Origin of the sequence: Streptomyces collinus Tu 365 (genome assembly GCF_000444875.1) — a bacterium.
Taxonomy (GTDB): domain Bacteria; phylum Actinomycetota; class Actinomycetes; order Streptomycetales; family Streptomycetaceae; genus Streptomyces; species Streptomyces collinus_A.
In genome coordinates, this window is record NC_021985.1 from 229,389 (window position 1) to 287,059 (window position 57,671).

Consider the following 57,671-nt stretch of genomic DNA (forward strand, 5'->3'; position numbering starts at 1 on the left):
CGAGGGCGCGCAGGAAGTGCCGGGGCCAGCGCACGAGGCGCTGAGGTACGGGGACGACGGCGGCGCCGCTGGCCAGGGCGAGACCGATGTTGAGGAGGGAGAAGTCGAAGTGCAGGGGGGATGTGGAGGCGACGCGGTCGCCGGGGGCGGCGATGCGGTGTGCCAGCATGCCGCGGTAGAAGGCCGTGACGGAGCGGTGGCTCATGACAACGCCCTTGGGGCGGCCGGTGGTTCCCGAGGTGAAGACGATGTAGGCGGGGTCGGTCACGCTCGGGGTGTGGCGCCGGGGACGAGCGGGATGCGGGGCCTGCTCGACGGTGAGCGTGCCGTTGTCGAAGCGTGCGGTCCCCAGGCCGGCCGGCAGCTCGGTGCGGGTGCCGGCGCCGGCTTGGAGGTGCAGGGCGGGGCGGGCGGCGTCGATCAGGCCGCGCAGGCGTTCCTGCGGCGTCTCCGGGCTGACGGGGACGAAGGTCAGGCCGGCGCGGGAGCAGGCCAGAAGCACGGCGACGGATTGTGCCCCGGCTTCGGCCTCCAGCAGGACGCGGGCGCCGGGCTCCAGGGCCAAGGACATGAGCCGGCGGGCGTAGGCGTCCACGGTGTCGCGGAGTTCGGCGTACGTGGTGACCGTGACGGCGCCGGAGCCGGTGGGCTCCACTACCGCGGGGTCGTGCGAGGTGTGCCGTCGAGGGTCGAGCAGGAGGTCGTGGAGGAACTCCCCGGTGGCCTCCGGGTGGGCGGCCTGCTCGTCGTACACGGTCACGAGGTCCTTCCGGCGGGGTGGCGCGGCAGCGAGCACCACCAACACGTGAGTTTCCGCATTACGGAAACATGATTCCACTTTGATGGTTCAGAACACTCTCACAACCGGCCGCCACTGGCCACCTCCATCGTCGCGATGCCGCCGACGCCCCTCGGAAATCGGCCTGGACACACCTCAACTCCCTATGACAGCTTGGGTCCTGCACGACGGAAAGGTTATTCCACATACCGGAAGTCGTAGGGAACGGAGTGCGGATGACCGCGACGGAACCACTCTCGCTGGGCCAGCTCTCCGTCTGGCACGACATCCGGGATCTCCCGTCGGGCCGCCGGCACGAGCCGAACAATGCCGCGGTGTGGGCGCTGCCGCCGGGGCCGACGGCCCCCGAGGTGGCGGCGGCACTCACCGTCCTCGCCTGTCGCCATCCTTCGCTGCGCACCCGTTACGACCTGCGTGACCCGTACCACCCGCGCCAGTGGGTCGAACCACCTGGCGCCGACCCCGCACATCTCCCGGTGACCACCGCCGCGGACCACCGCGGCGCCGCCCTCGAACTGGCCCGCCGCCCCTTCGACCTCGGCCGCGAGCAAGCCTGGCGAGCCCAACTGGCCACAGGACCGGACGGCGTGGCGCACCTGCTCTTCGTCAAGCACCACATCGTGGCCGACGCCTGGGCGCAGGAGCTCCTGCGCCGAGAACTCCTCGCCGAGCTGGCCGGCCCCGGCTCGGCGCATCCGGTGGCCGAGCGGCCGGGTCCCGCGCACCTCGCGCGCGAGCAGTACGCCCCGGACGGGCTGCGACGTCGGCAAGCCGCTCTCGACCACTGGGCCAGGCTCCTGGCACGGGCCTCGCATGCCCAGTTGCCGCAGACCGGTGGGAATGCCGGTGAGGTCGTCCAGGCGACCTTGCGTTCGACCGAAGCCCTCGCCGCCGCCCGAACCGTGGCCGAGCGGGCAAGGGCATCGGTGGCGAGTGCCGTCCTGGCGGCCTGGAGCGCGGTCGTCGCCCGGCGGTGCGGCGTCACCTCGGCACTGGTCCAGCTGATGAGCGCCAACCGGTTCGCCGGGCGCTGGAAGGATCTCGTCTCCTCGATGAACCAGTGGGTGCCGGCTCTCGTCGAGCACACCGACACCGATCTGGTGGACCTCGCCCGACGGGTCCACTGGAGCAGTGTCGCGGCTGTCCGGCACGGCATGCACGACGTCGACGAGGTGGCCGCCCTGCGTGCCGGCATGCCTGAAGCACCCAGTCCGGTCTGCGCGTTCAACCACGTCACCCTGCCCCCGGGCGAGGGCCGGGACGAGGCTGGTAACGACCACGCCAAGGCCACGGTCGACCGTGAGACGCCGTTCACCACCCTCGGACCGCGCTGCTACGCACGCTCGACGGACAGCGGCAGCACCCTGTCGGTGCGCCTGACCGCCGCCGGCATCGGGCACGAAGTGTGCGCCGACCTCCTGTGGGAGCTGCACGACACGCTGCTGGCCGCGGCCCGGCGGCCCGGACGCTGACTCCCGGCCCCGCCGCGTCCAGCGGACCCGCCCGACTCGACCGTCCAGCGAACGTACGCCCGCGCCAAGGAGATCCCGTGTCCGACCACGTCATCGTCATCCACCGCTGGACCGACCGGTACGCCGACTACGCCGCATACCTCGACCACACCGAACACCGCGTCAGCTACGTCACCACCGAACTCGCCACAGACCACCTCCCGACCGAACTGGCGGCCGCCGTAAGGCTGGTGGACAGCACGGAGGACGAGAAGGCGGTACGCGAAGCGGTGGGCTCCCTGATCGAGCACATCGGCGAGCCGACGCGGATCGTGGCGCTCCAGGAGACCGACCTGGACCTTGCCGCCACCCTGCGCGACGAATTCGCCCTGCCCGGCCCGGGAGTCGAGGAGCTGCGGCCGGTCCGCGACAAACTCCTGATGGCGCGGCGGCTGACCCGCGCCGGGGTGGCGGCGCCGCCCACCGCCGAGGCGCCCCACCACGCCGCCGTGCACGCCTTCGCCGCGGTTCACGGCTGGCCGGTCCTGGTCAAACCCCGGCGCGGCACGGCGAGTTCGCACGTCACCAGGATCGACACGCCGGACCAACTCGCCGCCTACGCCTTCCCCGCCGGCATCGACATGATCGTCCAGCCCTGGCTGCCGGACGAGATCCTGCACGTGGACGGCGTCTACACCGGACAGCGGCTGGGTGTCTGGCGGGCCTCGCGCTACCTGAACACCTGCCTCGACTTCACCACCGGCCACGCCCTCGGCTCGGTCGAACTGGACGACGCCGCCCTCCTCCAGCGCGTCGGCGCCCTGACCCAGGAGGCCGTCGCCGCTCTCCTGCCGCACGCCACCGTCTTCCACCTGGAACTGTTCCTCGGCGACACCGGCGAGCTCACCGTCCTGGAACTGGGGGCCCGGCCCGGCGGCGCCGAGGTGCCGTTCGTCTGGCGCGAGGTGCACGGGGTCGATCTGATGGCCGCCGCCTTCGCCCACCAGACCGGCACACCCGACCCCACCCCGGCCGCGCTGCCCACGGGCGGCCGGGTGGCTGGCTGGCTGCTGGTGCCGCCGTCGGTGCCCCAGCCCTGCCGGGTCACCTCGGTCGACGTGCCGGACTCCGGTGCCTACGCCCACCGGGCCCCGGAGGTGGGCCGGTCGATGGACCGGAGCGGCTACGAGCACGCCGGTGTCCGTTTCCGCTTCTCCGGCGCCGACTCCGCGGAGGTCGAGGCCGCCGTGCTGCGCACCGCGCGACAGACGGTCCTTGTGTGCGAGCCGGTGGACGCCGCGGCGCCGCCCCGGCTCGTCCTGGTCGGTTGCGGCAATCCGCCCTACCGCGCGTACGCCCTCCAGGCGCTGGCCGCGACGACGGAGACGGCACTGGTCCAACCACACGAACCCGACTGGCAACGCGCCCACATCGGCGACCGGTTCCTCGCCGCCGACACATCGGACGCCGACGCCACCACCGCCGCCGTCGCCGGTCTCCTGACCGGCCGTCCCGGCCCGGGCGCCGTCCTCACCTGGGACGAGACCTTGCTGGAGACGACCGCCGAGGTGGCCCGGCGCCTGGACCTGCCGCACCTCACCCCCCGCGCGGTACGCGCGTGCCGTGACAAGCTCACCACCCGCCGCATCCTGACCGCCGCCGGTGTGCCCTCCGCTCGCTTCCGCCACACCCACGACCGCGCCACGGCCCGCCTGGCCGCCGAGGAACTCGGCCTGCCCGTCGTCGTCAAGCCCCGGTCCCTGGCCGGATCGGTGGGCGTCACCCTGGCCGACACCCCGGAAGAGGTGGAGCGCGCCTGGGAGCGCGCCTGCACCTCGTCGTTCCCCGGCATCGACCCGCTCGCCGGGGCCATCGTGGAGGAGTACCTCACCGGCCCCGAGATCAGCGTGGACTGTGTCGTCGAACAGGGCGTCGTCCGCGTCGTCAACGTGGCCCGCAAACGCCTCGGTTTCGCCCCGTCGTTCGAGGAGGTGGGGCACCTCGTCGCTCCCTGGCGCCATGAGCCGTGGGCCCTGGACGTGGAGACGGTCGTCACCGCCGCGCACACCGCCCTGGCACTGCGCACCGGGGTCACCCACACCGAGTTGCGTCTGACCCCGGCCGGGCCCCGCGTCGTCGAGGTCAACGGCCGTCTGGGCGGCGACTTCATCCCCCTGCTCGGACAACTGGCCACCGGTGTCGACCAGGTCGCCGCGGCGGCCGCCCTGGCACTGGGCCGGGCCCCGGCCCTCACCCCGAGCCGTGACCGCTGCGCCGAGGTCCGCTTCCTCTACCCCGGGTACGACGCCGTCGTCCGCTCCCTGGACGTGCGCGGCGCCGTCGCCGGGCCCGGCACCGTCCTGCGGTTGCCGCCGCACGGCATAGTGCCCCGCCTCGCCGCCCTGATCGCGGTCGGCGACACCCCCGAGGACTGTGCCGCGGCGCTGGAGCGGGCCCGGCACGAGGTGCGCTACGCCCTCCAGCGGTTCGGCTCCTGACCCTCACCCCGCCTCCGAAGAAAGAGAACGCCGTATGTGGATCCTGGGCGTCAACGCGCCGCCGGCCGGTCACCACGACACCGCCGCCTGTCTCGTCGACGGCGAGGGCCGAGTCGTCGCCTTCTGCGAGGAGGAGCGGCGCAACCGCCGCCGTCACTCCCTGTACCGCAAGCCGCGCGGCGCCGCCCGCTTCTGCCTGGAGCAGGCGGGCATCACCGCCGCCGACATCGACGTGGTCGCCGTCGGCTGGGACGACGAGCAGCTGTATCCCGGCCGGTTCGCCGACGACGCCTCGTTCCTCGCCTACGCCGTCGGCCTGGACTTCGGCGACCGGCTCCCCGAGGTGGTGCGGATCGGCCACCACCAGGCGCACGCCGCCTCCTCGTTCTACGCCTCCCCGTTCAAGAAGGCCGGGGTCCTGGTCGTCGACGGACACGGGGAGAACGAGTCCTCCAGCATCTGGACGTACGAGGACGGCCGCGCACCGCGGCTGGAACGCAGCTGGCAGCGGACCGCCTCCCTGGGGTACGCGTACGACGCCGCCTCCACGTGGCTCGGCTTCTCCTTCCTCAACGCCGGCAAGACCATGGGCCTGGCCGCCTACGGACGCGCCGGCGGCCTCACTCCCGAGCCCCTCGTCTCCTTCGACGGCGACGACTTCCGGCTGGTCCTGGACCCCCTGCCCGAACGGGCGGGACGAGCCGACTCCGAGGAGATCAAGGAACAGTACGAGAAGGTCGTCGCCCGCTGGCGGGGCCTCTACAGCCGGATCGCCGGCGCCGACGGACCCGGCGCGCCCGAGGAGCGCCTCGCCGACGACCCCCGCGCGGTGCTGGTCGCCTACACCGCACAGCGCCTGGTGGAGGAGACGGTCACCCACCTCGCCTCCCAGGCCCGCAAGGCCGCCGGCGTCGAGGACCTGTGCCTGAGCGGCGGTGTCGCCCTCAACTGCTCCACCAACGGCACCCTGCCGGGCCCCCTCTACGTGCCCCCGGTCCCGCACGACGCCGGCGTGGCCCTGGGTGCCGCCTGGAGCGTGCGCCCGCCCGGCCCCCGCACCGAACCGCTCACCCCTTACCTGGGCGTCGACGTCCTCACCGGCGGTCTGCCCCTGGACGACACCGGTGACCTGGTGCGTAGCGCGCTCGACACCGACGAGCTGACCGGCCTGCTCCTGGCGGGGCGGATCGGCGCGGTCGCCCAAGGCCGTGCCGAGGTCGGGCCCCGAGCCCTGTGCCGACGCTCCATCGTCGCCGTGCCCGACACCGCGGACGTCAACACCCGGGTCAACGCGGTGAAGAACCGAGAGCAGTGGCGGCCCTTCGCCGGGGTGACCCGGGCCGAGTACGGGGCCCTGTTGTGGGAGCAGCAGGAACACCTCAGCCGCTACATGCTCGGCGCCGCACGCGTCACCGACCTGGGTCGTCAGGTCGCTCCCGGCGTCGTCCATGTCGACGGCACCACCCGCCCCCAGGTCCTGCTCGGCGACGAGGCCCCGGCCGTCGGCGCGGTTTTGGACTCCCTCGCCGCCCAGGGAGCGCCCCCGGTGCTGCTCAACACCTCCTTCAACGACAAGGGCGAACCGGTCGTCGACACCGCCGCCGACGCGCTGGCCGCGTTCCGCTCCATGGACCTCGACTTCCTGGTCCTCGGCGACGAGCTGTACCGCAAGAAGGCCTCGGCGGGAGGGGGTCGCTGATGGCGGCCGGCCCGACGGCCCCCGAGCGGTTCCGTGCCTACGGGCCGCGCCAGCTCGACGACATCGCCGCCCGTCACCACCTGCCCGGGGAGATCCGCGAGACCGTACGCCGCATCTCCCTCGTCCTGCCGTTCCGGGTCAACGAATACGTCCTGAACGAACTCATCGACTGGGACCGCGTACCCGACGACCCGATGTTCCAGCTCACCTTCCCCCAGCGCGGCATGCTCCCCCTCGCCGACGAGGAACTCCTGGGCAAACTGTCCGCCGACCCCGGTGACAAGCTCCTGCTGCGCGAGGCGATCGCGGACATCCGCGCCGGCCTCAACCCCCACCCGTCGGGCCAGCAGCGGTACAACGTGCCGCACCTGAACGGCGTCGAAGTGCCCGGTCTGCAGCACAAGTACGGCGAGACGGTCCTGTACTTCCCCGCCCAGGGGCAGACCTGCCACGCGTACTGCACCTACTGCTTCCGCTGGGCCCAGTTCATCGGCGACGCCGACCTGCGCTTCGCCGTCCCGGACCCCGGCGGCCTGCTCGCCTACCTCGGCGCACACCCCGAGGTCAGCGACGTCCTGGTCACCGGCGGCGACCCCATGGTGATGACCACCGAGCGGCTGCGCCGCCACCTGACGCCGCTCCTGGCCGTGGAGTCGGTCGACACCATCCGGATCGGCACCAAGTCGGTGGCGTACTGGCCACAGCGCTTCACCACGGACACCGACGCCGACGACGTGCTGCGCCTGTTCGAGGAGGTGGTGGCCGCCGGCAAACAGCTCGCGGTGATGGCCCACTTCAGCCATCCTCGCGAACTGGAGACCTCCCTGGCCCGGCGGGCCCTGGCCCGCATCCGTGCCACCGGTGCCGTCGTCTACTGCCAGGCCCCCTTGACCGCCCACGTCAACGACGACGCGGAGGTGTGGGCCGCGCTGTGGCGGGCCGAGCTGGCGGCCGGCGCGGTGCCGTACTACCTGTTCGTGGAGCGGGACACCGGACCGCACGAGTACTTCAAGGTGCCGCTGGCCCGCGCGGCGGACATCTTCCGGACCGCCTACCGAACCCTTCCCGGGCTGGCCCGCACCGTGCGCGGCCCGGTCATGTCGGCCACGCCCGGCAAGGTCGTCGTCGACGGCGTCGAGGACACCCCCCAGGGCTCCTTCTTCCGGCTGCGGATGCTCCAGGCCCGCGACCCCGCACTGGTCGGTCGCCCCTTCAGGGCCCGCTTCTCGTCCGAGGCCGCCTGGCTGGACGAGCTGGAACTGGATCCTGCGACCCCGGCCGACATCGCCGCCGCCGTCCGCGGCGGCACGCTCGCCGAAAGGAGTCCGGCATGACCACCGCCGCGCCACCGCCCCCCTCCGCGAACCTCGCCCTGAACCAACTCGTCGCCGAGCGGCGGGCCGCCGGCGAGACGCTGGTGCATCTGGCGTTCGGGGAGGCACGCCTGCCCCTGCTGCCGCAGCTCGCCGAACAGCTGGCCAAGGGTGCGGCCCGCGCCGCGTACGGTCCGGTCGCCGGCGGCGCGGGCGTCCGGGCGGCGGTCGCCGGGTACTTCGCCCGGCGCGGCCTGCCCACGGACCCCGGCCAGATCGTCGTCGCTCCCGGCAGCAAGCCCCTGCTGATGGCACTGCAACTCGCCGTGCCCGGCGATGTGCTGCTCCCCCGGCCCGCCTGGAACACTTACGCCCCGCAGGCCACCTACGCGGGCAAGCGGACGATCGGCGTGCCCGTGCCCGACGAGTGCGGCGGCGTGCCCGACCCCGCCGCACTGCGCACCGCGATCACCCGCGCCCGCGCCGCCGGCCGCGACCCGCGGCTGCTCGTCGTCACCTTGCCGGACAACCCCACCGGCACCCTGGCCCCCGCCTCCCTCGTGCGTGCGGTGTGCGACCTCGCACGGGCCGAGGACCTGGTGATCGTCTCCGACGAGATCTACCGGGACGTCGTCCACGACCCCTCCGCGACCGGGTTCCTCAGCCCCGCCGAGGTCGCCCCCGAGCGCACCGTCGTCACCACCGGCCTGTCCAAGAACCTCGGCCTGGGCGGCTGGCGGATCGGCGCGGCCCGCTTCCCCGCCGCGACGACGGGCCGGCGCCTGCGGGACGGGGTCCTCGCCGCCGCCAGTGAGCTGTGGTCGACGCTGGCGGGACCCATGCAGCAGGTCGCCGAATACGCCTTCGCCGAGCCCCCGGAGATCGTGGAGCGACTGCGCGCCGCGGCGCGGCTGCACGGCGCCGTGGCCCGCGCCGTGCACCGCATCGCCGTGGACGCCGGCGCCCGCTGCCGCCCACCGACCGGCGCCTTCTACGTCTACCCCGACTTCGAGCCGCTGCGGGCCGAGTTGACGGCACGGGGCGTCACCGACTCCGCCTCGCTGGCCCACAGACTCCTGGACGAGTCCGGCGTCGTGGTCCTGGGCGGCCATCTCCTGGGCGACGATCCCGGCGCCTTGCGCTTCAAGGCCGCCACCAGCCTCCTGTACGGCGACGAGAAGGAGCAGGAGGAGGCGCTCTGCGCGAACGACCCCGTCCGCCTGCCGCACATCTCCGACCAACTGGCGCGGATAGCCGCCGGTTTCGCCCGTCTCACCGGCCGTCCGGCCTCCGCCCACCCCCACCCGGAGGAGGCACGATGAAGGAGATCGCGCCCGACGCCACGTCGTTCCACGCACTCGCCGCCGCGGCCGACCGGTTGCTGGCCGCTGTCGACGGGCTCACCGACGCCGGCGCCGCCGCCCCCTCGCGCCTGCCCGGCTGGACGCGCGGTCACGTCCTGAGCCATCTCGCCGCCCAGGCCCCGGCCCTGGAACGTCTGCTGACCTGGGCCCGGACCGGCGTCGAGACCCCGCAGTACGCGAGCCGCGCGGCCCGGGACGCCGAGATCGAGAGCGGCAGCCGCCTCCCCGCCGCCGCCCTCGTCTCCCGGGTGAGGGACAGCGCCACCCACTGGCAGGCCACGGTCGAGTCGCTGCCCGAGAGGACCTGGGACGCCACGATCCGCCCGTTCACGGGCGAGCTGTGCACCCCGCGCCGCATCCTCGTGATCCGACTGCGCGAACTCGCCCTCCACCTGGTCGACCTGGACCTCGGCCACGAGATCGACGACATCCCGCCGGGCGTCCGCGACATCGTCCTGGACGACGTGCTCGGCTACTACGCCCAGGCCGACGGCCTACCGGCGTTCACCCTGCGCGACGCCGACGGCACCCCGGTCGCGCGGTTCGGGGACGGCGGACCCGACGTCTCGGGGAAACCGTCCGACCTCCTCGCCTGGTTGAGCGGCCGCTCCGACGGCGCCGCCCTGACCGCCCCCGGCGAACTGCCGGACCTGCCCCCGTGGATCTGACCGACGCCACCGCCCCCGCACCCAGGAGGACCGCGACCCCGATGTCCGCTATCCCCGCCCCCGGTCCGCTGCCGCTCGACGGCGTCCGCACCGACCTGCTCGACTGCGTACAGGTCAACCTCGCCGTGCTCGCCGACCACTTCCACGGCACCGGCACCCATCTGCGCCTGGGCGCCCGCCTCGATCTGCCCCTACGCCTCCTGCCCGACGGGCTGCCCACCGCCGACCCGGCTCTGGACGACCGGCTGAAGAGCGCCGCGCCGCAGGCCGGCCTCGACCCGGTCCGGCGCGCCCACCTCTCCGGAACCGCCCTGCTGGACGAGTCGGCGCGGCACGGCGGTGTCCTGTACGTCGTCGCCGACGCCTTCCACCTGCCCTGGCTGCCCTACCACGGCAACGCCCACATGGAGCACAGCTTCCTGCTCGTCACGGGGCCGGAGGGCGTGCACATCACCGACGGCTACCGCATCGAGACACGGTGGGGCGCCGCCTCCCCCGGCACCCACGTCCTCGACCCCGCCGCTCTCCGCGGCCTCGACTCCGCCGAGGCCATCACCTTCGCCCCCGTCCCGCCCGCCCCGGCCACCCCTACGGTCGCGGCCTATGAAACCGGGCCCTACCTGACGGCGTACGCGACCTGGCCGGACCGCGCCCGTGCCCTGGAACAGCTCTCCGCCGAGACCTGGCTGCTGGCGCGTGCCCGCAAGCTGCACGCCGCCCGCCGCGCTCAGGTCGCCGGCCACACGGTGGAGAGCGACGCCGAGCAGGCACACCTCGCGGCATGGGACAAGCTCGTCGAGCAGACCTACCTGGCCGCACGCCGCGTCGGCCGAAGCCGCGCCGAACCGCCGGGCACGGTCGAGCGCCTGCGTGAACTCCTCGCAGCCGACCACGAGGTGTTCGCCGACGCGCCCGTCGCGACGGACGGCGACGCCGTCGACCCCGAGCTGCGCCGTCGCGTGGCCGCCGTCGCCGCCGGCGTCCTCGACGTCCCCTCCGAGGTTCTCCTGGCCGACGCCGCCTTCGACTCCCTGCCCTCCTTCAGCTCCTTCCGGCTCGTCGAGATAGTCGAACGGGTCGAGAGCGAACTCGGCCGCGAACTGGACGCCGACGAGCTGATCCCCGAAAACCTGCGTCGGGTCGACGACCTGTGCCGCATCGCCCGCCCGGCGTGACTTCCCGAAAGGAACCGATCCCCATGGATCCCCGCTTCGCCGAACTCCTGCGCCCCTTCCTCAAGTTGGCCGGTGCCGGTGAGATCACCATCACACCCGACACCGACCTGCGCCGCCTCGGCGTCGACTCCATGCAGGCGATCGAGCTGCTCTTCTCGCTGGAGGACACCTTCGGCATCGCCCTGCCGGACGAGGAGATGAACGACGCCACCTTCGCCACCGCCGGCAGTCTCTGGCAGGCGGTCTCGCGCCAACTGCCGGACCGGGCGGCGGAGGCGTCCGCGTGACCGCCGTACCCGACCTCACCGCCCGGCTCTCGGAAGTCTCCGAGGTGACCGAGGCACACCTGGCCCGCGTGGACCGGGACGCCGCCTTCCCCGTGGAGGCCCTGGACGCCCTGCGTCGCACGGGCCTGCTCGGTCTGCTCGTCCCCGCCGACGAGGGCGGCCTCGGCGGTTCGCCCCGCGACCTGGTCGCGGCGGCGCAAGTGCTGGGGCGCACCGACATGTCCGTCTCCATGATCTTCGCGATGCACTGCCAGCAGACCGCCGCCCTCACCCGGTACGCCGACGACCGTCTGCGCAAGGACCTGCTCCCCCGCGTCGCCGCCGGCGAGGTCTACCTCGCCTCGGTCACCACCGAGACCGGCACAGGCGGTCACCTCCTGAGCGCCGACGCCAAGCTGGACCGGGACGACGACGTCCTGACCCTCGACCGGTTCGCGCCGATCGTCACCGGCGGGGCCCACGCCGACGGCTTCCTCGTCACCATGGGCGCCCCCGGCGACACCACCGCGCACGAGGTCTCCCTCGTCTACGCCGACCGCGCCCAGCTCACCATCGAGGGCTCGGGTGACTGGCAACCGATGGGCATGCGGGCCAGTCACAGCGTGCCGCTGCACCTGACGGGCAGCGTTCCCGGCCACCACGTGATCGGCGGCCACGGCCGATTCCACGACATCGCCCTCCAGGTCTTCGGCCCCCTCGCCCACCTCGGCTGGTCGGCGGCCTGGCTCGGCACCGCGGCCGGCGCGCTCTCACGCGTTCTGCGCCTGCTCCGCAGCCCCGCGGGCCGGGGACGCTTCGACCTCTCCTCCGAGCTGCTGCTGAGCCGGCTCGCCCGCGCCCGCCGGCGGCTCGACGCCGTCCACGCCCTTCTGCACCGGGCCCTGGCGGACGTCGAGAGCGGCGGGGACCTCTCCCGGCCCCCACGCCAGCTCCTCCTCAACTCCCTGAAGGTCACCGCCTCCGAGGAGTGCCTGGCCGCCGTCGACGACCTGGTGGAGGCCGTCGGACTGCGCCACGGCTACCTCAAGGACTCACCCACCCGCCTCGAACTGGCCCTGCGGGACCTCAGGTCGGCCTCGCTGAACTACCACAACGACCGGTTGAACCTGGCCGACGGCCGACTGGCGCTGCGCGACCTCGGAGTGACCTTTGCCTGACGTACGGCCATCCCATACCCCCGGATCCACCCGCGCCTGCGCCCACCCGAGCCCGCACAGCGGCACACGAGGCGACTCGGCGCCGACGCCTCCCGCCGCGTCACCCGACCTCGACGCGCTGCCCGCGAACGCCGACGGCGCCGAGGTCTGGGCGGCCCTCGGCGCGGCCGGGCTGCTGACCAGCGCCTACCGGGGCGGCGACGTCCGTGCCGGTGTGGACCCCCATGGCCTGGCCGGCCTCCTCGCCGCCGCCGACGCCCGCTGGTCCATTCCGGCCACCCTCTCGGCCAGCGTCCAGCTCGCCACCGCGCTGCCCGTCCTGGCCACCGGCACCGGGCCGGTCGTCGAACGGACCTTGCGCCGAACCCTGACCGGGCGGGCCACCCTTGCCCTCGCCTCCACCGACACCACCGCAGGCACCGACCTCACCGCCCTGCGCACCGAAGCCGTCCTGGACGACGACTCGGTCCGCGTCACCGGCCGCAAGGAGTGGATCGCCAACACGACCACGGCCGAGGCCTTCCTGGTCCTCGCCCGGCACCGGCCAGGCCGCCACTTCACCAGCTTCTCCTGGGTCCTCGTCCCCGCCGGCGCCCCCGGCGTGACGGTCCGGCCCGCGCCCTCCGCCCTCTACGCGTCCTCCGGCGCCGGCCATGTCACCTTCGACGCCGTACGGCTGGGCCGGGACCATCTCGTCGGCCGGGTCGGCATGGGGCTGCCGCTCTTCGCCCGGCACATCGCCGTCGAACGCCTGGCGGGCGCCCTGTGGGGCGTGGCCCTCTGCCGCCGCGTCCTCGCCACGACGCGCAGCCGCCTCGCCGACCGCGCCCACGGCGACGCGACCTTGTGGGACCTCCCGCACATCCGTCAGCGCTTCGCCGCCTGTCTCGTGCGGGTCCAGGAACTCAGGGCCCTGGCCGACCGGTTCGGCCCCAGGGTCGCCCTGCGTCACGATTCCCGGGCCGCGGCCACGCTCAAGGCCGCGGCCGGCACCACCGTTCCGTACGTGCTGGGCGAGTGCGCCCAGCTGTGGGGCGCCGCAGGGTTCGCCGACGGCGGCATCCAGGAGATCCGCGCCCAGGCCGCCCTCTTCGGCATCGGCGGCGGCGCCACCGAGGTCGTCCTGGACACCGTCGCCGAAGGCGCCGACCAGATCCTGGCGGAGCTGGCCCATCCCGGCCCACTCCCGGTGGGGCCGGCCGGTCGCGGCACGCCCTCGTGAACGCGGCGATCCAGGTCGAAGACGGCGTGTGGGTGCTGACCAGGGCCGCCGCGGAGGTGCCGCCCAGCGCTCACCGGGACGACCTTCGCCGCGCCGCAGGTCTGCCGCGGTGGCGGGCCGGCCGCTTCCTCCGCGGCCGAGGGCTGCTCCGCGAGCTCCTCGGCACCACTGTCCCGCGTCTGGCCGGAGCCGATGTCGTCCTCGACGAGCGGGGAAAACCCTGGTTGGCGGGTTTTCCCCGGGCGGGCGTGAGCATCTCGCACAGCGAGGGGCGACTGGCCTGCGCCTTCGCCGCCGGCCGCGCCATCGGGGTCGACGTCCAGCGTCCCGCCGACTCCCTCGGGGCCGGTCTTGCCCACCGTCTGCTGCGCTCCCATGCCCCCGCGGTCCTGGTTCTGCCACCCGCCGAGGCCGCCGAGACGGTGGCGTGGGTGTGGACCGCACAGGAGGCGTGCGTCAAGGCCGCGGGATCCGGTCTCGCGGGCCGGCCGTGGGCCATCGACGTGGCGCCCGGCGCCTCCCGCGGACGCTGGGGGCCCTATCGCTGGATCTCTCTGCGTGAGTACTCCCACACGCCGCTGAGCTGTGCCTTCGAGGCCTGCCGGGAGGAGTGAACGGTGTCGCGCGCACCCCTGCGGCGCACACACCCAGCCCACCCGCGAACGTGCCCCCTTCCACACCACTTGCGAAAGGCGACAGCCGCACGTGACACACGAGCACCTTCCCACCCTGCACCACTGGTTCGCGCGCACGGCCGCCGAGCACCCCTGCGCGCCCGCCCTGGAGATCGGTGACACCCGACTGTCATACGCCGGACTCGCGCACCTTTCCGAGCACCTGGCGGCGCGACTTCTCCGTCTGTGCGGCGGCGAGTCGCCGCGCAGGGTGGGACTGCTCACCGGCCGTACCGCCGTCGCCTACGCCGGTTACCTCGCCGTCCAGCGTCTCGGAGCCACCGTCGTCCCCCTCGGCCCCGCCTTCCCCGTCGCCAGGAACACCGTCGTCGCCACCGCCGCCACCCTCGACGCCATCCTCACGGACGGCACCTGCGACCACGCCGAACAGCTTCCCGCCCCCCTGCTGACCGTCACCGGCGACACCCTTGCCGACCTGACGACCAGTCCGCCCCCTCCCCTGCCGGCCTGCACCGCCGCCCCTGACGACGTCGCCTATCTGCTCTTCACCTCGGGCTCCACCGGTACTCCCAAGGGCGTGCCCGTCCGGCACCGCAACATCTGCGCCTATTTGGCCCACGCCGTGCCGCACCACGACACCGGTCCCGGCGACCGCGTCTCGCAGACCTTCGACCTGACCTTCGACCCCTCCGTGCTCGACCTGTACACGGCCTGGGGAACCGGCGCCACGCTGGTCGCGGCGAACCGTGGGGACCTGCTGCGCCCGGTGAGGTTCGCCACCGGCCGCGCCCTGACCCACTGGAACTCCGTACCGTCGGTGATCTCGCTCGCCGAACGTCTGCGTGCGCTCAAACCCGGCTCCCTCCCCACCCTGCGCCACTCCGTGTTCTGCGGCGAGCCCCTGACACTGCGTCAGGCCCGGGCATGGGCGGCGGCAGCCTCGCACAGTACGGTCGAGAACGCCTACGGCCCCACCGAACTGACCGTCACGTGCACCACCTACCGGCTACCGGCCGACCCCGCCGACTGGCCCTCAACCGCCAACGGCACGGTGCCCGTCGGCTCTCTGCACCCAGGCCTGGAAGGACGCCTTCTCGACGGCGAACTCTGCGTCCGGGGCCCGCAGCGCTTCCCCGGCTATCTGGACCCGGCCGACGACGCGGGCCGCTTCCTCGCCGCCGACGGCACCGCGCACGACTCGTCCACCGAGCTGACGGACGCCCACTGGTACCGCACCGGCGACCGGGTGGCCCCGCTCACCGGGCCCACCCCGCCCGATGGACCGCTCGTCCCCGGTACCCTCCTGGTCCATGTCGGGCGCCTCGACCACCAGGTCCAGGTGCACGGCTACCGCGTCGAACTCAGCGAGGTCGAGGAGGCGTTGCGCTCCCTTCCCGGAGTACGGGACGCGGTGGTCCTCGCCCTGCCCACCCCGGACGGCAGTGTCGAACTCACCGCAGCCTGCACAGGCCGGGTCGAGGAGGAGCCCCGCGACGCGCTGCGTCGTCGGCTTCCGCCCTACATGGTCCCGGCCCGCGTGGTTCCGGTCCCAGCGCTGCCGCTCAACGGAAACGGCAAGGTGGACCGGCGTGCGGTGGCGGAGCTGGTCGGTCACGGGGATCGACGATCGGAGACGAGAGTCTCGCCCTGAGCCTCCCGGGCTGCTGCCGGCTTGATGTGTCCCACGAAATCCGAGGATGCCGGCATCACCGTCCCGGCGTGGTCCCTGACTTATCTCCGAATGGAGATGGCCGGGTCGGTCGCCGTCCGCGATCGTATGGTGCTGCCGAGGGCGGCCTTGACCCCGGATTCCTCCCATGCGTTGCAGTCGGCGCGGTCACCGGGCAGCGGCGGGCCGACCACGACGACCAGACGGCTGTCGGCGTCGATCGCGGGTGGGCACCAGGGTGCCGTCCACGGTGAGCACGGCGTCCTCGCGGAACCGCTTGCGCGGCCGGAGCGCGAGCAGGGGACCGAGATGCCCGATGATGCGGTCGGCCGCAGACTTCGTCCAGCGGGACATGGGAGGCGGCCGGCAGACGGCCGGGCCGGGGATCCCCTCGGACCCGACTCCTTGAGGACGGTACTGGCGCAGTCGTACATCAACTTCCTACAGGACGACATGGACGGTGCGGCGCCGGCGATCGGATCGGTCACGGGTGTGCGACCCGACATCGCATCCAGCTGATCGATCAGGCGATGAGGTACGAACTGGCTGAGCCCACACTTCGCGCGGCCGGGGCCGCCCGTCCCTGCGGGGCCCGACGTACGCAGCCCGAGGACAGCCGAAGCCTCAGTCAGTGGGCGGGGCAGACGCCCGAGCGGTGCCAGGTCCCAGTCTCGATGTCGGTGGGGGATGTCATCCTCGGCTCCATGGATCACTCTGCGCGGATCACCGCGTTCACAGGTCTCGTCGGACCGCCGCCCGGCCCGGCGCCCGCCGTCGACTGGGCGGCGGTCGAGGGCTGGCTCGGCACCCCGCTGCCGGGTGACTACAAGGCGCTCGTGTCGGCGTACGGTGCGGCCGAGATAGGCGGCGCGGGTGCGGCGATCCGGCTGCACCCCCCGTGCGTCAGCACCGACGGCCGCTTCGAGTACGCGGCATGGATCGCCGAGACGCACCGGCACTCGGCGATCCGGCCCGGCATGTTCACCAGGCGTCGGCGCCCCTTCCTGCCCGAGGAGGGCGGCCTGCTCGCCTTCGCCACGACGAGGAGCGGCGACCACCTCTTCTGGAACACGGGCGCGTCGGACGACCCCGACGCGTGGCCGGTCACGCTCATGACGACGAATGTGGCAGTCGGGGTGAGCGAGCCCTGGGTGGACTACGAAGTCCCGTTCCTGGAGCTCCTGTTCACGCTGCTGCGCACCGGCGTGCCGCACCCGGGCGAGCCCGGCGGGCTGCTGGGCCCGCTGTCCTCACAGATACGGGTCTGGCCGCCGCTGGCCGGGGCCGCACCCTGGTCGCCACCGCCTGCGGGCACCGCCGTGGACGCGCGGCAGCACGCGGCGCTCACCGAGGGCTCGGGCCTCGACGCCGTCATGACGCTGGTTCCACCGCCCCTGGAGCCGTACCTGGGCGAGGGCACATGGCAGCAGGTCTTCGAGCGGCTCGGCACCCGGCTGCCGCCGGACTTCGTGGCGCTCGCGGAGCGGTACGGGGCGGGCAACTGGAGCTGGTGGCTGGACATGAGCGCCCCGCTGTCCCTGAACCGGCCGCGGGAGCAGGGGCTCGCGGCCACCGTCGAGGGCATGCTTGACGGATACCGCCAACTGCGCGCCGCCCATCCCCAGTACTACCCGATGCCCGCGTGGCCCGAGCCCGGCGGCTTCCTGCCGTTCGCGTCGACGATCGACGGGGACCAGATCGGCTGGTGCGCGGACGGCCCGCCCGAGACATGGCGCGTAGCCGTCAACCCACGCCACTCCGACCAAGGACCGCCCCTGTCAGGCGACTTCACGGCAACCCTGCTCACGTGGTTGCGCGGCGGCCCCGCCGAATCCGGCTTCCCCGGTCTGACCGGCCGGGACCTGCATCCGCTGGACGTCATGTTCTTCGAACCGTTCGGGCCGGGCGCGCCGTGGTGAAGGCCCCAAGGCGACGGGCTGGGGCCTCAACACCGTCGCGTCAGGGCCATGAGCGGCTGTTGAGGCCGTGGGCGAAGAACACGAGTGTGGTGCGGACGGTGTACTTCTGGGCCTTGTGGGGGCGTTGTCCCGCGTTCGGGCCGTACTTGCCGGTGGGGTTCTTTCGGGTGCGGGCCTTCACCTCCCGCTCGATCCTGCCGTCACTGTTCCGTCACAAGTAGTCGCCGCATGGAACCGTGCCGCTCTCTCGCCCTATCTGCACTCACGCACCACGACCACGCGTACCGCGGGGCAACAACCCACGACCCAAACCCGCGGACGATACGAATCAGGGGGACGACAGCATGCGTCACAGCAACGGCATTCGCAGGGCGGCTCTGGCGACGACGGCGGTTACGGCCGTCACGGCGGCAGTGACCGGCATCCTGCCCGGCACCGCCATGGCGGCGAGCACCACCACCTCCACCCCGCCGCCCGCCTGCCCGGCCCCCGCCCTCCAGGTCAGCGCCTGGCAGGCCGTCCACCGGCCCGTCGGAACCGGCACCGGGGCGGCGGTCGTGCAGTTCACCAACGTCTCCCGGAGGACGTGCGTCCTGAAGGGCCATCCGACGGTCGCGGGCGCCGGCAACGGCTCCCCCGCCCACAACACCCCACTCAAGGTCACCCCCACCGGCAGGGCGGCCACGGTGACGGTCCGGCCGCACGGCAAGGCGTGGGTGAAGCTGACCTTCGTCCAGGTCCAAGGGGAGGCCGACGGCTACTGCGTGTCGGGACAGGACCCGGTGACGTATCCCACGATGGTCATCGGGCTGCCGCACTCCGGGAAGCACCAAGTCGCCCTGAAGGACGGAGTCTGGGCCGAGTGCGACAACAAGGTGACCGTCACCCCGGTCTCGGCGGTCAAGCCATCCTGACCACCGCCTCCACAAAACGAGCAGCCTGCACGACGAGCGCCAGGCTCTGACCCGCGCATTTACGAGGACCTGCACATAAGTGCAGGTCGGCGACTCAGCGCACTTTCGGGTGCGCTGAGTCGCTGACCTACGGTGATCAAACTCCGATGGACGACGTCCGGCACTTCGTGGCGGTGCTTGCCGCTCGGGTCCACGACGCGCACACCACCCGCGTCTGGGTGCCGCCCGGGCACGGCAGCTGGGAGGCCTACTGCGACGTGGGCGACGTCGCGGAGCTGTTCACCCGCCGACTTGCCGCGCTCGCCGCAGCGGACCAGGCCCTGGATGAGGCCGCCGTGCGCGCTGGGGTCCGCCAGGCCGTCCGTGATCCCCACCTCGCCGCCCCCGGCCGCCGCCCCGTCGACGGCCCCGACCGTCGCCGCGCTGCGCCGCGTCGTCGACGAACTCGCCGCCAGCACCCACACGATCGGCGAGCTGATGCTCGGAGTCGCGCCGGTCTACCTCTCCGACGCCGATGCGGCCGACGCCGTCACCCTGCTCTGTGAGGCGATCGGTGAGCACCTCGAGCACGGCCTCGCCGCTACTCCGTCTCCGGCGGCCGCCGCGCCCTGCACGGCACCGTCCTCTGACCGGCGCCGCTCAAGGACACTCGGGCTGTGGTTCCGGTGAGGCGGTCCTGACGCCGTCGCCCACGTCGTCCCAGGCTCGTACTGGGCGGGGCGGAAGAACGGCGTCGACTGACCGCCGTCGCGTGAGGGGTGGCTCAGGGCGGAGCGTCGGACAGGGTGCCGACCGTGTAGGTGTCGTAGAAGTCGAGGAGGTCCTCCTCGGCTTCCAGCCACACCTCCGGCGGCATCCGGCAGACCAGGGCGGTCAGCCGGGTCAGGGCGGTCAGACCCGGCAGCCGGTCGGCCTCCTCGGTCAGCAGAGGCTCGGTGCCGGGCCACTCGACGGTCAGGGCACGCAGGCAGTCGTGCCGGGCGCGGTCCTCGTCGAGGGCCGGACGGCCGTCCGTGACGTGCCAGAGGCCCGCCGTCGGCACCGGCCGACACGCGGCGACGAGGTGCCGCCGCAGTGCCGGTTCCGCGTCCACCCACGAGGCGGGCAGGGCCAGGTCGGCGAGGGCCGCCGCGGCCTTCTCCTCCGCCTCGGCCAGCCGGTCCGGGGCGATGCCCAGCACGGTCAGCCCGTAGGGGGGCTCACCGTGCCAGTGCAGCAGGCCGAGCACCTGCGGACCATGGGTCACACGCATATCTCATCCCATCCCTTCAGGTACTGCAGACCCGATGCAGCACTCGGCATCTCACCCTAGGATCGGCGCATGGCCTTGATCACGCGTGACGTCGACCGGTTTCAGGCCGTCAGGCCCCGCCTTGAGGCCATCGCCTACCGGCTCCTCGGCTCGGCGAGCGAGGCTGAGGACGCCGTACAGGAGACGTTCCTGCGCTGGCAGGCGGCCGACGTCGAGCGGATCGCGGTGCCCGAGGCATGGCTGACCAAGGTGCTCACCAACCTGTGCCTGAATCAGCTCGCTTCGGCACGCGCACGACGAGAGAGCTATGTGGGGCGGTGGCTTCCCGAACCGCTGCTCGCCGGGGACCCGATGCTCGGCCCGGCCGAGACCGCCGAGCAACGGGAGTCGGTGTCCTTTGCCGTCCTGGTCCTGCTGGAGCGCCTGTCCCCCAACGAGCGGGCGGTGTACGTGCTGCGCGAGGCGTTCGACTACCCGCACCGGGAGATCGCGGAGATCCTCGGCATCACCGAGGCGGCCAGCCAGCAGACTTACCACCGGGCCAAGAAGCACGTCACCGGGGCCAAGGCGCGCACCGAGATCGACGAGGCCGCCGCGCGCAGGATCGTCGAGGAATTCCTGGCCGCGGCGACGAGCGGCCGGACCGAACCCCTCGTGCGGCTGCTCACTCAGGACGCCGTCTCGGTCGGCGACGGCGGCGGGAAGGTCCCGGCCCGCGCGAAGGCGTTCGAGGGCGCGCTCGCGGTCGCCAAGTTTGTGCGCGGCCTGTTCAAGCCCAGCCCTGCCAAGCGAGCTCATGTCGGCGGCGCGCCCGAGATCTATGCCACGACGGCTTGTGGCGAACCGGCCATCGTGGCGGTGGTGGACGGCCGGGTCGTCGGTATCACCTGCCTGGAAGTCACTGCGCAGGGCATCGTTGCTCTGCGCAGCCAGGTCAACCCCGACAAACTCGTCCGTGCGACCGGCCAGTGGGCTACCGCGGACCACGGGGATGCCTTGTACACCCTCTGACCGCATGTGACGCGCTTCACATCCTGGCCTTGTCAGGAAACGCCGGGCTGTCTGGTTCAAGGTGCGAAACCGCGCAAGACAGCGGTGGAACCCTCGCAGACAGGAGCATCCCCATGCAGCACCGCATCATCGTCCTCGGGGCCGGCTACACCGGAGCCGTCACCGCCGGCCGCCTCGCCAAGCGGCTGCACCGCGAGGACGTCACGATCACCCTCGTCACCCCCGAGCCCGACTTCGTCGAGCGCGTCCGGCTGCACCAGCTCGCGGTCGGCCAGGACCTCAGGCCCCGGCCGTTCAGCGAGCTGTTCGCGAACACGGGCGTGGAACTGAAGCTCGCGAGGGTCACCGGGGTGGACGTCGACCACAAGGCGGTGATGGTCACCCCGGCTGACGGCCCGGAAACGGAGGAACTGCACTACGACACCCTGGTGTACGCCCTCGGCAGCGGCTGGGACGACGGTGGCGTCCCCGGAGTCACCGAACACGCCTACGAGGTCTCCAGCCGCACCGGCGCCCTGCGCCTGCGCGAGCGCCTGGCCGACCTGGGCGCCGGCCGGCCCGTGGCCGTGGTCGGCGGCGGACTGACCGGCCTGGAGGCCGCTACCGAGATCGCCGAGGCCCGCCCCGACCTCGATGTCGCCCTGGCCGCCTCCGGCACCCTCGGCGACTGGCTCTCGGACAAGGGCCGAGCCCACGTGGGGAGGGTGGTGGACCGACTCGGCATCACGGTCCACGAACGCGCCGTGGTCACCGCCGTGGGACCGGACGCCGTGACGACGGCCGACGGCCGGACAGTCCCCTCCCAGATCACGGTCTGGGCCACCGGCTTCGCTGTCCACCCCCTCGCCCAGGCCACCACGCTCGACCTCACCGACCGGGGCCAGATCCTGGTCGACACCACCATGCGCTCGGTCTCCCACGAGGACGTGTACGCCGTGGGCGACGCAGCGAGCGCGATCGGCCCGGGCGGCAAGCCGCTGCGGATGTCCTGCGCCTCGGGCGTCCCCATGGCCTGGCAGGCCGCCGACGCCATCGCCGCCCGTCTCACCGGCGCCAAGATTCCCCGTATTTCGATCCGTTACTACCAGCAGTGCATCTCCCTCGGCCGCAAGGAGGGCCTGATCCAGTTCGTCACCGCCGACGACCAAGCCCGCGAACGCGCCCTGACAGGCCGCGGGGCCGCCTTCTACAAGGAAATGATCTGCAAAGGGGCAGCCTGGGGCGTCGCCAACCCGACTGTGGGCATGCCCTCCAGGCGCCGGCGGGTCGTACAGCCGCAGGCCCGGATGGACGTACCGGCCGGGACAGTGGCCTGACCCCCTCCGAGGCAGTCGGTGTCAAGGAGATCGCCGTGGCCCGGGCAGTCACAGTCCCCTAGGACCTGTCACCCACGGCCTCAAGGAACTCCAGCGAGCGCGCAAGGTGATCAGTCCCGAGGATTTCAGCCAGCTCTTCCGTACCTTCGAGCACTCGGCATGGCACCTGGAGACGCGGGGCGGATGCGGATGCGCCTCCGACCGCGAAGATCGTCGAAGGGCTCACCAGTGGGTGATCAGCGGCGCGTCCGGTTCGTGCTGCCGCCAGTCTTCGCTGAGGCGGACGAGGCGGGCGGGGGCGGCGATGCCCCGCACCGTCGCGATCTTGCCTCCTGCGATGTCGAACGTCACGGCTCCGACGACCTGGTCGCCGATCACGAACAGAATGGCCGGGGCGCCGTTGACGAGCGCGTAGTGGACGGCGGGCGTGCCGCCGGCGAGTCGCCGTTTCGCGGGGGTGGGTCTGAAACCGGCCCGTGCGACGGCGGCGACGCGCTGCGCGGTGTCGAACTGCAGCAGCTTCTCGGACAGGCCGGCGCCATCGGAGATCGCGGTGGCGTCGTCGGTGAGCAGCGCGACCAGCCGTTCGGTGCGGCCCGAGGACGCGGCGGCGAGGAACGCCTCGACGATCCTGCGGGCGGATGCCGGATCGGCTTCTTCTCGGCCGCCGGGGCGCGCACCGGTGATGCGGCGTCTGGCCCGGTGGAGGTGTTGCTGGCTTGCGCCCTCGGTGAGGTCAAGGATCTCGGCGATCTCAGCGTGACTGTGGGAGAACGCTTCGCGCAGGACGTAGACGGCCCGCTCGACGGGTGACAGGCGCTCCATGAGCGTCAATACGGCGAGGGAGACCGATTCGCGCTGCTCGAAGGTGTCGGCCGGCCCGAGCATCGGGTCGCCGTCGAGGAGCGGTTCGGGCAGCCAGGCACCCGCGCTGCGTTCGCGGCGGGCCTGCGCCGAGCGGAGCCGGTCCAGGCAGAGGTTGGTGACGACCTTGGTCAGCCACGCCTCCGGCACTTTGATCCGCTGCCGGTCGGCGGCTTGCCAGTGCAGGAACGCGTCCTGCACGGCGTCCTCGGCGTCGACGGCGGAGCCCAGCAGCCGGTAGGCCAACGAGGCCAGCCGGTTCCGGCTGGCCTCGAACTGGCTGGTGTCGAAGCGATCGGGCGCGGTGTTGTCCACTCGGATCACCCTAGGCGGCAACGCGAGGCGCCTTGTCGGCGGACGCGTGCGGCGCAGCGGCCAGGCGGTGCTTGCGCTTGGGCAGGCCGAAGGTCGGGTGTGAGGTGGTCCACAGCGACAACTTGAGGATGGCTGCCTTGATCCGCGCGGCCTTCCGGCCGCCCACGTACTTCGGCTTTGCCTGCCCTTCGTCGTCGACCATCTGCAGGATCCCGTCCCGCCGCCCGAGGCTGATGTGGTTGCCCAGGTACTCCAGCTTGGTGTTGGGGATCTTCCGGCCGGTCAGACGTCCCACGATCGCGGCCGTGGCCTGCATGCCGGTGTAGCCGGCCGAAGCGCAGGACATCGGCAGCGGGCGGCCGTTGTCGCCGACGGCGTGGGCGCTGTCGCCGACGGCGTAGACGTTCGGGTGCGAGAGGGACCGCATGGTGCGATCGACGACGATGCGGCCGTTCTCGGTGACGGTCAGCCCGCCGGCGGCGGCTATGCGGCTGACCGCGAACCCGGCCGTCCACACGGTTGCGTCGGACGCCAGGGCGGTGCCGTCGGCACACAGCACCCGCGTCGCCTCGACGGCTTCGACCACGGTGTGCTCCAACACGGTGACGCCCAGCCGGTGGCAGGCCTGACGCAGGTGGCTGCGGGCTCCGACGGAGAGGGGGGCGCCCAGCTCGCCGCGGGCAACCAGCGCCACCGACAGGCCGGGCCGCGTTTCGGCGATCTCCGTAGCGGTCTCAATGCCGGTCAACCCGTCGCCGACGACCAGCACACGCCCGCTTTCGGCCTGCCTGCCCAAGCTGTCCAGGCGCTCACGCAAGCGCATCGCCGAGGGTCGGCTGGCGACGTCGAAAGCGTGCTCGGCCGCGCCGGGGACACCGTGGTGGGCACCATGGCTGCCGAGCGCGTAGACAAGCGTGTCGTAGCCCAGCTCGCCCCCGCCGCCGGCGTCGGCCACGGCGACGACCTGGCGCTCGGGGTCGACGGCGGTGACACGGGCCAGGCGCAGCCGGACCCCCGTGCCCGCGAAGACGTCGGCGAGCTGGGGAGCCTCGATCTCCCGGCCGGCCGCGAGCTGGTGCAGCCGCAGCCGCTGGACGAAGTCCGGTTCGGCGTTGACCACGGTGATCTCGGTGTCCGCCGGGGACAACCGGCGGGCCAGGGTCCCCGCCACGTAAGACCCGGCGTAGCCGGCGCCGAGGACGACGATGCGGTGCCTCATGTCTCGCTCCTGTCGGTTGGATTGCTCCCGGCGACTTGAGCGGGACAGCCCCCCGATTCCTGACAGGAACCGCGTGTGGCATAGGTCACAGGCCGAAAGGAGCGGTGGCGGCAGGGTCTTCAGGACGGGGTGAGGACGTTGCCCGCCAACTCCTGGGAACACACCGCTGCCGCGCTGAAAGTCCAGGTGTTCGCCGCGTTCACGGGCTTGCCCCCCCCCACTGTCTGAAACGGGACGCGCTGGAGTTGGTCGTGAGCCGTTGGAAGCGGATGCAGGGCCGGAGCCGAAAGGCGCACCGAACGTCGTCCGGCGACCACCACACGACTGTTCTTCACCTCAGGCGGTGGCCCCGGCTCTGTGCGCATGCCCGGTCTGGCCCGGCTCCTGGCCGTTGTCTTCGGCCGCCTCGATCGTGCTCGCGCTGATCACTTGGCTCGAGCCCCGTCCTGGCTTGATCACGGATACGCGATACCTGAACATGGGGGCCTACCGGTACCGAGGCCGATCATGCTGGCAGGCCGTGCGGAGTACCTTGCATCTCGAGGCCCGCTTCCGCCTTGCGGAGTCTCAGCCTCGCACCCGCTGTCCGAAGGGACTGCCCGTCTTTGGAAAGCCGACGCCTCCGCTGGGAAGATCTTCCCACCGCTGTCCAGAAAGCGGTCCTGGACCGGACCGGACCGGTCCTCGGCGCCCGGACCATGCCGAGCGGGAACAACAATGCGCTGGCCGCGCGGCTGCGCACCGCGCGGGGCGAGGTCTTCGTCAAAGGACTCCCCCGCGCACACCCCCAATTCCGGGCGCAGCAGTGGGAAACCGACCTGGGCGTCCATGTGGCGCCGATCGGGCCTCGATTGCTGTGGCAGGTGGAAGCCGGCGGGTGGAGCCTGCTGGGCTTCGAGTACATCACCGGCCGGCAGGCTTGCTACGCCCCCGACTCCCCCGACCTGCTCCTGCTCGCGCAGACCCTGACCGAACTCGCCGTGCGGCCTCTTCCGGCTGTCGCGCTCGAACCTGTCGAATGGCGCTGGGCCGAGCACGTGGACGATCCCGCGGACCTGGAGCGCTTCGCCGGTGCCACGCTGGTGCACACGGACCTGAATCCCGCAAACGTGCTCATCACCCAGGAGCGGTCGTGGTTGGTGGACTGGGCCTGGGCTGGGCGCGGTGCGGTCTGGCTCGACGCAGCCCTGGCCGTCATCTGGCTCCTCACCAGCGATCTGCACACCCCCGCCAGCGCCGAGGCGTGGGCTGCGCGCATGCCGGCCTGGCAGCAGGCCCCCGCCTACTCCCTCGATGTCTTCGCCGCGGCCAACGCGGCGAAGTGGAGTGCGATCGCCGAGAAAGAAGAGTGGGCGCACGGCCTTTGCCACGCCGCCCGGCTGTGGGCCGAGCACCGCATCCGCTGAGCAACCGGTCGCCGCACAGCGTCCGTCCAGGGACCTCACAGGACGCCCGGGGCGGGGAGCCGAAGGTGTTGCCCGCCAAGTCTCGCACCGACGATCGCGTGCTCCAGTCGCTCCGTCGGCGCCGCCTCTGAGGATGCATGCACGTCGGCACACGGCAGCTCTGTACGGGGGTGGGGGGCGAGCGGGCGGCTTCGCGAGATGGCGCCTCACAAAGCCGCACGCGATCACGACGAGCGCGCGCTGTGGGCCGGGGCTCGGACCCGAGCGGGCTTGTGACCTTCATGAACGGGGTGGCCCCGTACGGGATGTGGGTATGGGGTCAGACGTCGACGGTGACGGTGGCGTGGCCGGTGGCGACGGGCGGGTTGCCGATCTGGATGTCGACGCGGACGGCGCCGGCCTGCGCGTGGGTCTCCACCTCCATCTGCGGATAGACGGCGGCCCACTGTCCGGGGTTCAGGTCGAGGGCGACGGCGCCCCGGACGGTCAGGGTGCGGTTGCCGTTCGAGCGTTCGGCGGTCAGCTCGATCTCGTCGTCGTGCTCTCCCCGGTACATCCCCGTGGTGTCCTGGCTGAACCACAGGCCCTCAGGCGCGGTCAGGACGAGATCCTGGGCACCGGTCGAGTGGTCTCCGGTGTTGGTGAGCTTGAAGGAGACGGGGTAGACCCCACGCTGGCCAGGCCTGACGTTGGCCTTGTGAAGCTGGGTCTGGACGATCCTGATGCTGACCTCGGCTGGGGTACCGGTGACCTCGGCCCGAATCTGCACGGGGGGCCGCCGGCCGATACTGACCGAGCCGTCGCTGACCACACCTGGAACGGCATCGTCCTCGGCCTGCAGGTCGATGGCGTAGAGAAGGGGCGCAGTGTCGGTGCCGGAGGTGTTCAGGTGCGGGTTGTGACGGATGACCAGAGTGCGGCCGTCGTCGCGGATGTCGTGCTTCAGCTCGCCGGTGACAGCGCCCATCGCGGTGTTGGGGTAGGTGTAGGTGGGCCGGCCCGTGAAGACGAACCCGGTGGGCGCAGACAGGCGCTGGTCGATGTCACCGGGGTTGACCGGCTGGCCCACGGGAGCGAGGAAGCGCAGGTGAAAGCGTGCGCTCTGGCCCGGCGCGGCCTTGGGAAGGTTGTCCTGGAAGACGATCAGCGCATGCTCGCCGTCGACGGGTTCGGGGACGACCACGGTGACCGGCAGGACGGCGGTGTTGTCCTTCAGATTGAGGTCGCCGCCGTACTGGATCTCCAGCGTCGACTCGTACACCCCCGGTGACGCGTCGTCGGTGGCGCGGACGCGGAACACGCCGTCCAGTGAGGCGCTGTGCGGGGCGAGGTCGATGCCGGCGAAGGCACGGGTCAGGCGACGGCCGTTGCTGTGATGGGCGCACTCCAGGCCGTCGGCCAGGGTGAGGACGACGGTGATGTCCTCGCCGCTGGCGATGGCCGGGCCGCGGTTGTGGATACGGGCGCCGAGCTCGAACTCCTCGCCGCGGGGGGCGGTCACGGGCAGGACGTACTTGCCGTACAGGTCGGCGACCGGCGGAGCCGGGGGCATCACAGCCGATGCCCCGACCACCTTGTACACGTAGTAGCTCCCCACGTCGCCGATGTACAGGTCACCGGACGGAGCCACCGCCGCCACGACGGGGGTGTAGAGGTGGGTGTTCATCGCCGGGGCGCCGTCGACAGCGGCCCCCGAGACGCCGTCGCCGGCCATGGTGGTGATGATGCCGTCGGGTGCCACCTTGCGGACACGGTGGTTGTCCTGGTCGGCGATGTAGAGATTTCCCGTCCCGTCCATGTCCACGAAGTAGGGACCGTTGAGGGTCGTGGTGGTGGCGGGAACGCCGTCACCGGAGTATCCCTTCGTGCCGTTGCCGGCGACCGTGCTGATCGTCCCGTCCGGCGTCACTTTGCGGACACGGTGGTTGGAGCAGTCGGCGATGTAGAGATTGCCGTCCTTGCCGACCGTCACCCCGGTGGGATTGTTGAGCTGGGCGGCGAAGGCAGGGCCCTCGTCGCCGGAATACCCGCCGGTGCCGGTACCGGCCACCGTGGTGATCTTCCCCTCGGGCGCCACCTTACGGACTCGGTGATTGCCCACGTCGGCGATGTAGAGGTTGCCCGTGTCGTCCAACGCCACGGATTGGGGCAGGTTGAGCTTGGCGGCAGAGGCGGGTCCACCGTCGCCCGAGTATCCCCTGGGGCCGGCGCCGACGACCGTGGTGATGGTGCCATCGGGTGCCACCTTGCGGATCCGGTCGTTCTTGCGGTCGGCGATGTAGATGTTCCCCGCCTTGTCGATCGCCGTGCCGTGCGGGCCGCTGAGCTTGGCGGCGGTGGCCCTCTCACCGTCACCGGAGTAGCCCTCGGTGCCGGTGCCGGCGATGGTGGTGATCTTCCCGTCAGGGGTCACCCTGCGGACGCGGTTGGTGCTGTACTCGCAGACGTAGACGTTTCCCGCCTCGTCCACCGTCACTCCCCAGGGAGTCCCGATCTTGGTACTGGCAGCCGGAACGCCGTCCGCTTCAAAACCGCTTTGGCCGTTGCCGGCGACCGTGATGATCGTGCCGGGAACTGGTCGTGTCATCGCTGTGCTCCTCCTCTTGCACGGCACGGCACCCGGGCCGGTACTCCGGCAGCGGAGGTCGCGCCTTGGGATGGTTGTGCGGCCGCGCGGTGTATGAACAGCGCGCGGAGTCTGAAGGGCGGCGGCCGCTGTCCGGCTGCCGCCTGGCGCGGCAGCCGGAATGCCGAGTTCAGTGAACCTCTGCCGAGGCTTGGACCAGGTCCTGCTGGTCCGGTCGCCGCGGTGTCAGCCGCCCCGGCGCCGTGGGGCCGGAAAGCGCGGTGGGGAACGAGCTCGGGCATCGCCGGGGCAGCAGTTTGTACACCGAGACCCCGGCCATGAGCAGGGTGGTGGCGGCGACGACGGTGGCCATCGTGTCGAAGCCGGAACGGCGCCGACAGGCCAGCGCGGAGGCCCCGCCGACTCCCAGAGCACTGGCCAGGGGCACGCCTGCGTACACCGCTCTCCCGTCTCTCGTCAGCATGTACGCCCGCGCGGCCGTCATTCGGGCCGGCGCACCGGCTCGCAAGAGCATTCCGGGCTGGGCTGGTCGTCTCATGTCGCGCACCAGCGCTCCTCGCGGCGTCGAGCCATGTCCCACAGGGAGCGCAGATAGACGGCGTGCTGGAACATGTCGTAGGCCAGCTCGACGGCGAGCGTTCCCGCGAGCAGCTGAGACCTCCATCCCGCGCCGCGGGCGGTGACCACCTTCTCGGCGACGAAGACCAGGCCGACCGCCACCCAGAACGGGGCGAACTCCGGGCGGCCGCGGGCCAGCATCCACACGGTGAAGACGAGATACAGGGCGAGCGCCACCACGGACAGGCCCATCATCCCTTGCCGCACGATGTAGGGGGTGGTGACCTTGGTGAGGCCGTAGTCGCGGAGGTTCTCCAGGGCGCCGCGCTGCCAACGCATCCGCTGATGCCACAGCTTGGGCACGGTGGTCATCACCTCGGTGACCACCCGACAGCCCGGGGGTGAGACGGTGCGGTAGCCGAGGGTGCGTACCGCTTTGGTGATCTCGTCGTCCTCGGTGAGCGAAGCGAGGGAGTAGTAGGAGGTGCCGCCGCCGATGAGGCCGTCCAGGCGGGCCTCTCTGATCTGGCGCAGGGTCGCGGCGCGGAAGACGGTCGCGGTCCCGGTGAGGACGTCGGCGCGGTAGTCGCGGCGGGCGATCTCGCGGGCGTAGCGCTGGAACTCGATGCGCTGCAAGGCGCCGAGCAGGCCGCCGCCCGGCTCGCCGAAGAAGATCGCACCGACCGCCCCGACATCCTCAGCCATCGCCTCGACGGCGTCGGCGAGGAACGAGGGGACGAGGGTGGTGTCGGCGTCCTGGACCAGGACCAGATCGTGGCCGGCCAGGCCTTGCAGCACCTGGTCGAGGGCCTGGTTGAGCGCGCCGGCCTTCTTGTGACGGTTTTTCACGGACTCCACGACCTCGGCGCCTGCTTGCCGGGCGACGTCCGCGGTGGCGTCGGTGCAGTTGTCGGCCACCACGACAATCCGCTCCGGCGGCCGACTCTGCGCCCGTAAGGCTGCCAGGGCCGCACCGATGCGGTCGGCCTCGTTGTGCGCGGGGACCAGAGCGACGACCCGGCACGCGGCGATTCGGGACGCCACCGCCGTGGTGCCGGGTAAGGACCGCACACGGGCACGAGGTGGGCGCATTCGCATAACCGTGCTCCTGACCGCGCGCACGAAACGCCGAGCGCACAAGGGAACGGGACAGTGCTTGTTCAATGTGAAAGGACTAGGTCTTCACCAGCCGCGGCGAGCGGAGCGAAGAGACCGCACAGACGCGGCAGCCGAAGGCTGGTCATGACTTCGCTCCTACCAGCAGCGACAGGCCACCGAGCCGTCCGCCCCCTTCACCGGCACAGACGGCGACCGAGCGCGGCGCAGTGACATCCCCGGCGCATCGGACGACACCAGTAGCCCTTCCATCAACGGGAGGGGTCGAGCGACCTCTTCACCCAGCCGGAGTGGGGGCGTGCAGAAGCTCAACGGCAACCATCGTCCGCTCCGGCGCACACCCTGAGCGGACGCGCGCCCGGCATCCCGGTGAACGCCCGCCTCTGTGCAGCCGGCCCCGGCTGCACAGGCCGGCGTCTGACAACGCACGCCGGCCGGGCTCATGGCCTCGGAACGGTGATCTCCTGTGGCTTCGCGAACGGACACTCCGGGGACCCGCCGTTCGACCGGAGAGCTTCACCGGCATTCCGGTCAGTCGGCTTGATACCCAGTCACATACCCCCTGCGGGTGGTCGATCACGGTGATTCCTCAAGGGCCGGGCCGCTGCTTCACGGCCCGCCCCTGTGCGGTAGCCGTCTCCGACCCACCTGGCGCTCGTGCCCGTCTGAGGGGGCCGGTTGCCTCACAGAGGAAGGCGTCCGCAGACGGCGCCCCATGGATCGTCCGCCAAGGCGATGCGGGCGGTGATGCGCTTGCCGACCGGCTCGCGTCGCGCTTCGAAGCCCTGCGCGACGGCCATCACGATCTCCAGACCGTGCTGCCCGACCCGGCCGGCGTCCGCGGCCCGGGCCACCGGCAGCACCGGACAGGCGTCCCACACCACGACCTCGACCGTGCCACCGGTGATCCCCAGGTCCAGCAGCACCGGCCCGGGGGCGTACTTGCGGGCGTTGGTCACCAGTTCACTGACCACCAGCTGGGTGAGGTCCATGGCGCGCTGGGAGACGGGCAGGCCGTGTTCGGCCTGGACCCGGGTGAGGAAGCCGGCCGCCAGATGACGGGCCTGCGCGATGTCCGTACCGTCTCCGACCAGGGCAGCGCCGGTCCGGATGTCCGGCCCGTCCGGCGCCGCGCCCTCGTCCGGCGCGGGGACTGACTCCATCACGACCACCATTCGCTCCCCCACGTACAGAAATCTTCGCGGCAGGTACCCGGGCAGCCGCAGATCAGGCCATGATTTTCGGCGGAGCAGCCCCCGCTGCGCACGAGGGGTGGGGTGTGCCAGGATCACCGGCATGTCTGAGGGAGAAATGACCGGCACCGAACACGCGGGGCAGGCCGGCCGGCTGTCGGTCGTGACCACCGCGACCGACGGCATCCGCGTCCTGGCGCCGGCCGGAGAAGTCGACCATCACACCGGCGACACACTCCGCGACGCTCTCGCCGCACGCGACATGGCGCGTCCCCGCATCGTCGTCGACCTGCGCCAGGTCACCTTCATGGACTCCAGCGGCATCAACATCCTGCTCGCCGCGCACCTCGACGCCACCGCCACCGACGGCGGCTGGCTACGCCTGGCCGACGTACAGCCCACCGTCATGCGCACCCTGGACATCGTCGGCATCCCCCACATCATCCCCTGCCACCCCAGCCTCCAAGAAGCCCTCACCGCCTGACCACGCCGGCCGCCCGGTACCGCCTGAACGGACGCCGCAGGCCCGTTCGCTCAGCGGCCAGAGGCACCCCACCGCGCCGGGTCGTGCAGACAGGGCCGGACCCACCTCAACGGAGTGCCGCTCGACATGTCCGCGAACCTGGTGCCTGTCGGTGCGGCCGGGCGGCCTGCGGCCCAGGCACCGCTCAGCGCGGGTCCTCGTGACGCGGGTCCTCGTGACAGGGGTCCGACCGCAGGTACGCACGCCAGCCGCCGAACGAGGTGATGTCACGGGCACCCTCGACGGCCAGGGGTTCGCAGAGGAAGCCGGTCACCGAGCTGCCGTCCGCGAGTTCCACGCTGCCGAGCGTCATCGGGCGGGGCAGCGCCGCGGCCAGCGCGCCCAGCCCCTCGGCGGGCAGCCGCCACACCTCGGCCTCGACGGCGCCGCCGCCCGCGCCGACCCGGACCAGACCGGGCTTCGCGGGCACCGTGTCCAGCGCGTACAGCCGGTAGGCGGCGGCGGTCGTGGTGGTGCGCAGCAGCCGGCCGCCCGCGGCGAGCAGTTGACCGTGCAGGGGCTGTCCGGACAGATGCGCGCCGACCACCGCCAGCGGCAGCGGCGGGGCGGTGAGCAGTCCGGCGATGCGCGCGAGCCGCTCGTCGGTGAAGGCCGGGCCGACCAGCATGACACCGAACGGCAGCCCGTCCACCTCGCCGGCCGGGACGGCCACCGCCGCCAGGTCGAAGAGATTGGTCGAGTTGGTGAAGCGGCCGAGCCGGGCGTTCACGCCCAGTGGGTCGGCCGCGACCTCGGCGAGGGTCGGGTGGCCCGGTGCGGTCGGCAGCAGCAGGGCGTCCGCGTCGCCGATCGAGGCCATCGCGCGCAGCCGGAGGGACTCCAGCCGCCGCTGGTCCGCGTAGAGCCGGTGGGCCCGGACGTCCCCGGCCCGGGAGATGATGCCGGCCACGGTCGGGTCGAGGCCGGGCGAGCCGGCGTGCGCGTCGACGAAGGCGCCGACGGCGGTGTAGCGCTCGGCGACGAACGCGCCCTCGTACAGCATCGCGGCCGCCTCGGTGAACGGCGCGAGGTCGACGGTCAGCAGCTCGGCGCCCGAGTCGGCGAGCAGCCGCGCGGCGGCCCGGAACGCCTCGGCCCAGCCCGGGTCCAACGGGCCGAGTTGCCCGGCCGTCGGTACGGCGATCCGCCACGGCCCCGGCCGGCGTTCGACCGGGGGCGTCAGCGCGCGTCCGGACGGCGCCGCCATGAGGGACAGGGCCTGCTCGGCCTCCGGGAGCGTACGGGCGAAGACCGTGACGCAGTCGAGCGAGGCGCAGGCAGGGACGACACCCTCGGTCGGCACCAGTCCGATGGTCGGCTTCAGGCCGACGATCCCGTTGAAGGCCGCCGGGACCCGGCCCGAGCCCGCGGTGTCCGTGCCGAGCGCGATGTCGGCGACGCCGAGCGCGACGGCCACCGCCGAGCCGGAGGAGGAGCCGCCGGACACGCGCTCCGGCGCGACGGCGTTGCGGACCGCGCCGTAGGGGCTGCGGGTGCCGACCAAGCCGGTGGCGAACTGGTCGAGGTTCGTGGTGCCGAGGACCACCGCGCCCGCCGCCCGCAGCCGGGCCACCGCCGGGGCGTCCGCGTCCGGCAGATACGCGTACGCGGGGCAGCCGGCGGTGGTCGGCAGCCCGGCCACGTCGATGTTGCCCTTGACCGCGAGCACCGTCCCGGCCAACGGCAGCCGCTCACCGGCGGCCACCTTCGCGTCGACCGCGGCGGCGTCGGCCTCGGCCTCCGCCTGCGGGCGGAGGCCGATCCACACCTCTGGCCGGTCCACCCGCGCGATGCGCGCGTAGGCGGCCCGCACTCGTTCCACCGCCGTGATCACGCGGCCGCCTCCAGGTTCTGCGCGGGAGCGAGGACGACGAGGGCGGTACCCGCCTCGACCTGGCTGCCCGGCCTCGTCAGGACCCGCACCACGACGCCGTCGGCGGGGGCCGGGACCCGGGACTCCATCTTCATCGCCTCCAGCACCAGAAGCGGCTGCCCGGCCGACACGCGGTCGCCGACCTCGACGCCGACCTGCCAGACGGAGGCGGCGAACTCGGCCTCGACCAGATGGCCGCCCTCGGGCACGTCGATGTCGGCGGCCGGCGGGGGCACCTCCGCGGCCGACTCCGCACGCGCGAACTCGCCCGCCGCCTCCCAGGCCGCCCGCTCCGCGTCGAACGCCGCACCCTGCCGGGCCCGGAAGGCGGCGATGGAGCCGGCGTTCTCGGCGAGGAAGCGCCGGTGGTCGGCGAGCGAGAAGGACCCCTCCTCGATCCGCGGGACGAACCGGCCGGAGACGATGTCCGCGCGCAGCTGAAGCAGTTCCTCCGCCTCGACCGGGTACCAGCGGATCCGGTCGAAGAAGCGCAGCAGCCAGGGCCTGCCCGGCTCGAAGGCGCCGCGCTGCCGCCAGCCCGACCACACCTGGGTGGTGCGGCCGACGAACTGGTAGCCGCCGGGGCCCTCCATGCCGTAGACGCACAGGTACGCGCCGCCGATGCCGACCGAGTTCTCCGCGGTCCAGGTACGGGCGGGGTTGTACTTCGTCGTCACCAGCCGGTGCCGCGGGTCCAGCGGCGTGGCCACCGGAGCGCCCAGGTACACGTCGCCCAGGCCCATGACCAGGTACTCGGCGTCGAAGACGGTGCGGTACACCTCGTCCACCGTCTCCAGGCCGTTGACGCGGCGGATGAACTCGATGTTCCAGGGGCACCACGGTGCGTCGTCGCGCACGCCCGCCATGTACCGGGCGATGGCCTCCCGGGTCGCCGGATCGTCCCAGGACAGCGGCAGGTGGACGGTGCGGCTGGGCACCACCAGCTCGTCGGTGGCGGGCAGTTCCTCCTCCACGCGCCGCACGACGCCGAGCAGCTCGTCCAGCGGCAGGACACCGGGGTCCGTCCGCACCTGCAGGGAGCGGATGCCGGGAGTCAGGTCGGCGATCCCGTCCGGGCACCGCGCCGCCAGCGCCTCCGCGAGCGCGTGGATCCGCATGCGCAGCGCCAGGTCGAGCTGCATCGGGCCGTACTCGATGAGGAGGTTGTCGTCGCCGCTGCGCCGGTACGTCACCGCCGGGCGGGTCCCGGTCTTCGGCAGGCGGGCGAGGATGCCGCCGTCGACGACGGGCGCACGGTCGGCCCGCGGGGCCGCCGACGGGTTCCGCCGTAGACCGGCGGCCGCCTCGGTGGTCACGGGGACGAAGCGGACGGTGTCGCCGGGGCGGAGCTGCCCGAGTTTCCAGCGCTGCCCGGTCACGACCGTGGCCGGGCAGACGAAGCCGCCGAGCGAGGGCCCGTCGGGGCCGAGCAGGACAGGCATGTCGCCGGTGTAGTCGACGGCCCCGACGGAGTACGGGGTGTCGTGGATGTTGGACGGGTGCAGGCCGGCCTCGCCGCCGTCCGTCCGCGCCCACCGCGGCTTGGGGCCGACGAGGCGCACGCCGGTGCGCGCCGAGTTGAAGTGCACCTTCCAGTTGGCGCCGTAGAAGTCGCGGATGTCGTCCTCGGTGAAGAACTCGGGTGCGGCGTGCGGGCCTTCGACCGCGCCGATGGACCACTCGCCGCCGAAGGCCGGGCGCCGGTCCGTGGGAACGGCCGAGGCCCCCGCACGTCGTTCGCCGCCGTGCAGGACGTCGCCCGCGCGCAGGGCGCGGCCGCCGTGCCCGCCGAACCGGCCCAGGACGAAGGTGGCCGCGCTGCCCAGGAACTCTGGAACGTCCACGCCGCCCGCGAACAGGACGTACGTGCGCAGGCCGTGCTCGTGGGGCGCCCCGACCGCCAGGGTCTGCCCGGCCCCGACGGTGACCGGCTCCCACTGCGGTACGGCGGTGCCGTCGACCGTCACCGGCGCGGGCGCCCCCGTGACGCAGACGGTCGTGGGGTGGGTGAACCGCAGGGACGGCCCGTGGAGGGTGCACTCCAGGCCGGGCGCGCCCTCGGCGTTGCCGAGCGCGGTGTTGCCCAGCCGGAACGAGAGGTCGTCCATCGGCCCGCACGGCGGGACGCCGACCTGCCAGTGGCCGGTGCGTCCCGGCCAGTCCTGGACGGTGGTCAGGGTTCCCGGCGCGACGACCTCGACGCGAGGCGTGGGGTCGCCGATCCCGGCGAGCGAGGCGGTGCTGTGTGCGGCCGCGCGCACACCGGCGTCGCCCAGCGCGGCCCGCACCAGGCCGAGGTTGGTCTCGATGCCGTCGAGGCGGGTGGCGGCGAGCGCCGCGTCCAGCCGGTCGAGCGCCTCGGCGCGGTCGGCGCCGTACGCGACGACCTTGGCGAGCAGCGGGTCATAGGAGGTGGTGACCTCGGTGCCGGTCTCCACCCAGGTGTCCACGCGGACTCCGGCGGGGAAGGCGACCCGGGTGAGCAGGCCCGCGCTCGGGCGGTGGTCGCGGGAGGGGTCCTCGGCGTAGAGGCGGGCCTCCACGGCGTGGCCCTTCGGCGCCGGCGGCGCGCTGACGACGGCGGTGTCGCCCTGTGCGAGGCGCAGCATCCACTCCACGAGGTCGACGCCGTAGATCTCCTCGGTGACCGGGTGCTCCACCTGCAGGCGGGTGTTGACCTCCAGGAAGTACGCCTCCTCGCGTGCGGCGTCGTACACGAACTCCACCGTGCCGGCGGAGCGGTAGCGCACGGAGGCGCACAGCTCGCGGGCGGCGGCGGTCAGCCGCTCACGTACCCGGTCCGGGAGGTTCGGCGCCGGGGCCTCCTCCACGACCTTCTGGTTGCGGCGCTGCAGCGAGCAGTCGCGGTCCCCGAAGGTGACGACACGGCCCTCGCCGTCGCCGAAGACCTGCACCTCGACGTGGCGGGCGGACTCCACGAGCCGTTCCAGGAAGACGCCGGCGGAGGAGAACGAGGCGGCGGCCACGCGCTGCACCTGCTCCCAGGCGTCGGCGAGGTCCCCGGCGTCGCGGCACGCCCGCATGCCGATGCCGCCGCCACCGCCGGTCGCCTTCAGCATCACCGGGTAGCCGATCTCCTCGGCCGCGGTGAGGGCCGCGGCCACGTCGGGCAGCAGTCCGGTGCCCGGGGCCAGCGGCACACCCGCCGCCTGAGCGGCCGCCCGCGCGGTGTGCTTGGCGCCGAACAGTTCGAGCTGTTCGGGCGTGGGGCCGACGAAGACCAGGCCCGCCTCGGCGCAGCGGCGCGCGAAGCCGGCGTCCTCGGACAGGAAGCCGTAGCCGGGGTGGACGGCGCCCGCCCCGGTGTCCTTGGCCGCCCGGATCACCAGGTCGGCGTCCAGGTAGGACTGCTTGGCGGGGGCCGGGCCGAGCCGTACGGCCTCGTCGGCCAGGCGGACGTGCTCCGCCCCGCGGTCCGGGTCGGAGTAGACCGCGACGGTGCGCAGGCCGAGTCGGCGGGCGGTGCGGATGACGCGGGAGGCGATCTCGCCGCGGTTGGCCACCAGCAGGGTGTCGAACGTCATGGCACTCAGCTCCCGTCCGGCTCGGAGACGGTCGCCCGCAGGGCGGTCGGGTCGAATCCGTTGCAGGGGTTGTTGATCTGCGGGCAGTTGGACAGCAGCACCAGGACGTCGGTCTCGGCCCGCAGCACGACCTTCAGGCCCGGGGCCGAAATGCCGTCGACGATGCCGAGGGTGCCGTCCGGCTCGACGGGCACGTTCATGTACCAGTTGACGTTGGACACCAGGTCGCGCTGGTCCAGGCCGTGCCGGGCGCCCTCCGCGAGGAAGTTCTCCACGCAGGCGTGCTGCGACCAGGTGTGGTGCCCGTAGCGGAGGGTGTTGGACTCCTTGGAGCAGGCGCCGCCGATGGTGTCGTGGCGCCCGCAGGTGTCCTCGACGACCGTCATCAGCGGCGTGTGCTCACCCGACAGCAGCACCGAGCCGGTGGTCAGGAAGATGCCGCCCTGGGCCTGGACGGTGTCGGGGGCGCTGTAGCGCACGGACGTGTCGTGCGCGTCGTAGACGAGGAAGTCCGCGGCCTGGTTGCCGTGCAGGTCGGTGACGGTCAGCAGCGAGCCCGCGCGGACGACGGCAGACCAGGCGGCGCGGGCGGGGACGGTCGCGTCGGTGACGACGCGTCCCACGCGGGTGGTCGTGGTGGTCATGCGATCCCCCTGGCGGCGAGGTGCTCGGCGGTGTTGAGGAAGGCGCGGCGGCCCTCGGGCGTGGCGTTCCACAGCGCGTCGTGCGGGCCGGTCGGCCGGGCCCGGTACGCGAGCACCTCCACGGGGCCGCAGACGTAGTCCGGGCGCGGGTCCAGCGGGTGCGGGACGTTGGCGATCAGCACGGTCAGCGGCTGTTCGGCGCGCAGTGTGACGGATGTGCCGGGGCCCGCGGAGCCGGTGAACGTGGTGGTGCCGTCCCTGTTGATCCGGACGCCCTGGAAGAAGGAGACGGACGGCGGGACGTCCCGTGGGCCGAGGCCGTTCTTGAGGGCGGCGAGCTTGAACAGCTCACGCCCTGCGGGGGACGCCGACTGAGGGGACCCGTCGCCGTAGCGGGCGGTGTTGCGGGCCAGGGCGGAGGTGCCGGTGAGGGCGTCGTGCCGGCCGGAGGTGTCCGCGGTGACGGACGCGAGGACCCGTCCCTGGCCGGACAGGAGCAGGTGTCCCACGCCGAGGTAGGCGTTCCAGAGCACCTTGACCGTGTCGGCCGTGTTCAGCCGCTCCCAGGGGCGGTCCGCGCTGTAGAGCAGGACGTGGGCGCACGCGTCGCCGGTGAGGTCGGTCAGCCGCAGCTCGGTGCCCCGTGCGAGGACGTTGTGGGTGTAGTTGCCGCCCGCCACCGTCTCGGCCCATACGAGGTCCTCGCCGGCGATCCCGTCCGGCGGTGCAGGCCAGTCGCTCGCCGGGAGTACGGGCATGGTGGCGGACCTGGTGCCCTCCTGGGCGCGGGCATGGTCCCGGGCACCACGGGCCGACGCTGTCGCTGACGGTGTCGTCACGGCTGAACCTCCGGCTCGGCGCTATTTCTGTCGTGCGACAGAAATTAGGGGCGGGCCGAGTCCCGGCCGTTGCCCGTGCGTTTCCGGGCGGTAACCGCCGCCTCACCGCCGCCGATCGGCGCCCGGGCAGCCTGCGGCCCTGTGCGAGGATCACGGAGTGAGCCCGCCCCCCAGCAGAAGAGTCGGCCGCCCCCGTGCCCAGGAGCGTCCCGCCAGTGGACTCCCGCCCCGCGAGGAGGTGCTGGCCGCCGCCGCCGAACTGTTCACCGCGCACGGCTACACCGCGACCTCCACCCGCGCGGTCGCCGAGCGGGCCGGGCTGCGCCAGGCGTCGCTGTACCACTACTTCGACGGCAAGGAGGCGATCCTCGCCGCGCTGCTCGAAGGGACCGTCCGTCCCTCGCTGGAGATCGCGCGCGAGCTGGTGAGGCGTACCGGGACGGCCGCCGAGGCGCGGCTGTGGGCGCTGTGCCACTCCGACGTACTGCTGCTGTGCGGCGGCCCGCACAACCCGGGGGCTCTCTACCTGCTCCCCGAGGCGCAGACGGAGCGCTTCGCCGTCTTCCAGCAGGTCCGGGCCGAACTGAAGGCCGCGTACGGGGAGTTGCTGACGGACACGGAGCCGGGCGCGGCGCTCGCCGCGGAGGAGCTCGCCCTGCGCACGGACCTCGTCTTCGGCCTCACCGAGAGCGTGATCCTCATCCGGCGCGCCGACCCCGCCCGCGATCCGCGGGTCCTCGCCGCGGCGACGGCCGACGCGGCACTGCGGGTCGCGGGCGTGCCGCAGCGCTCCGTGGCACGGCAGCGCCGCGAGGGGCAGCGGCTCCTCGCGGCGTGGCGGTGACGGCGCGCCCGGGGCGCGGGTCCGCTCAGAGCGGTGCGGCCTGCGCCGCGTCCGTGCGGTCCGGCTGCCCGGTCGGCGTGACGGCGGGCGCGCGGCGGCGGCACAGCGCGCCGACGGCGACCGTGGCGCCGACGAACAGGACGGTGAACCACTGGAAGTACCAGTGGCCGCCCGCCGGGTCGTACACCCCGGCGCGCGGCCAGGCGAGATTGACCGTCATGAGCAGCCCGTACGCGACCGCCAGGGCGTTGACCGGCAGACCCCAGCGGCCCAGGGAGAACAGCGGCCGGCCCAGCTCGTCGCGGCCGTGGGCGTCCGTGGCCGGCCACTGGCCCCTCAGCCGCCGGACCAGCATCGGCGCGGTGACCCCGGCGTAGGCGAGGTAGAGCATCGCGATGCACGTGGTACCGATGGCCAGGAACGCCTCCGGGGAGGCGAGGTTGAGCAGGGCGAGCGCGGCGGCGAGGACACCGACCACCAGGGCCGGGGCGAAGGGCATGCCCGTGCGCGGCGAGACCTTGGCGAGCCGTGCGGACAGCGGCAGCATCCCGTCGCGCGCCATGGAGAACAGCATGCGCGTGCCCGCGGTCTGGATGGCCAGGGTGGCCACGCAGATGGCGACGGCGACGTCCGCGAGCAGCGCCCTTCCCACACCGCTGCCCAGACTGCTGGTGAGGACGTAGCCCAGTCCCTCGGTGGCCAGCCGGCCGTCCTCCAGGCTGGGCGCGGCCAGCACACCGCCGAGCAGCAGCAGGCCGCCCAGTACGCCTGCCGCGGCGAGGGCGCCGAGGATGGTGCGCGGAGCGGTCCGGCGGGGGTTGCGGGTCTCCTCGCTCATCTCGCCCGCGCTGTCGAAGCCGATGAGAACGTAGGCCGCGGTGAACGAGCCCACCAGCAGCGCCGCCACCGGGCCGCCCTGGCCGCCGGTCCTCAGGGTCACGCCGGCACCGCGCTCGGCGTGGGTGAACAGCAGGACGACGATGAGGACCGCGCCGATGATCTCGGCCGTGACGCCGACGCGGTTGACGGCGGACATGACGCGGTTGTCGACGACGTTCACGACCGTGGTCAGTACCAGCAGGACGAGGGCCAGCAGGGCGGCGTTGGCCGCCCCGGTCGTGGTGGTGGGCGCCGGGTCGCCGCCGGCCAGCTGGAAACCGGACCAGATCGCGGGCAGTACGACCTGCAGCGCCAGCGCCGCCGCGGCGACTACGACCACCTGGCCGATCACCATGATCCAGCCCGTGAACCAGCCGAAGGCGGGGCCGCTCAGCCGGGTCGACCACTGGTAGACCGCCCCGGAGATGGGGTAGCGGGCGGCGAGTTCGGCGAAGCAGGCGGCCACGAGCAGCTGGCCGGCGAGCACGGCGGGCCAGGTCCACAGGAACAGCGGCCCGCCGAAGGAGTAGCCGAAGGCGAAGAACTGGAAGACCGTGGTCAGGACCGAGATGAAGGAGAAGCCGGCGGCGAAGGACGCGTACCGTCCCATCTGCCGCCGCAGTTCCTGGCGGTAGCCGAATGCGGCGAGCGTGCCGTCGTCGGCGACGCCGGCGGACGGTGGCGGTGGCGGTGCGGGATCTGTGGTCACGGTCATGGCGGTCCCCTGTCGCGGAGGCGTGATCCTGCGAGTTCCTGTCGTGTGACAGAAATTAGGGACGCCCCGTTTCCCCGGGGTGTCACGACCGTGTCCGCGCCGTTAGTGACTCCTCTCCCCACCGGGGTCAAGGCCTGCCTGGACACCCAACGCGGTTCGCCTCGCCCGTGAGCCCCCCATCCCGCTCCCGCTCCCGCTCCCAAGGGGCGATGCCAGGCCGACCGTGTCATGACTGCTGCCGGTGCGTGGCTTGGTGGCTTGGCCGGCTTGCGCGGTGTGGCGGTCGACCGGCTCATCACCGCCCTGGGTGTGCGGCGTGCGACCGTCGGCTCATGGGAGTCGGCCAAGACCGAGCCGCGCCCACCGCAGCGGAATGCGTACGCGCGTCTGCTCGAGCAGCTCGCACAGCTCTATCCCACGGAAGGCACCGGCGCCCTGCAGGAGCGCACCGGGGCGAAGCAAGCCCTGCAACTGCTCGACGCGGTGCACGACTTCACCACCGCGACCGACCTACCTGTCCCCATCCTGCTGCTGCGCAGCCTGGCCTCCGCCCCAGGCACATACCAAGGCACCCCACAATCTCCACGCCGCGGACGGTGCGGGTGCAGGTGAAGCCCCCCGCGCGCGTTCCGTGGCCGACGCCGTGCGGCCCAGGTGGCGAAGGCCGACGTCGAAGACACAAGCCGCCCGAAGGTCATCAAACGGGATGCGGCGTCCCCGGCGGGCGTCACGTCGAGCCCGGTCGCCGCACTTCCGGTAGTCGAGGAGGATCTCGTCCCGTAACGAGGGCCGGGGCGGGTCCGGGACGGGCGCTTCGTAAAACGCTCAAAGTACAACGGTTCGATTTCCGTACGCGCCAGGGGGCTGACCCCGGGGTCCTGCTGCGCGATAACGTGCGGGCTCGGCCTGATCATCGTACTGTCCGGGGACTGTTATGCCTGATCCTTCCATGCCGCCGGACGACCGGCCGGCGTCGCCCGTGAGGCCCCGCGCGACGGCCGAGTCGCCGGCCGGGTCCTTGAGACGGCGTCTGGTGCTGTCGTCCGTGCTGCCGCCGAGCGCGGTCGCCGTGACGGGTGCGGTGGCCACCGCGCTGGCGGGGGGCGGCCACCTGGACCAGGCGTACCAGGGCGCTGTGTTCGGCGGCGTTGTGCTCATCGGGTCCCTGGCGGCCGCGATCGCGGGCATGCGGGCTTCGGCGGAAGCACGAGCAGTCACCCAGCACTGGGCAGAGCTGTCCCGCGCAGCCGACCGAAACCGTGCCGAGCTGACCGAGTTGACCCGTGCCACAGCCGAGGGCAGAGCCGAACTGGATGCGCTGAGCCGTCGGCTGCGGGCCGGGGAGCGCCCTGTACGGGACCGACCGGAACTCCCGCCGCAGACCGGCCCGGACGAACTCTCCCGCCTCGGATTCGAGATCGCCGTGGCCCGGCACGAGGCGGAGGGAGCCCTGCTGGAGACCGCCGCCTTCGCGATCGGCGCGGAACACCACTCCCGGCTGGAGCAGTTCGAGGTGTTCGCCAACTTGGCGCGCCGTCTGGAGTCCCTGGTGCACCGCGAGATCGGCCTGCTGGACGACCTGGAGAACGAGGTCGAGGACCCCGACTTGCTCAAGGGGCTGTTCCGGGTGGACCACCTGTCCACCCGAATCCGCCGCTACGCCGAGAACCTGGCCGTGCTCGGCGGCGCGAACACTCACCGCCAGTGGACCCGCCCCGTCAGCCTGACCGACGTACTGCGTTCCGCCGTCGCCGAGATCGACCAGTACGCCCGGGTCAAGCTGGTCCCGCCCGTCGAGGGATCGGTCAGCGGCCACGCCGTGGTAGACGTCGTCCATCTACTGGCTGAGCTGCTGGAGAACGCGACGGTCTTCTCACCGCCCCAGACCACCGTGCACGTGCGGGTGGAGCCCGTCGCCGCTGGGGTGGCGATCGAGGTCGAGGACCGGGGCCTGGGCATGTCCCCGGCCGAGCGCGGTGAGATGAACACCGTCTTGAGCGCACCCGACAAGGTTGCGCTGGGCGAACTGCTGCAAGACGGCCGGATCGGCCTGTACGTGGTCTCCGTCCTGGCTCGGCGACACGACATCGCCGTGCAGTTGCAGAGCAACGTCTACGGCGGCACGCAGGCCGTCATGGTGCTGCCCGAGGCACTGCTCGGTCCGCAGCCGACAGCTTCCGCGCCGGCGCCCCACACCGTCCCGGCCCCCGAGGCGGAGCCGCACGACCGTACGGAGACCGAGGCGGTGGACTTCCCTGCGATGGAGACGACCGCCGTCGCGGATCCGAGCGTGTCAGATTCCGCACCCGGGCCCGCCCCGGCCCCCTCCGACTGCGAGGACGACCGCCCGCAGCTGCCTCAGCGCCGCCGTCAGGACCACGCCGCCGAAGTGACGCAACCGGTCCGCGGCGCCGGTGCTGCCGAGGACATCGAACACGACCCCGGCCTCATGGCCGCATTCCAGACCGGACTGCGCAGGGCCGAGGAAGCGGAGACGCCCTGATGGCCGTAGCCGCCGTGAAGGCCCGGGATCCGTACAGCGAAACGTTTCCTTCTGCCGAATAGGAGTACATGATCGTGGCGAGCGAAGACCTTTCCTGGCTGTTGACGGGTCTGGTGAACCGGGTGCCGCACACCCGTAGCGCGTTGTTGCTGTCCTCGGACGGGCTGGTGAAGGCAGCGGAGGGACTGGACAAGGACGCCGCGGACCAGTTGGCCGCGCTCGCCAGTGGGCTGTACTCGTTGGCACGTAGCGCGGGCCGGCACTTCGACGACGGCGGTGACGTGCGACAGATCGTGACGGAGCTCAGCACCTCGCTGCTGTTCGTCTCGTCCGCCGGACACGGCGCGGTGCTGGCGGTGCTGGCCGGACGCGATGCGGACGCGGCGGTGCTGGGCTACGAGATGGGCATGATGGTGAAGAGCGTGCGTCCGCACCTGGCCACACCGCCCCGGCACCCGGTGGGGTGACCGATGACGCCGGTCCTCCCAGACGGACCGCAGCTCGACGAGGCGGCCGGGCGACTGGTTCGTCCCTACACGGTGAGCGACGGCCGGACCAGGGCCACGTCCCATTTCACACTGGTGACCACCGTGCGGGCCACCGGCGCCCAGACGCAGGGCGTTTTCGGCCTGGAGCACGCGCAGGTGCTGGCGCTGTGCGAACAGCCCGTGAGCGTTGCCGAGGTCGCGGCCCGGATGCAGGTGCCCGCCGCCGTGGTCAAGGTGCTGCTGTCCGATCTGGCCGAGGGAGGCGCGGTGGTCGCAGGTGATACGCGCCCGGCGTCCACGGGCCACTCCGCACAACCTGATCGAGACCTCCTGGAAGCGATACGCGATGGCCTCCTCAAACGACTGTGACCCGCTGCCCGCCGACGTCCTGCCGGTGGGCGTCAAGGTGCTGGTCGCCGGCGGGTTCGGCGTGGGAAAGACCACCTTCGTCAACGCGCTCAGCGAGATCGAGCCGCTGAGCACTGAGGAGATGCTGACCGCCGTCAGCGCGGCCACGGACCGGCTGGACGGGGTGGAGAACAAGGCCACCACCACGGTGGCATTGGACTTCGGCCGGATCACGCTCAGCCCGTCCCACGTCCTGTACCTGTTCGGCACGCCCGGGCAGGAGCGCTTCTGGTTCATGTGGGACGAACTCTCCGAGGGAGCGCTCGGGGCGGTGGTGCTCGCCGACACCCGCAGGCTGGAGCACTCCTTCGCGGCGGTGGACTTCTTCGAGCGGCGCGGCATCCCTTTCGTCGTCGCCGTGAACGAGTTCGACGGGGCTCACCGCTATCGCGGGGAGGAAGTGCGGACCGCGCTCGACCTCAGGCAGGAGGTGCCGGTGGTGTTGTGCGACGCCCGCGTACAGAAGTCGGGCACACGCGTGCTTCTCGATCTGGTTCAGCATCTGATCACGACAAGGAGTTCCCATGGCAGCGACACAGATCAACCCACCGTCCGGGCCTGAGTCCGGGATCGCCCTGCGCCATCTGCTCCTCCCCCCGGAGGACCCACAGGTGCGCGCCCGTTCCGAGCGGCTGCGCGAGCTGGGCATCGATGCTCGTCCGGACGCCGAACTCGACGTCTTCGCACGGGAGCTGGCACAACGCACCGGCGGCTGCTACGCCGGGGTCAACTTCTTCCTCGACGCAGACCGCCAGTACTTCGCGGGGTTGTACAGCGCCGCGCAGGACATCACGGCTCATGTGGGACCGCCGTTGCTGGAGGAACCGGTCCCCGGCCGCGTCATGCCCCGCGACATCGACATGGGCATCTGCCCGCACGTGGTCAAGCGCCGCCGGGCGCTGGTGCTGGAGGACATCCGGGACTTCCCCCGGTTCGCCGGTAACCCGGTGGTCGACGCCATCGGCGTCCACTCCTACCTGGGCGCACCGCTGATAGACAGCACCGGCGTGGTGCTGGGCACCATCTGCGTGGTCGACCAGGACCCACGGCCGTGGGGACGCGAAGGGCTGGAAACCATCAAGGCCATGGCTGCCGAACTGGTCGAGCGACTGGAGGAGTCGGCGAACCACCGCGGCTGACCGGCGCTGCCGGACGCGCACGTGATGGCGTCCTGGCCCTGCGCCTCCGCTCCCCCGCCGATGGCGACCTTCCCCTGCGGGCAGAACACCGTCCGCGCTGGAAGTTCGGCACGGTCGCGTTCGGCAGCTTCACCACCTGGTACCCGTCCACCACCGCGGCCGCCTCGACGGACGTCCGGCTGTCCGACGCCTGCGCCCCCCACCCGACGCCCGACACCAGGGCCACCGCCGGCGCGCCCGCCCCGAGAGTCCTCAGGCCTCGCGGCGCCCGACTGGTGTCGCATGCCATCGCGCCCCTGGTCGATGTGGCCTCACCTTCTGTTTCTGGGGCGGCCCGCCAGGTGTCGGCGCCGGGACGTCCAGCACGGCCGTCCGGAGGTCCCGGCGGTCGGCGGGCTCAGCCGATTCCGGTGACCTGCAGGGCCGTGTCCCAGTTGTTCTTGATGGCGCTGCGGGCGGCGGACAGGGCGGGGTTCTCCCGCGGGATCGGCCCGGAGGGTGGGGTACCGGGCGGCTGACGGCATGACACCACCCCTCGCGCGCTTTGAAGGTCAGTAAGAAGCCGCGGCCAAGCCGATCCCGATGCCGATGAACAGCCAGCCGGTCATCAGCTCCCAGCGATGGCGAACCTTCGGGCGGGCCAGGAGAGCGCGCAGACGTGCGGCGACGGCGACGAGGGCGAACCAGTAGGCCACGCCGATCAGAATGTCCAGGATGCCGAGGAAGAAGATCTGCCCCGTCGCCGAGCCGGCGCCGTGCACGAACTGCGGCAGGACACTGAGGAAGAAGAGCGCCGCCTTGGGGTTGAGCACGTTGGTGAGGAAGCCCTGGGTGAAGCCGGACCGCCACCGGTCGGCGGCTGAGCCGTCTCCGGTCGCTGCCCGCGGCCCGGCAGTGTCTTCCGCGCTGCCGGTTGCGTCTCGTCCGGCCTGCCTGTGGTGCACGGCCCGCCGGGCGGTGAGTACCGCCCGGATGCCGAGGTAGACGAGGTAGGCCGCGCCCAGAAGCTTGATCGCGTCATAGACCACCGGGGAGCGAGCTGCGATCAGGGACAGTCCGAGGGCCGCGGCGAGCATGTGTACACACAAGCCGGATTGCGCGCCCAGCGCCGCTGCTCGCCCTTTGGTGGGATCCTCGGCCGCGGATCTGACCACCACCACGAAGTCCGGGCCCGGCACCACATACGCCACTAACACGACACCGAGGAAACCGACGAAGTCGACCGACATCCGTTTTCCCTTCTCTACCCGTGGCCCGTGCGCCGACCAGGTCGCTTCGTCAAGCACGCCCAAGCCCCCTTGCCGCCATCAAGGCGACGGCCTCATCAAGTACCCCAAGACGGCAGACAAGTTCTTGGCAGGAGGGGGTCAGACCTGACCACCGCGCCGTACGGCCCGGCCGTCTTTCGCCGGCAGGCCGCCCTGGCAGCCGACATCAACACCACGAGCGGGCCCGGCTCCACGGCATCCAGGCAGCGCCTAGGCGGATCCCGGTTGGAGGAGCGGTCAGGGCATTACGAGGGCGCGGCGGGGTCGTGCCGGCCCACCGCCGGTACGCATCTCGCGTCCCCTCGCAGCCCGTGGCTGCTCCCGGTGACAGCGCTCGGCGCCCTCTCCTGGTGCGAGGCCCGCTGACACAAGCCCTGGTATCAGCTGACCACGGCGTAGCTGCGTGTGTCTCACGCGGTCGGTGGCTGTCGACTCGCTCCTCCGAATGCACAGCGGCGGACCCGTTCGTGGTCTTCGGGAGGATTCCGTCCTGTGCGCTTCGTCCGCACCGCCTCCGCAGCCGTCGTCGTCGCCGCGCCGCTCGTCCCTGCCGTCAGTCGGCGGGGCCGACCAGGTCCGGTGCTCGCAGGACGGCAGCCGGGATGCCCCAGGCGTCGACGAGGTCGACGGCGAGGGAGCGCACCTTGCGGCAGAGGTCGTTCACCTCGCGACTGATCGCCTTGGACCGCTGGACGGTCAGTCGGCCGTGTTCCATGAACCAGGCACGGTCGGCTTCGATGGTCGAGAGCGCGAACAGGTCGCACAGCAGGCCAAGGGCATCCTTCTCCGTGCCTTCAGGAAGAGCCCGCACCTTGTCGACGAAGGCTTCCGTGACCAGCCGTTCGACGTGGGCCCGGGCGAGGGCGATGACGTGGTCCTGGATCAGCGAGAAGACCGCGCCGGGCTCGTCCTGCTGGATGCCGCGCTTCATGCGGCGGGCGAGGCCGGCGAGCATGTGCTCCTCGCGGAAGCGAACCATGGCGAGGTGGTACTCCGAGTCGAGGAGTCCGGCTTCCCGGTCCCATGCGTCACCGCCGGGCAGCAGGTCACGGACACGTTCGAGGAGTTTGTGCGCCGAGGTCCGCTCGATGACGGTCTCGACGGCGAGGCCGGTGACGTAGCGGACCATACCGAGCTGGTCGAGGTCCTCGAACTCGGTCGCGTGATCGGTGAGCAGACCCTTGGCCACGAGCTGGAGGAGCACGTGGTTGTCGCCCTCGAAGGTGGTGAAGACGTCGCTGTCCCGTTTGAGGGCGGCGAAGCGGTTCCGGGCAAGGTATCCCGCGCCACCGCACGCCTCGCGGCACTCCTGGACGACGCGGGTGGCGTGCCAGGTGGCGAGTGCCTTGATGCCGGCGGCTCGCGACTCAAGGCGGCGCCGTGCCTGCGGGTCGTCTTCGATGCTGGAGAAGACCTCGTGCAGCTGGCCTCGGACGACGTCCTGGGCGAAGTGCAGCGCGTAGGTGCGGGCGAGGAGGGGGAGCAGCCGGCGCTGGTGGAGGCCGTAGTCGAGGAGTACCTGTTCCTCGGTGTCCCGGGACGATGTGAACTGGCGCCGCCGGTCGGCATACTTGGTGGCGACCGCCAGTGCGACCTTGGCGACGCTGACGCCGGCTCCGGCAACGCTGACTCGGCCCTGCACGAGGGTGCCGAGCATGGTGAAGAAGCGTCGGTCGGGGTTCTCGATGGCGCTCTCATAGCGACCTTCGGGGGTGACCTGGGCGAAGCGGTCGAGGAGCGCCTCCCTGGGGACGCGTACCCCGTCGAAGCGGATGCGTCCGTTGTCGACGCCGTTGAGGCCCATCTTCCGGCCGTCGTCCTCTATGGCGACACCGGGCAGGACCCGGCCGTCCGACCGTAGAGGAACGACGAAGGCGTGGACTCCCTCGGTCCGGCCGTCCACCTCCAACTGGGCGAAGACGACGGCGAGTTCGGCGTGGCGGGCGGCGTTGCCTATGTAGTCCTTGCGAGCTTGCTCGTCGGGAGTGGTGAGGACGAACTCCCGGTTCTCGGGGTCGTAGCGGGCGATGGTGCCGAGCGCCTGGACGTTGGAACCGTGACCCACCTCGGTCATGGCGAAGCAGCCCATCAGCTCTCCGGTGACCAGGCGGGGCAGGTATGTCTTGTGGTGGTGGTCGGTGCCGAGATGCAGGATGGCTCCGCCGAAGAGCCCGAACTGGACGCCGACCTTCACGAGGACGGAGAGGTCGCCGAATGCCAGGGTCTCGAAGGCGGCGATCGACGCGCCGACGTCGTCGCCGCCGCCGTACGCGCCGGGGAAGCCCATGCCGGTCTGACCGGTCGCGGCCAACTGGACGACGACATCGCGGACCCTCTCGCGGAACGCGTCGATGCCGAGCGCGTCGGCCTCGTCGAGGACGGCGGCATGGGTGACCAGGTTGGTCCGGACGAGGTCCCGGATCCCGGCGTACTCGCCGTCGAGGACGGCGGCGAGGGCCGGGACGTCGATCTCGAGCTGGAGCCGGCCGCTGACGGAGACGGAGCTGTTCTCGGTTGCCATGCCGCTTCGCTACCCCGAGCCGCGACTGTCAACCGACGCGACCCCGGCGCCAGGCGTGGCCGGCGCGGGACGCGGGACCGGTGCGCGGTTCTGTCAGGGCCACGCCCCTCTCCGCCTCAACGGCACCGCCCGCTCCATCGCGTGACGCGCCTCCTCCCCTCGTCCTCGCCCGCCTGGGTGACGTCCTCCCGGGCGGGCGGGGCCTTAGGAAGCGCCCTGGACGGCCAGGAAAGCTACGTCGTCATCAACATCGGCAACGAGCCCTGGGGCACCCTGATGGTCGACGCGCCCAACTGGGGGCAGAACTGATCGGGCACGATGCGGGACAACGCGTCTCGACCGCGCAGGTGGCGATCGGCCAGCCGGTGCGAGGGCAGCTCCGTAGTGGAGTGGGCCGAGGTGGCCGGCCAGGCAGCAGTGGCAGGCGTCGACAGCCTCGACGGCGTTTACCAGCCCGCTTCACGGACATTTGGAGCCCCCGAGACGAAAATCGAGATGAGCAGGCATCTCTCTAGCGCATCTGTGGAGGATGAGCGTGACTGAGAACATGTGGAACTACGCGCCGACGGCCGGCCACACTCCTGACGCCGATCTGACGGGTTATGCGGTGGAAGCGACGGACGGACACATCGGCAAGGTCGACAAGCACTCCAACGACGTAGGATCGCAGTACATCGTCGTCGACACCGGAATGTGGATCTTCGGCAAGGAGGTCCTGCTCCCAGCCGCTACGATCACCCGCATCGACCACGAGGGGAGGACCATCACTGTCGCTCGCTCCAAAGAGCAGATCAAGCGCGCACCGGAGTTCGACAAGGACAAGCACTTGGGCGACCCCGCCTACCGCGACCAGATCAGCGGCCATTACGGGGCCGGTGGCGCCGGCCACTGATCCCGCCGATTCCCCAACAAGGCGGTCGACCACAACTCCGCTACGCCTCATCAAGCGACGTCACGGCGGCGGCCCGAGTCCATCTGGAGGCGGATGCCGATGCCGCCGCACGTGTCAGGGCCGCCGAGCGGGCCCGCCGGTCTGCCACCGCGCATGCCTCTCCCGCCGAACGGCGTCCGCAGGAGGCCCGGCCCTGGTACAAGCACAGGAGCGGCGGCCAGACTGGGATGAATGCCCGGCTCGTGCGCTTCCCGTACGGCACGCGTACGGGAAGCGCACGCATGCCGTTGACCGGCCCATGGCACGCTACAAAGGCGGTGGCATGATCTTGTTCGACAACGCACGCCGCAGCCTGACCCAGTCCGAAGCCCCGCCCGGGAAGGTTCCGGCCGTCCCACTCCAGCACCGGGCTGGGCCCCCATAGCGGTCAGCGTCTCGGCCAGTTCCCGGACTGTTCCGACGAGTGGACTAGAGACCGGCCGCATGGACGACACCGGCCCCTGGGAGATCGTCAGAGCGCCCTCGACGCGTTCAGGGCATCGATGACCCGCAGCGGCGACGCGTTCGCAGAGACGCCCGTCCTCTCCGCGTTCGCGGCCCTGGGCGCCCCGGCAGCTCAGGGCAAGCACCACACCAGGCGCTGCTCTGTCTCGCCGACGCCGGGCCGACGTCCTCTTTGCGAATGCTTCGTGACGGACCCCAACCCACCAGGTCAGGCTGAATCGCCGAGAACCCGCCGTGCGAACCCGCCGTCCTTCAGTCCACAGCTACTCGAACTCCTCCAAGGAGATCTCGGCCGCCTCCGGCCGCAGCCTCACCAACGAAGACTTCGCAGTGATCGACCAACGGCTGCGGGCCACGAGGCTCCCTGCGGTGATCTAGAGGAATCGACGATTACTCCCCCCGGTTGCCAGATTCAGCGGAGCTCCTGTCATCCCTTGTGCAGGACGGGCAGGGCTGCGTTTCAGCCAGTGCGGATCTCGGAAGTGCTCCGCGGTACTTCGCGACGATATTGCGGTTCAGACCCATCACGTCAGCAAGTGCTCGGTCGTCGAGTGGTTGCGGAGGCAGCCGCCAGACCAGTTGCCCGGCAATTGCTCGGATCAACCAACAGGCCACGTAGTACAGCTGAGCATGGGCGGGGAATCCCGTATCCGCCAAGTCATGGAGCTTGGAGTGCTGCATCTGCAGCACCCGCGGCCGGTACTCGAGGGGAAGCAACCAGGCCACCCCTGTTGACATCCGCACCGCTGCCAGCGACGGCGCCGACTCGCGTGCGACCATGGCTGGGTGCTCGCCGGGTGTGGCGGATTCCGTGCGGAACAGCTGGTCGAGTGCCCTTCGCAGCTGCTTCACCTGGTAGCGGAAGTAGATCTTGTCGTGAGGGAGGTCCGGGCCTCTCGGTTTGCTCAGTGCGCGGAAAAGTCCCCCCGCAGGACGCTCGGGGAAGTACTCGCGGTGATGGCAGAGATCGCTGGCAAGCCTGTCGAGGAGCTCGCGGACGTATTGAAGCGATGACAGGTCGGCGAAGGTGTCGCCGTGGTCCAGGGCGCGGCGCAGAGCTTGAATGCGGCGGATCACCGGGGTGAAGTCGTCGTAGTAGAGATAGATGGTGCCGAAGCTCAGTTCGGCGTCGATTTTACGGATCCGGAAGCGGGCAAGCTGCCGAGCGAGGCGGTTCCGTGCCTCGCTCAAGTCGTCTCGCTCGGCGAGCAGGAGGTCCCCGACGCGACGCAGTTCGTCGAGGAGGGTGACGCCGTCGAAGGGCTGCCCGCGGTCCTGCCTCGCCAGAATGTCGTCCAGTTGCTGTTCGCCGCGTTTGAGCAGCGCGAGGTACCGGCTGGCAGCGTCTTGGGTGAGGGCGTTGGTCACCGTCTTGGCGACGTCCTCGTCGGCCGCCAGCCGCGTAAGGAGCCCGAGGGCCCGCGTGACGTGGTCGTCGGAGGGCAGGTCCAGCACCCTGCCCAGCAGTTTCGGTTCCTCGTCGCGGCAGACTTGCAAGACCAACCGTTCGCCGACGGGGTCGGGGCGTAGCGGGGTGTACACGCTGTCGCCGGTGGACCCTTGACGCCAGTACCGGCCGCGCAGCCACTGGTCCACCTGATCTCGTAAGACGGCATCGCCGGCCAGGACGGGAAACTGGGCGAGTATGGCTTCGGCTTCGTCTTCATTGGCTGCGCCTGCGGTAAGCGTCACCATGGCCACGCACCGGCGAAGCAGCGGGATGTGTGCGCTCAGGGCTCCACTCGCGTTGCTGCGCCACACCTCGGTCTCGTGGTTGAGCACCCGCTCAAGCAGGTCTCCCGTGCCGTGTCGTGGGTCCGGCCCGGTCCAGACCGCGTCCACCGCCGCGCACAGCACTTCCAACGGCAGAGCGCCCGGGTCCTTGACTTCCCTCACTGGCGGGTCGGGCCTCCGCCCGCGACTGAACGCGGCTACTCCGTCGGCGAACAGTTGCCGGCGTTGCGCATCGGTCAATTCCGGGAGGGCGATCGTCTGCGCCTGCTCCAGGGCGTTCCACACGGCGTCGCTGGCTCGTTCACCAAAGCACTCACGCAGGTCCCGCAGCGCCTTTTCGGGGTATTGGGCGAGGCGGGCGAGCAGGAGCAGCCGCACCCGCTCCGACGTCGAGCACGTCATATCCTGCAGTCGGCGTGCCAGCACCTCTGGCTGTGTTCCTCCGAAGTCGTCCACCACAAGAAGCCGGTCGCCTAGTGCGGTGTCGACCCGCCGGTCCTCCATGTTCACGAACCCGGCCGTCCAGCCATTCTCGGTCTGAGCCTTGCACACAGTGATGGCGTAGCGGGTCTTGCCGGCGCCGCCAGGTGCCTCGACATAGCGAACTGCCAAGGGCTCAGGGCCGTCACACCAGGCGGCGAACTCCGCAGTGACCTCGGGAAACAGATACGGCACTATCTCGAACTTGGCGAGCAGTGAAAGGGCGGGCGTGTCTTGGCCTGGATGTTCGAGGGCGGGGGCGCGCCACGGCTGTGTGAGGAGGTTCCCAGCGCGCTTCCGCGTTCGGTCGGTGGCGGTTTGCTCGTCCTCGGCGGGGTCGCTCGGATCGTGGTCCCGGCCGTCATTACTGGCCACTTCGAGGATCGTGACGAGCCGCTGGTGCCGGTGGCGCCACAGCTTTCTCTCGACCAGGGCCTTGCTGAACGGATCGGAGGCCGTGGCGCAACGCTCGCACGCGTCGAGGAGCGCCATCACGGTGTCCAAGTCCGGGGGCCTGACGAACTCACCTTGAAGAAGCCGGTGGACGCTCGACTTGCTGGGGACTGGGCCGCCGACCGCCGCGTGCCGGGAGATCGTCCGGGCCAGCTTCGCTGCACTTGGCTGGCCCGCCGCCCTGTGCACCTCCCGCAGCCACGCGGCGAACTGCTTCCGTGCCTTGTCTGCCCGCTGCAACGCCCCTCCCCCCGGCGTCCCACAATGTCCCGGGACGCCCCGCGTTCTGGGGCCCAGCCTAGGCCGCGGTCCGCGGCAATGAGGCCGGTATCCCGATTCGACCCGACTTCCGCCAGCGGTCGCCCAGGCGCCAGAAGGTGCTCCTGTCACCGGCTAACGAACGGAGCACACGATGACGCTGCACGACCTCCTCGACACCCTCGGCCCCGTCGGCCTACTCGTCCTTCTCTGCACGGTCATGATTTTCGTGGGGGTGGTGCTGCCGACCATCTGGTCGCGCCACCCCTACCGCCGTACTGCCGCTCGCGCGACCATGAACACTCTCCTCGATGCGCTGCGCCGGCATCTCTAAACGGAGTGAGATTGACGACTGGCCTCTCCCGCCGCACCGGCACCTCACGCGCCCTGGACGGCCTGCTGGGTGTCCGACTTCGAACTGCCGGAGCTGTCGTCGAAACCACCGCCACAGGCGGCGAGGGTGAACATCAGCACGGCGGCGGGTGCGGGGAGGAGGGCACGACGGGACAAGGTACGCATGAGCGGTCTCCAGCCTCCGGGGATTCAACCGGTAGCTCCGGTACTTCAGCCGGTGCTCAGACGGCACGTCCGGCACTACGGCAGGTGGCGGACAGGACGAGAACGGAGCCAGCGACTCCTGTGGTAGGACTTCGACCACCACCCACAAAGGCGCGGCTCCTTCGCCGCCGTGATCCGGTACACCGACGATCAGGGCGGCGGCTGTACCAGCACCGGTCCCGAGTGCGAGTCGGCCTACGTCTACGGCAGCCCGTGGGCTGGAGGCGCCGAGACCCGCTCACGGAGAACACGCCAATCACCGTGACCTGCAAGATCACAAACGGTCGCAGTTTGGGCAACAGCGTGGGACCCATGTAGCGGTCCCACGCCACCGCCCTACACCACCCCTGGTTTCACCTGGACAGCGACAAGGGGGCAACCGCCGTATAGGCGGAGCTGCTGCACAACGTGAGCGTCAGCGCCGTGCCCAATTGCTCCTGAGGTCTCGTTGCGGTGTCAGGCGCCGAGCGGCGTGTGGCAGCGCGATCGGGACAGGAGGTCAGCAGGGCGGCACCCGAGTCGGCTTGGCAACGAGAGACGCGTGGACAAAGCCGATCCAGTTGTTAGTTCCGTTGGACTGCACGGTGGAGTAGTACCAGCGGTTGGTCCAGTAGTTGCCCTGGGCCCACTGACCGTCCTTGTAGCACATCATGTCGACCATGCGGCCGTTGGGCGCCTTGCCGATGATCGCGGAGTTGGTCGTGGCCGCCCCGCGGACGTAGGCGTAGCCGGAGTTCGAAGAGACGTAACTACCAGTCCACGCCGACGCGGGTGAGGCGGCCAGACCGCACAGGGCGGCTCCCGCCGCAACGAGGCCACCTACCAGATGTGAGCGCATTGTTCGCTTCCCCTCTCCTCGACAGAAGGACCAGGACGTTACGGGCGCTTTGGATCCGCCAGCCAGACGGGTGAGGGGGCGCGTTGACGTGTGTACGGCGCGCAGAGGGAGCGCGCAGCTGCCAGGCCGTGGGCCCCGGTGCTTCGTTTTGAAGCATGCTCGGACGGGGGTGCGTGGCGCCTGGCAGCTGCTCGAATGGATGTTGCAGTCTGGTCGGCGGCGATCACGGGAGGGACAGCTCTTTTCGGGGTTGCTCTGGGCACTGGTCTGACACTGTTCGGAGAGCGTGCCAAGTGGCGGCGAGAGAGTCGGCAGAGCGAACAGCGAGAGCGCGCTGAGCGACTTGAGGACTTCATGCTTGCCGTGGAGGAGGCCAGGCAGCTTGCCCATCAGGCCACGCACGGCAACATGGCCGAGGCAGCGCTGCTCAAAGCACGGTTCGAGCAGCTCATGGCCACAGTCGCCCTGAAGGTGGTGCGCATTCGGCTCGTCGAGCCGGGGGAAGTCGCCTCACGGGTGCAGATCGTCCACCAAACCGCGTGGAAAGCCATGACCGAGTCAACCGAGTCGACCAGCACACGCCGGCTGGATGAGCTGTCGACGGCGCTGACGGATCTCATCCGCGTGTGCCGGGGCACGCTCAAGGACCAGTAACACGGCCACAGCGACCGTCTTACCGTCCATCAGGATGCGTGGTTCAGAGAAGCCACCCCTTCGCCCCGTCAAGCAGCTCCCTACGATGTCCGCGTGCCGGCCACTCTCCTCGACAAGATTGCTTCGGGCGCACTGGGCCTCGTACGACGCACACGCGCGGCCCGGAGTGCACCCATCGCAGGTAGGGAACCGGATGCGCACCACCGGCCGTCGATCAGGCCCGGGTGTAGCCGCCGTCGGCGAAGAGTTCGGCGCCGGTGACGAACGACGAGGCGTCCGAAGCCAGGAAGAGGGCGGCCTCGGCGATTTCCTCGGCGTCGGCCAGCCTCCCCAGTGGCACGGTGGCCTCGGCGAACTGGTCGGCGGCCGGCCCTGCGGCGCCCAGCAGGCCAGGGGTCCGCGTGGGTCCCGGGCTGAGCACGTTGACCCGGAATCGCCGCTCCCGTGACTGCCGGGCCCAGTTGTGCACGAGGTTGCTCACCGCCGCCTTCGAGGCGCTGTAGACCTCGAGTTGCTCATTGGGCCGCACGCTGTTGCTCGAGCCGACGACCACGATGGAGGCGTTCTCCGCCAGCAGCGGGAGTGCCTTCTGAACGGTGAACAGTGGGCCCTTGACGTTGACGGCGAGGGTCAGGTCGACGTTCGCCTCGGTGTGGGCGCCGAGCGCGGCGTCCGCGACGATTCCCGCGTTGGCCACCAGCACGTCGATGCGTCCGGCCTGCTCGCGGACTCGCGCGTAGAGCGCGTCCAGGTCGGCCAGGTTCGAGACGTCGGATCGTACGCCGGTGGCCGCAGGGCCCAACTCCTTGACTGCCGCCTCGAGGCGGTCGATGTCCCGGCCGGTCACGAAGACCCGTGCGCCCTCCCGGACGAAACGGTGGGCGATGGCCAGCCCGATCCCGCTGGTCCCTCCGGTGATCACGGCCACCTTTTCCTGCAGCACGCCTGACATGGCGAACCCCTTCAGTTATGGAATGGATCGTCCATAACGTAGCCAGTAATGGACGATCGAGTCAAGAACGAATAGACTGAGGCCATGCCGAGACCACGCGCCTTCGACGAACGCCAAGTCCTGGAGCGGGCCCGGGAACAGTTCTGGGCGACCGGCTACGCAGGAACCCGGATGGACGACATCGCCCAGGCGACCGGCCTGGGCAAGGGCAGCCTGTACGGCGCGTTCGGCGACAAGGCCAAGCTGTTCCACCGTGTATTTGGCGACTGGTGCACCGCAGTCGTCGAGGTGGCCGAAGGGCGTCTGGCAGGCGGCCCGGATGCAGAGGCCTTGGCCCGACTGTCGGAATACGTGCACCTCATGGCGGAGAACACCGCCTCCGACAGCGAGCGCCGCGGGTGCCTGTTGGCCAAGGGCGCGGCGGAACTGGCCCAGCAGGATCCGACGGTCGCCGCACGGTCGGCCGAGACCATGACGGCACTGCTGACCCTGCTGCGAACGGAGATCAGCGCCGCCCAGCGCCACGGCGACATCGACAGCGCCGCGGATCCG

The 57,671-nt window shown here is 71.5% G+C and carries 49 protein-coding genes and 1 pseudogene (2 of these 50 cut by a window edge); 31 read left to right on the forward strand and 19 right to left on the reverse strand.

What is annotated here, in order from left to right; genetic code table 11:
* Window positions 1-760 carry the 5' portion of an amino acid adenylation domain-containing protein gene (locus B446_RS00900; RefSeq protein ID WP_020937509.1) on the reverse strand. 860 nt of this gene lie to the left of the window's left edge, so 760 of the gene's 1,620 nt are visible here — the first part of the coding sequence; it begins with the start codon at window positions 758-760; the stop codon falls past the left edge of the window.
* 254 nt (window positions 761-1,014) lie between these two features.
* Here B446_RS00900 and B446_RS00905 point away from each other — a divergent pair, with 254 nt between their 5' ends.
* From B446_RS00905 to B446_RS00965, 12 genes are all read left to right on the forward strand, one after another.
* Entirely contained in the window at window positions 1,015-2,271 is a 1,257-nt protein-coding gene (locus B446_RS00905) for a condensation domain-containing protein (protein ID WP_020937510.1), read from the forward strand.
* 77 nt (window positions 2,272-2,348) lie between these two features.
* Window positions 2,349-4,748, forward strand: coding sequence for an ATP-grasp domain-containing protein (locus B446_RS39135; protein WP_020937511.1), 2,400 nt, complete (start codon window positions 2,349-2,351; stop codon window positions 4,746-4,748).
* A gap of 34 nt (window positions 4,749-4,782) precedes the next feature.
* Window positions 4,783-6,447 (forward strand): carbamoyltransferase C-terminal domain-containing protein, encoded by a 1,665-nt coding sequence (locus B446_RS00920; RefSeq protein WP_020937512.1) that lies wholly within the window; start codon window positions 4,783-4,785, stop codon window positions 6,445-6,447.
* The gene (locus B446_RS00925; protein ID WP_020937513.1) at window positions 6,447-7,781 is read left to right on the forward strand and encodes a KamA family radical SAM protein; all 1,335 of its coding nucleotides are present in this window, start codon (window positions 6,447-6,449) and stop codon (window positions 7,779-7,781) included. The genes B446_RS00920 and B446_RS00925 overlap by 1 nt, the downstream gene beginning before the upstream one ends.
* Entirely contained in the window at window positions 7,778-9,082 is a 1,305-nt protein-coding gene (locus tag B446_RS00930) for a pyridoxal phosphate-dependent aminotransferase (protein WP_020937514.1), read from the forward strand. The genes B446_RS00925 and B446_RS00930 overlap by 4 nt, the downstream gene beginning before the upstream one ends.
* Window positions 9,079-9,792, forward strand: coding sequence for a maleylpyruvate isomerase family mycothiol-dependent enzyme (locus B446_RS00935; protein WP_020937515.1), 714 nt, complete (start codon window positions 9,079-9,081; stop codon window positions 9,790-9,792). Before B446_RS00930 ends, B446_RS00935 begins: the two co-directional genes overlap by 4 nt.
* Before the next feature lie 41 nt (window positions 9,793-9,833).
* A complete protein-coding gene (locus B446_RS00940) occupies window positions 9,834-10,967 on the forward strand; it encodes an acyl carrier protein (protein WP_020937516.1) in 1,134 nt (377 codons plus the stop codon).
* A 23-nt stretch (window positions 10,968-10,990) separates the two neighbouring features.
* Window positions 10,991-11,254 carry an acyl carrier protein gene (locus B446_RS00945; RefSeq protein WP_020937517.1) on the forward strand — a complete coding sequence of 88 codons (264 nt, stop codon included), beginning with the start codon at window positions 10,991-10,993 and terminating at the stop codon, window positions 11,252-11,254.
* Window positions 11,251-12,411, forward strand: coding sequence for an acyl-CoA dehydrogenase family protein (locus B446_RS00950; protein ID WP_020937518.1), 1,161 nt, complete (start codon window positions 11,251-11,253; stop codon window positions 12,409-12,411). Before B446_RS00945 ends, B446_RS00950 begins: the two co-directional genes overlap by 4 nt.
* Window positions 12,404-13,633 (forward strand): acyl-CoA dehydrogenase family protein, encoded by a 1,230-nt coding sequence (locus B446_RS00955; RefSeq protein WP_020937519.1) that lies wholly within the window; start codon window positions 12,404-12,406, stop codon window positions 13,631-13,633. Before B446_RS00950 ends, B446_RS00955 begins: the two co-directional genes overlap by 8 nt.
* Before the next feature lie 248 nt (window positions 13,634-13,881).
* The gene (locus B446_RS00960; protein ID WP_202807756.1) at window positions 13,882-14,247 is read left to right on the forward strand and encodes a 4'-phosphopantetheinyl transferase family protein; all 366 of its coding nucleotides are present in this window, start codon (window positions 13,882-13,884) and stop codon (window positions 14,245-14,247) included.
* Between the two features lie 91 nt (window positions 14,248-14,338).
* Window positions 14,339-15,919 carry an AMP-binding protein gene (locus tag B446_RS00965; RefSeq protein WP_020937521.1) on the forward strand — a complete coding sequence of 527 codons (1,581 nt, stop codon included), beginning with the start codon at window positions 14,339-14,341 and terminating at the stop codon, window positions 15,917-15,919.
* A 99-nt stretch (window positions 15,920-16,018) separates the two neighbouring features.
* Here the strand turns inward: B446_RS00965 and B446_RS36655 are convergent.
* Window positions 16,019-16,294: pseudogene (locus B446_RS36655) on the reverse strand (IS5/IS1182 family transposase); the annotation flags it as partial.
* 347 nt (window positions 16,295-16,641) lie between these two features.
* Between B446_RS36655 and B446_RS00975 the strand changes: the two are divergent.
* The 3 genes from B446_RS00975 (at window position 16,642) to B446_RS00985 (ending at window position 19,439) form a co-directional block, all read left to right on the forward strand.
* Window positions 16,642-17,856, forward strand: a complete 1,215-nt coding sequence (locus tag B446_RS00975; RefSeq protein WP_237751102.1) for an SMI1/KNR4 family protein — start codon at window positions 16,642-16,644, stop codon at window positions 17,854-17,856.
* Between the two features lie 344 nt (window positions 17,857-18,200).
* Window positions 18,201-18,770 carry a DUF4232 domain-containing protein gene (locus tag B446_RS00980; protein WP_043474447.1) on the forward strand — a complete coding sequence of 190 codons (570 nt, stop codon included), beginning with the start codon at window positions 18,201-18,203 and terminating at the stop codon, window positions 18,768-18,770.
* Window positions 18,771-19,133: 363 nt separating this feature from the next.
* Complete coding sequence (locus B446_RS00985; protein WP_020943812.1) at window positions 19,134-19,439, forward strand: hypothetical protein; 306 nt, start codon at window positions 19,134-19,136, stop codon at window positions 19,437-19,439.
* A gap of 94 nt (window positions 19,440-19,533) precedes the next feature.
* On the opposite strand, the gene B446_RS00990 is transcribed toward B446_RS00985, so the two are convergent.
* Window positions 19,534-20,022, reverse strand: coding sequence for a hypothetical protein (locus tag B446_RS00990; RefSeq protein ID WP_043474450.1), 489 nt, complete (start codon window positions 20,020-20,022; stop codon window positions 19,534-19,536).
* Between the two features lie 69 nt (window positions 20,023-20,091).
* Between B446_RS00990 and sigJ the strand changes: the two genes are divergently transcribed.
* Complete coding sequence (gene sigJ, locus B446_RS00995; RefSeq protein ID WP_020937527.1) at window positions 20,092-21,033, forward strand: RNA polymerase sigma factor SigJ; 942 nt, start codon at window positions 20,092-20,094, stop codon at window positions 21,031-21,033.
* A 113-nt stretch (window positions 21,034-21,146) separates the two neighbouring features.
* Window positions 21,147-22,349, forward strand: coding sequence for an NAD(P)/FAD-dependent oxidoreductase (locus B446_RS01000; protein WP_020937528.1), 1,203 nt, complete (start codon window positions 21,147-21,149; stop codon window positions 22,347-22,349).
* A gap of 222 nt (window positions 22,350-22,571) precedes the next feature.
* Here B446_RS01000 and B446_RS01005 read toward each other — a convergent pair whose 3' ends face one another.
* Complete coding sequence (locus tag B446_RS01005; protein ID WP_020943811.1) at window positions 22,572-23,528, reverse strand: sigma-70 family RNA polymerase sigma factor; 957 nt, start codon at window positions 23,526-23,528, stop codon at window positions 22,572-22,574.
* 10 nt (window positions 23,529-23,538) lie between these two features.
* The gene (locus tag B446_RS01010; RefSeq protein WP_020937530.1) at window positions 23,539-24,747 is read right to left on the reverse strand and encodes an NAD(P)/FAD-dependent oxidoreductase; all 1,209 of its coding nucleotides are present in this window, start codon (window positions 24,745-24,747) and stop codon (window positions 23,539-23,541) included.
* Window positions 24,748-25,352: 605 nt separating this feature from the next.
* Here B446_RS01010 and B446_RS01015 point away from each other — a divergent pair.
* Window positions 25,353-26,153 (forward strand): hypothetical protein, encoded by an 801-nt coding sequence (locus B446_RS01015; RefSeq protein ID WP_043474453.1) that lies wholly within the window; start codon window positions 25,353-25,355, stop codon window positions 26,151-26,153.
* Window positions 26,154-26,472: 319 nt separating this feature from the next.
* Here B446_RS01015 and B446_RS01020 read toward each other — a convergent pair whose 3' ends face one another.
* From B446_RS01020 to B446_RS01035, 3 genes are all read right to left on the reverse strand, one after another.
* A complete protein-coding gene (locus B446_RS01020; protein WP_078614593.1) occupies window positions 26,473-28,740 on the reverse strand; it encodes an NHL repeat-containing protein in 2,268 nt (755 codons plus the stop codon).
* Window positions 28,741-29,274: 534 nt separating this feature from the next.
* On the reverse strand, window positions 29,275-30,342 hold the full coding sequence (locus tag B446_RS01030; RefSeq protein ID WP_043477136.1) for a glycosyltransferase: 1,068 nt from the start codon (window positions 30,340-30,342) through the stop codon (window positions 29,275-29,277).
* Window positions 30,343-31,097: 755 nt separating this feature from the next.
* On the reverse strand, window positions 31,098-31,577 hold the full coding sequence (locus tag B446_RS01035; RefSeq protein ID WP_043477139.1) for an ATP-binding protein: 480 nt from the start codon (window positions 31,575-31,577) through the stop codon (window positions 31,098-31,100).
* A 133-nt stretch (window positions 31,578-31,710) separates the two neighbouring features.
* Between B446_RS01035 and B446_RS01040 the strand changes: the two genes are divergently transcribed.
* On the forward strand, window positions 31,711-32,091 hold the full coding sequence (locus B446_RS01040) for an STAS domain-containing protein (protein ID WP_237751103.1): 381 nt from the start codon (window positions 31,711-31,713) through the stop codon (window positions 32,089-32,091).
* A 184-nt stretch (window positions 32,092-32,275) separates the two neighbouring features.
* Here the strand turns inward: B446_RS01040 and atzF are convergent, their stop codons facing one another.
* The 4 genes from atzF to B446_RS01060 are packed head-to-tail and all read right to left on the reverse strand — an operon-like array spanning window position 32,276 to window position 38,950.
* Window positions 32,276-33,964: an allophanate hydrolase gene (atzF, locus tag B446_RS01045; RefSeq protein WP_020937537.1), complete on the reverse strand. Its 1,689-nt coding sequence runs from the start codon at window positions 33,962-33,964 to the stop codon at window positions 32,276-32,278.
* Window positions 33,961-37,548 carry an urea carboxylase gene (gene uca / locus B446_RS01050; RefSeq protein ID WP_020937538.1) on the reverse strand — a complete coding sequence of 1,196 codons (3,588 nt, stop codon included), beginning with the start codon at window positions 37,546-37,548 and terminating at the stop codon, window positions 33,961-33,963. Before uca ends, atzF begins: the two co-directional genes overlap by 4 nt.
* Window positions 37,549-37,553: 5 nt before the next feature.
* Window positions 37,554-38,192: an urea amidolyase associated protein UAAP2 gene (locus B446_RS01055; protein ID WP_020937539.1), complete on the reverse strand. Its 639-nt coding sequence runs from the start codon at window positions 38,190-38,192 to the stop codon at window positions 37,554-37,556.
* Entirely contained in the window at window positions 38,189-38,950 is a 762-nt protein-coding gene (locus tag B446_RS01060) for an urea amidolyase associated protein UAAP1 (RefSeq protein ID WP_020937540.1), read from the reverse strand. Before B446_RS01060 ends, B446_RS01055 begins: the two co-directional genes overlap by 4 nt.
* Before the next feature lie 238 nt (window positions 38,951-39,188).
* Here B446_RS01060 and B446_RS01065 point away from each other — a divergent pair, with 238 nt between their 5' ends.
* Window positions 39,189-39,875 carry a TetR/AcrR family transcriptional regulator gene (locus B446_RS01065; RefSeq protein WP_043474461.1) on the forward strand — a complete coding sequence of 229 codons (687 nt, stop codon included), beginning with the start codon at window positions 39,189-39,191 and terminating at the stop codon, window positions 39,873-39,875.
* A 25-nt stretch (window positions 39,876-39,900) separates the two neighbouring features.
* Here B446_RS01065 and B446_RS01070 read toward each other — a convergent pair whose 3' ends face one another.
* Window positions 39,901-41,469, reverse strand: a complete 1,569-nt coding sequence (locus tag B446_RS01070) for an amino acid permease (RefSeq protein WP_020937542.1) — start codon at window positions 41,467-41,469, stop codon at window positions 39,901-39,903.
* 267 nt (window positions 41,470-41,736) lie between these two features.
* Here B446_RS01070 and B446_RS01075 point away from each other — a divergent pair, with 267 nt between their 5' ends.
* The 6 genes from B446_RS01075 to B446_RS01100 all read left to right on the forward strand — a co-directional run bounded on the left by B446_RS01075 (window position 41,737) and on the right by B446_RS01100 (window position 46,007).
* Window positions 41,737-42,081: a hypothetical protein gene (locus tag B446_RS01075; protein WP_148305710.1), complete on the forward strand. Its 345-nt coding sequence runs from the start codon at window positions 41,737-41,739 to the stop codon at window positions 42,079-42,081.
* 421 nt (window positions 42,082-42,502) lie between these two features.
* Window positions 42,503-43,972, forward strand: a complete 1,470-nt coding sequence (locus tag B446_RS01080) for a sensor histidine kinase (RefSeq protein WP_020937544.1) — start codon at window positions 42,503-42,505, stop codon at window positions 43,970-43,972.
* Between the two features lie 68 nt (window positions 43,973-44,040).
* Window positions 44,041-44,439: a roadblock/LC7 domain-containing protein gene (locus tag B446_RS01085; RefSeq protein ID WP_020937545.1), complete on the forward strand. Its 399-nt coding sequence runs from the start codon at window positions 44,041-44,043 to the stop codon at window positions 44,437-44,439.
* 3 nt (window positions 44,440-44,442) lie between these two features.
* Entirely contained in the window at window positions 44,443-44,829 is a 387-nt protein-coding gene (locus tag B446_RS01090) for a DUF742 domain-containing protein (RefSeq protein WP_020937546.1), read from the forward strand.
* On the forward strand, window positions 44,807-45,430 hold the full coding sequence (locus tag B446_RS01095; RefSeq protein ID WP_020937547.1) for a GTP-binding protein: 624 nt from the start codon (window positions 44,807-44,809) through the stop codon (window positions 45,428-45,430). Before B446_RS01090 ends, B446_RS01095 begins: the two co-directional genes overlap by 23 nt.
* A complete protein-coding gene (locus B446_RS01100) occupies window positions 45,393-46,007 on the forward strand; it encodes a GAF domain-containing protein (RefSeq protein ID WP_052352097.1) in 615 nt (204 codons plus the stop codon). Before B446_RS01095 ends, B446_RS01100 begins: the two co-directional genes overlap by 38 nt.
* A gap of 551 nt (window positions 46,008-46,558) precedes the next feature.
* Here the strand turns inward: B446_RS01100 and B446_RS01105 are convergent.
* Together B446_RS01105 and B446_RS01110 are read right to left on the reverse strand one after the other, a co-directional pair.
* Complete coding sequence (locus B446_RS01105) at window positions 46,559-47,293, reverse strand: LysE family translocator (protein ID WP_237751104.1); 735 nt, start codon at window positions 47,291-47,293, stop codon at window positions 46,559-46,561.
* 535 nt (window positions 47,294-47,828) lie between these two features.
* Complete coding sequence (locus B446_RS01110; RefSeq protein WP_020937550.1) at window positions 47,829-49,796, reverse strand: acyl-CoA dehydrogenase; 1,968 nt, start codon at window positions 49,794-49,796, stop codon at window positions 47,829-47,831.
* A gap of 141 nt (window positions 49,797-49,937) precedes the next feature.
* Between B446_RS01110 and B446_RS39140 the strand changes: the two genes are divergently transcribed.
* Entirely contained in the window at window positions 49,938-50,105 is a 168-nt protein-coding gene (locus B446_RS39140) for a hypothetical protein (protein ID WP_020937551.1), read from the forward strand.
* 226 nt (window positions 50,106-50,331) lie between these two features.
* Complete coding sequence (locus B446_RS01115; protein ID WP_043477148.1) at window positions 50,332-50,688, forward strand: PRC-barrel domain-containing protein; 357 nt, start codon at window positions 50,332-50,334, stop codon at window positions 50,686-50,688.
* 894 nt (window positions 50,689-51,582) lie between these two features.
* On the opposite strand, the gene B446_RS01120 is transcribed toward B446_RS01115, so the two are convergent.
* Complete coding sequence (locus tag B446_RS01120; protein ID WP_020937553.1) at window positions 51,583-54,099, reverse strand: hypothetical protein; 2,517 nt, start codon at window positions 54,097-54,099, stop codon at window positions 51,583-51,585.
* Between the two features lie 172 nt (window positions 54,100-54,271).
* Here B446_RS01120 and B446_RS01125 point away from each other — a divergent pair, with 172 nt between their 5' ends.
* Complete coding sequence (locus tag B446_RS01125) at window positions 54,272-54,451, forward strand: hypothetical protein (RefSeq protein ID WP_043474467.1); 180 nt, start codon at window positions 54,272-54,274, stop codon at window positions 54,449-54,451.
* Between the two features lie 44 nt (window positions 54,452-54,495).
* On the opposite strand, the gene B446_RS39145 is transcribed toward B446_RS01125, so the two are convergent.
* Window positions 54,496-54,636 carry a hypothetical protein gene (locus tag B446_RS39145; RefSeq protein ID WP_158506729.1) on the reverse strand — a complete coding sequence of 47 codons (141 nt, stop codon included), beginning with the start codon at window positions 54,634-54,636 and terminating at the stop codon, window positions 54,496-54,498.
* 538 nt (window positions 54,637-55,174) lie between these two features.
* Window positions 55,175-55,513: a hypothetical protein gene (locus B446_RS01130; protein ID WP_020937554.1), complete on the reverse strand. Its 339-nt coding sequence runs from the start codon at window positions 55,511-55,513 to the stop codon at window positions 55,175-55,177.
* Between the two features lie 354 nt (window positions 55,514-55,867).
* On the opposite strand from B446_RS01130, the gene B446_RS01135 reads away from it, so the two are divergent.
* On the forward strand, window positions 55,868-56,167 hold the full coding sequence (locus B446_RS01135) for a hypothetical protein (RefSeq protein ID WP_020937555.1): 300 nt from the start codon (window positions 55,868-55,870) through the stop codon (window positions 56,165-56,167).
* Window positions 56,168-56,381: 214 nt separating this feature from the next.
* Here the strand turns inward: B446_RS01135 and B446_RS01140 are convergent, their stop codons facing one another.
* Window positions 56,382-57,119: an SDR family NAD(P)-dependent oxidoreductase gene (locus B446_RS01140; protein ID WP_020943809.1), complete on the reverse strand. Its 738-nt coding sequence runs from the start codon at window positions 57,117-57,119 to the stop codon at window positions 56,382-56,384.
* A gap of 84 nt (window positions 57,120-57,203) precedes the next feature.
* Between B446_RS01140 and B446_RS01145 the strand changes: the two genes are divergently transcribed.
* A protein-coding gene (locus B446_RS01145; protein WP_043474470.1) for a TetR/AcrR family transcriptional regulator crosses the window boundary here: on the forward strand, window positions 57,204-57,671 show its 5' portion. The gene runs 174 nt beyond the window's last position; 468 of the gene's 642 nt are visible here — the first part of the coding sequence; its start codon is at window positions 57,204-57,206; the stop codon falls past the right edge of the window.

Excerpts from the sequence above, each read along its gene's own strand:
- B446_RS00905 (WP_020937510.1), top strand. The coding sequence starts at position 1,015 with ATGACCGCGACGGAACCACTCTCGCTGGGCCAGCTCTCCGTCTGGCAC.
- B446_RS00920 (WP_020937512.1), top strand. The coding sequence starts at position 4,783 with ATGTGGATCCTGGGCGTCAACGCGCCGCCGGCCGGTCACCACGACACC.
- B446_RS00925 (WP_020937513.1), top strand. The coding sequence starts at position 6,447 with ATGGCGGCCGGCCCGACGGCCCCCGAGCGGTTCCGTGCCTACGGGCCG.
- B446_RS00930 (WP_020937514.1), top strand. The coding sequence starts at position 7,778 with ATGACCACCGCCGCGCCACCGCCCCCCTCCGCGAACCTCGCCCTGAAC.
- B446_RS00935 (WP_020937515.1), top strand. The coding sequence starts at position 9,079 with ATGAAGGAGATCGCGCCCGACGCCACGTCGTTCCACGCACTCGCCGCC.
- B446_RS00940 (WP_020937516.1), top strand. The coding sequence starts at position 9,834 with ATGTCCGCTATCCCCGCCCCCGGTCCGCTGCCGCTCGACGGCGTCCGC.
- B446_RS00945 (WP_020937517.1), top strand. The coding sequence starts at position 10,991 with ATGGATCCCCGCTTCGCCGAACTCCTGCGCCCCTTCCTCAAGTTGGCC.
- B446_RS00975 (WP_237751102.1), top strand. The coding sequence starts at position 16,642 with ATGGATCACTCTGCGCGGATCACCGCGTTCACAGGTCTCGTCGGACCG.
- B446_RS00980 (WP_043474447.1), top strand. The coding sequence starts at position 18,201 with ATGCGTCACAGCAACGGCATTCGCAGGGCGGCTCTGGCGACGACGGCG.
- B446_RS00990 (WP_043474450.1), bottom strand. The coding sequence starts at position 20,022 with ATGCGTGTGACCCATGGTCCGCAGGTGCTCGGCCTGCTGCACTGGCAC.
- sigJ (WP_020937527.1), top strand. The coding sequence starts at position 20,092 with ATGGCCTTGATCACGCGTGACGTCGACCGGTTTCAGGCCGTCAGGCCC.
- B446_RS01000 (WP_020937528.1), top strand. The coding sequence starts at position 21,147 with ATGCAGCACCGCATCATCGTCCTCGGGGCCGGCTACACCGGAGCCGTC.
- B446_RS01010 (WP_020937530.1), bottom strand. The coding sequence starts at position 24,747 with ATGAGGCACCGCATCGTCGTCCTCGGCGCCGGCTACGCCGGGTCTTAC.
- B446_RS01020 (WP_078614593.1), bottom strand. The coding sequence starts at position 28,740 with ATGACACGACCAGTTCCCGGCACGATCATCACGGTCGCCGGCAACGGC.
- B446_RS01035 (WP_043477139.1), bottom strand. The coding sequence starts at position 31,577 with ATGGAGTCAGTCCCCGCGCCGGACGAGGGCGCGGCGCCGGACGGGCCG.
- B446_RS01040 (WP_237751103.1), top strand. The coding sequence starts at position 31,711 with ATGTCTGAGGGAGAAATGACCGGCACCGAACACGCGGGGCAGGCCGGC.
- uca (WP_020937538.1), bottom strand. The coding sequence starts at position 37,548 with ATGACGTTCGACACCCTGCTGGTGGCCAACCGCGGCGAGATCGCCTCC.
- B446_RS01055 (WP_020937539.1), bottom strand. The coding sequence starts at position 38,192 with ATGACCACCACGACCACCCGCGTGGGACGCGTCGTCACCGACGCGACC.
- B446_RS01060 (WP_020937540.1), bottom strand. The coding sequence starts at position 38,950 with ATGCCCGTACTCCCGGCGAGCGACTGGCCTGCACCGCCGGACGGGATC.
- B446_RS01070 (WP_020937542.1), bottom strand. The coding sequence starts at position 41,469 with ATGACCGTGACCACAGATCCCGCACCGCCACCGCCACCGTCCGCCGGC.
- B446_RS01085 (WP_020937545.1), top strand. The coding sequence starts at position 44,041 with ATGATCGTGGCGAGCGAAGACCTTTCCTGGCTGTTGACGGGTCTGGTG.
- B446_RS01090 (WP_020937546.1), top strand. The coding sequence starts at position 44,443 with ATGACGCCGGTCCTCCCAGACGGACCGCAGCTCGACGAGGCGGCCGGG.
- B446_RS01095 (WP_020937547.1), top strand. The coding sequence starts at position 44,807 with ATGGCCTCCTCAAACGACTGTGACCCGCTGCCCGCCGACGTCCTGCCG.
- B446_RS01100 (WP_052352097.1), top strand. The coding sequence starts at position 45,393 with ATGGCAGCGACACAGATCAACCCACCGTCCGGGCCTGAGTCCGGGATC.
- B446_RS01110 (WP_020937550.1), bottom strand. The coding sequence starts at position 49,796 with ATGGCAACCGAGAACAGCTCCGTCTCCGTCAGCGGCCGGCTCCAGCTC.
- B446_RS01125 (WP_043474467.1), top strand. The coding sequence starts at position 54,272 with ATGACGCTGCACGACCTCCTCGACACCCTCGGCCCCGTCGGCCTACTC.
- B446_RS39145 (WP_158506729.1), bottom strand. The coding sequence starts at position 54,636 with ATGCGTACCTTGTCCCGTCGTGCCCTCCTCCCCGCACCCGCCGCCGTG.
- B446_RS01130 (WP_020937554.1), bottom strand. The coding sequence starts at position 55,513 with ATGCGCTCACATCTGGTAGGTGGCCTCGTTGCGGCGGGAGCCGCCCTG.
- B446_RS01135 (WP_020937555.1), top strand. The coding sequence starts at position 55,868 with ATGCTTGCCGTGGAGGAGGCCAGGCAGCTTGCCCATCAGGCCACGCAC.
- B446_RS01140 (WP_020943809.1), bottom strand. The coding sequence starts at position 57,119 with ATGTCAGGCGTGCTGCAGGAAAAGGTGGCCGTGATCACCGGAGGGACC.